Genomic DNA, 57,671 nt, shown 5'->3' with positions numbered 1-57,671 from the left:
TTGTCAACCACAACACCTATCGCAATATTGGCAAATAAGGCACCTCCCAAATAACCGAAAAGACCGGTTAAGCCGGCAGCAGTACCCGCAGCTTTTTTAGGGACAAGATCTAGTGCCTGAACCCCAATAAGCATCACAGGACCATAAATTAAGAAGCCTATGGCAATTAATGCAGCATTATCAATCCAGATATTTCCGGGTGGGTTTTTCCAATATACCAGCACAGCAACCAGAACCAGCACCATATATATTATGGTTGCCGGAGCCCTGCGACCTTTAAATACTCTATCACTAATAAGACCACAAAGTAATGTTCCAGGGATACCGGCATACTCATATAGAAAATATGCCCAACCCGATTCTTTTAGTGAAAAGCCTTTAGCTTCTGAGAGGAAGGTAGGCGACCAGTCTAAAATTCCATATCTAACCAGGTATACAAAAGCATTTGCAAATGCAATGTACCATAACATCCTATTATTAAATACATATTTGAAGAAAATCTCTTTCGCTGTAAACTCTTTTTCCTGATCTGCGGAATAGTTTTTTGGGTAGTCATTTTTGTACTCCTCGATTGGCGGCAATCCACAGGATTGTGGGGTATCTCTCACCAAAATATAGGCTATTGCCGCAAAAAAAAGGGCGATAAGTCCCGGGAAATAGAACTTACTGTGCCAGTCTGCAAAGATCTCTATAGCCAAAATAGCAATAGGTCCAACCAAACCACCACCAACATTGTGCGCTACATTCCAGATAGACATCATGGTGCCGCGCTCCTTTACCGAATACCAATGCACCACTACCCTACCGCATGGAGGCCATCCCATGCCCTGAAACCATCCATTGATGAATAATAAGACAAACATAACAGCAATGGATGAGGTAGCAAAAGGGAATACCCCCATAAAAATCATGGTAAAGGCCGACAGTACCAATCCGGCAGTAAGGAAATTACGGGCATTGCTTCGGTCGGAAACATTTCCCATTAAGAACTTACTTAAGCCATAGGCAATGGATACGCCGGAAAGTGCAAAGCCAAGCTGAGCCTTACTAAATCCCTGATCGATAAGATCAGGCATGGCCAATGAAAAGTTTTTACGTACCAGGTAGTAACCTGCATAGCCTAAAAATATCCCAAGAAATACTTTAATACGTTGTTTTTTATACTCAGGATCGATCCTGCTAAGAGGCAACAACTCCTTATGTGGAGCCGGAGAAAATAATTTAATACTCATTTAGATTGGTTAGCGAATACTGCTATTTAGTTGTTTTTGGTTAGTTGTGGATATTGATTTGAGCAGCGTTATTGTTTTGTAGCTAGTTGACCAATAGATTTGGATAATCGGAAATGATACCGTCTACATTTAACTGTTTTAAACCGGAAATCTCTTCTTTGGTATTCACTGTCCACGGTATCACTTTAATATGTTTATCATGGCATTGCTTTACCAGATTAGCATCGACCATTTTATAAGCCGGACTTAAAATAAATGGGTTAAAGCCCAGATCGTCCAGGTTTTCAGCTAATGTTTTCTTGTTATCCACCAGATAAGAGGTGCGCACGTTAGGGTATTTTTTATGTATGATTTGTAATGTTCTTTTATCGAAAGACTGAATGACAACATAAGGTGTAATTCCTTTTTTAATGATCACATCCATCAACAGCTTCACAAACTCTTCGGGCCCTGGATTTACAATGCCATCACCTTTGGCGCTGCTCTTGGTTTCTATGTTATAGAACATTTGCTTTTTCCCTTTACTGTACTGTTGTACATCATCAATCAGATCGGCCAGCAAGGGGATATAGGTTTTGATCTTTTTCTGCTCAGGAAAAAGTGGATATGGTTTTGAGCCAAGATCAAATTGTTTCAGTAAGCTGTAATCCATCTGATATATTGGATATTTTTTAGCATCTGATTTTGGAATTTCTTTACCTTCTGGGGTTAGCATGAATGCAGGACTCAGGTAATCATCGTGGGTAACTACGACTTTACCATCTTTGGTAATGTGTGTGTCCATTTCAAGGGTAGTAACACCTAAATCGACAGCGTTTCGCATGGCGATGATGGTGTTTTCTGGCATTAAACCTCTTCCTCCTCTGTGTCCTTCGGCACTAAACGCAGGAAATTCGGCATTGGCAGGTAAATTGGAGTTTTGCATGGTTTTACAGGCCGACAAACTTAACAAAGCCGCAGCGGCTACACAAATTACATTCTTCATTAGTTTATATTTAGTTTTATAAAATGAAGCGATCCGAGTTTACTGGCTTATAAACTCTTGATCGCTTCTTTGTATTCTAATTGATCAACCTATGCGTTTAGCGTGGTTGTATATTTTTCGCCGAAACGATCTGTAGCAATTACCTTAATGCTTTTTACCGAAGGACTAAAGTGGGCGATAAATAAATGATCCATCTTTTTAGGTTCGGCAAACGATCGTGTAACCGGCAATTTATCACCTTTATATAGTTGAACGGCTAAAGGATCATACCCCTTTTGCTGCTCAAGTACCCCCATTGGTTGATCATCTAAAAAATATTCAACCTTCCATTCCGGGTCCCAATTCCAAACGTTGGCAATTATTCTTTTCTGATTGGTTAATTCTTCTACATATACATTCACCTGTTTGGTTTTATCAAATCCGGTCGATTTATAGTACCATTTCATATCTGTACCATTTACCTCATAAACGCCATAACCTCTTGGTGTTCCATCTTCGCAGATCGGACCCGTCCACCATGCACCACATACTGTTCCGTGATTGTGTTCGTAAATACCATTGGTTATTTTATTCAGGTTGTAATGGGTATGCCCCGACATAATGTGAACGTTTTTATAACCTTCCAGCAAGGCATAAAGCTCGGCATTGTTTTTAACGGCATTGTGAACCGGGATATGCAGGTTAATGACCAACAGCTGATCTTTGGCTACATATTTAAGGTCTTTAGCCAACCAGGCCAATTGGTTATCGGTGATATATCCATCATAATCCCTTTCGGTACCCAGATAACGAACATTATCCATGACTACATAATGTGCTTTTCCCCGATTAAAAGAGTAATAGGTAGGGCCATATACTTCTTTAAAGGTTTTGTCTGATGTTTCATCGCCACCCTGTCTATAATCCATATCGTGATTACCCAAGGCCTGAAAAAATGGGATCCCCATATCAGCTACAGCCTGGTTGTAATCAGGGAACAGGGCATGGTTATCCCATACGATATCTCCTACACAAATGCCATGAATCAGGGCATCAGGGCCCATCGACTTGACCAATTGTTGTACATCGGGTACCGAAGTATCCATCATTTGCTTTACATCCTTCTTGGTTTTTACTTGTGGATCAGCCCAGATGATAAAATTATGTTTGTTATCATCTCTTTTAAGTGCCTTAAGTTTAAAATTGTAGCTATTGCGGCTACCTAAGGTTTCATATTGCTTGGTTACATTATAATCGGCTTTAAACTCATAACCTGAAGGCGTACTCATAAAGATGGTACTCGCTTTATCATCGGGTGTAAGGGTATAGTTTCCTCTGGCGTCTGTTACTACAACACTATAGCCATCGGAAATAACCACATTTGCGATACCTTTTTTACCGTCGGACACTGTTCCTGTGATGATTTTATCTCTATTGAGTTTAGAGAAGGCATTAGTTTGTAAACTGATGAATGCCCCACCTGTGATGAGGCCCATAGATTGAATAAAGGATCTTCTGTTCATGTGTTGGGGCAGTTCTTGAATAAATTGAATTGAAACCTAAAAACTGGGCTAAATTCCTATTCATTTTAATCGGTTAGATTTTTATTTTTAAAACTAAAACAAAAAAATAAAAAATCAAAAGAAAGCATTAAAATTTAAAAAAGAAACAATACAAAATTAAAACGCATTTCTTTTCATTTCATTTACTATTTTTCCCTACCACTTTGAAGAGAAAATCGCACACTGTAGTAAATCTTATTTTACAGTAAGGTTTATCTGATGGTAAATATTTTTTGGAATGCATTTTGGTTGTTGGGAATTGATGCAAAAAGCTGTAGAATTGATATGTGAAGAGTACCACAGCCTTAATGACAGTGTTTAACTAGCGAAAGTTGTTTTTGTTTAGCCAAAATTGAATAAGGGATTGGTTGTAGCTTGTCTCCAATCCCTTACTTGTATCGATCTTCTACATCTTCTCAATGCCAAATTACCACTTGCTTTTTGGTAATGTTTTTTCCCTCATAGATATGGAGGAAATAGGTGTCATTCGGAAGATCTGCGACTTGCAATGTAATGTCCTTACTCATCAGTGTTGTTTTCCCTTCTTTTAATACCTTTCCCAACTTGTTCAATAGTTTTACACTAAAGTTTTGTGTATCCTTCTCCGTTGTTGTAATTATAGCTTTTCCAGATTTATCGGTGGTTTGGTACCTGATTTTTAATTCCGTATTAGAGGGATTAGGGTAAACCACAATAGGACCATAAGAGCCACAACTAGTAACTTCAAACCAAACCTCGTACCATTCGCTTGATTCATTACATGGACCACCAGTCACCCATGCCTCAAGATTATAAAAGCCTGGTTCAAGGTTTTTGGGTAAATAGCGATAGTTACTACTTGTTGATACAGTAACACTATCCTGATAGATTATATTGGGATATGTGTCATTTATAATGATATAATGCAATTTTACGGGATAAACAGGTGTTGCATTAAGCCGATAAGTCATTATGTTATTATAATAACTATACTGGTTACCACCGGTACAAAGCAAATTATCCCCCCCGCACCCATCTTCACAATAAACCTCAACTGATACATTATATGGCATACCTGATGTAATAGAACCGGTCCGTAGCACTATGCTTCCACAACTCGTTGTTATTGTCGCTTTTACATAAAAAAATCCGTAATCAACCCGAGAAACGGTTGCGTGGTTACCACTAGATGAACTTATCTCAGCACACCAGCCATCTATGCTCCATGTTACAGTTGCACCAGCTGGCAAGTTAGGTATGGTATAGATAGCCTCATCGCACAGATTGCTTGGACCAGAGATAGAAAGAATCCTCCCCAATGCCTTGGTTACTGCGGCACATGCATTTATTCTTCCATAGCCAGTATCATTACTCCAAGTACCATTAGGTTGACCCGACACACCTGATAAATATGTGTAACCACCAACCTTATCACAGGTTGTTTCTAGGATATCTCTGGCCTCTTGTTGTGTTAAATTGGGATTTACAGATAATATCAGTGCCATTACACCTGCCGCATTAGGACAGGCAGAAGAAGTACCATTAAAATCGGATGTATAATCTCCAGAATTATAACCTGAAGGTCCTGAAATATCCGTAGTATAAATTTTAACTCCAGGAGCAGTCACATCCAATCCTACACCATAATTACTTCCCCACCAAAATTCTCCATCGCATGAAGTCGGTGTCTTACGCTCATCGCACATTGAAGAAGCTCCAACTGCAATTACGCTACTAAGAGTTGACGGATAGCCTATTGATGTATTACTATTTCCAGTAGAAAATAACACAACACACCCCTTCCCGTTTCTTCCACTATTTACAACGTAATTAATAGCCAAGGTTATATTATTAGATGGGCTTCCCCCCCCCCATGAATTACTTAATATATCTGCACCATTTTCCTCTGCCCACCTAATTCCATCAGCAATCCAGGAATCGGTAGAATACCAAGAAGCTCCTACACTGTAGGCAATTCGAACGGGCATCACTTTAGCATTGTATGCAATGCCCGCAACACCAATGTTATTATTTGCTACAGCAGCTACAATACCAGCACAGGCAGTTCCGTGTGCATCATTACTGCCTGCGTTAGGCGCTCCATTTGAACCATTTCCTGTAGCATCAAAACCAGTTAATAAATTGGCTGCTAAATCAGGATGATTTAAATCCACTCCTTCATCAAGAATAGCTACTTTTATATTTTGTCCAGTCGCATAATTCCATGCATCTTCTACATGCATATCGGCACCTGGTGTACCACTATAATATCCCTGATTTTTAATTGACCACTGAGAACTATAATACGGATCTATAGTATGCCGCTTTAAAAGTCGCATAAAATTAGGTTCGGCAAATTCTACATTTTCATTTTGCTGTAAACGCTCTGCTAATACAAATAACTGCGATGTTGTAATCTCATTCACCTTGATAATATATTGGTTTTCTACAAACTTATCAGGAGTAACATTAACACTGTATTCTTTAAACAAACTTTGAACTTGTTGTTTATTATCCACAATTTTCACAATCAATTCCCCCGTACAAATCTGTTTAGTGCTATCGCTATAGATCAGAACTGGCTCTATTCTGGTCAATAAACCACTAAACCTACCAGCTATAGCCGTTCTTCTATTAGAAAATTCCTTTTGCAACAGGTCATTAAAAGTTACTAATTCTGCATTTTTGGCAATTGGAATGTGCTTTGTCAGTGATAATTTCTGTAAAGCTTTCTCCCTACTGACTTCCGAAAACTCTACATAATACTCATTGGGAGAAATGCTAAATTCAACGACGCTTTCCTTAACCTTAAAGCTAAGTTTTTCTTGAGCATATAGGTTGAGTGATGAAAGGAAAACAATAATCAATAATAGTTTTTTCATTTTCTTTAATCTTTAAACTTTGGTTAACAAAATATTGTGATATGTATAAGCTAATACTATAGCTGGAGGTGAACATTTTTCATATATGATTTGTAATTAATTCGATTTGTGCTTATAAATGTCACCGTTGTCGTAAGTGATTATTTTTTTTACCAATTGTATACCCTAAAGCATATCTTATTGTGTTATTCATAATGCTGAATTCCTGAGTTGGAAAAAGGTAGGAGAAATTGAGACTAAAATTTAAATAATCCAAACCGAATCCAGCTGTAAAATACTTGCCTTTTTCAGGGATAGTTTCAGATTGATAATAACCTGTTCTTACCGCAAACTTCGAAGCAAGCAAAACTTCCAATCCCGCTGAGATGTTCGATGCACCCGGGGTGTTTTTAACGATAAGTTTATTCAATTCCAAGCTAAATGCATATTTTATATAATTATCCATTGACCCCATAAATGCCCCCCCCAGTTTGGCCACGATGGGCATTGGTAGATCAACCAATCCATATTTGATGTTAGGTCCAAGGTTAGCAATACTAGCCCCGAAAGCAAGAGTACCATCTTTTCCTCCAACATATATTGGCTTTTGATAAAAAACCCCAACATCTACAGCAAAGTCTTGTCCGACAACCCCCTGTCCCTGTACAAAATCCAATACGACAATATCTGAACGAATGTATTTTAAAGTAGTTGCAAGAGAGAGTACTTCAGACAACTTTCTGATATACGCAAAATCTATAGATAAGTCCATGGGTTTATACGTACTGCTTTCATTGCCTTGACTATCTGTGAAAACATTTCTTCCTAGCATAAAATACTTAATAGAAGCAGCTATGGTCTGTACCTGATCCACCTGATGATAACCCGAAAGATAAAACACATTCATATCCTCTGCCAATTGCCTTTGCCATGGGGTGATGGAGATCCCAATACCAGAAGTTTGATCTGCAAAAGCATACTTTGCGGCATTCCAATAAATAGAGTATATGTCTGGAGAAGTCGATACTCCCAAATCTCCCATCCCAGCTGCACGGGCATCAGGCGTAATTAACAGAAAAGGGAGTGCAATTTTGTCGGAATAAGATATATTGTTTTGTGCAAAGCACATTAATGCTGTTAATAGACTGAAAAACACGCATAGCAGAAAAGAGCAAATTGCAAAAATTGTTCTCATGAGATGTTAAATTTATGAAACGTACAACAAGATAATTAGAACCCAAAACATTTTAATGCAGATCTTGGACAAAAAATTAACTGTTTCTTTTTAAAAGACTATAGGTGGTTTATTTTCATATCTTGAAATAGATTTCTGATTTAGTTTTGGTAAACGGCAAAATCGTCTATGTTAAGACGTCCGTTCTTAATTGATGGATCATCTTTTGAAGAGCCAAGTCCTAATTTATTAATACGAAAACGTACTCTACCTTTAAGATCAAGGTTAAAAATAGCTACCTGTAATTTATTGTTTGCATCCTCAATATCTTTTCCTTCTTGCTTCCATGTTTTACCACCGTCAGTTGAAGATTCCAACCGCCATTTACAGGACGGGTCTTTGTAATAACTACCGTAAGCTACTTGTACTTTTGAAGCGCCATTTAGCAAATCAAAATTCATCTCTAAGAAAGAAGATTTGTCTCTATTTTGTTGGAATCTGACAGATTGTTTTCCATTAACCCTATCTCTGTCGCCTATCGCGCCAAGCAGTGATTGGTCAAAAATCCAGTTCCCACTTTTTAAATCAACATCAGCTTTTTTGTAGTGTGATTTAGCAGTTGTATCTGGTGACTCAAATGTTTCGGGGAAATTGGTGTATAAATTACCTTTTTGCGCAAATACGAAGTTCGATGCGAATAAGATCATTAAAAAAAATAGCTTTTTCATTTGGGTTTAAATTTTCAATAAGTACCCCCTAAGCATTGTTATTGTAGCAATGCTTAAGGGGCTTTATATTATAAGGGGTGATTTAGCTCTTAAAAAGATTAATAACTTTTATATACAGCAAAATCATCCATCCCTAACCTTCCATTATAAACAGTTGGTATACTCGTTGCTCCAAGTCCTAGTTTATTTACCCTAAAACGAACCGGAACTTTAATATCCATCATAATGGTTGCCATTTTAGGCGTTAGACCTTCGTTTGTTGGAGCTGCATCTTTATATACGTTTCCAATAGCTGTCCACGTTGTACCTCCGTTTGTGGAGTACTGCAACTGCCAGCTTGATGAAGCATCTGTATAATAGCAACCATACCATACTGTAACTTTTGATGCTCCATTAGGTAGGTCATAATTCATCTGTAAATAAGCAGAAGTTGTAAGATTCTGTTGAAATCTTATAGCCTGTTTTCCGGTCACAATTCTATCTCGACCACTTGTTTCACCTAACAAACAATTATTCAATGTCCACGGACCAGTTCCGCATTGTACTACCGCAGAAGCATAACCTGATTTTGTATCCGCCAAAGGAGACTCAAAACTTTCAGGATAACCTTGATATATTGGTCCACTAGGGTACAACATATCAGCATATTTTTGCAATCTAAGTTGTGGCTCACCTTGCTGATAAAGAATCCCGACAAAAGTTGCACTTGGCGCTATTTTATCTTTGGCAAAAACTGCATTTTGTTCAGTGAAAAGATTCAATGTATTTGCTCCGGTGCCTATAACTTTTTTACCAGCAAATGTTTCTCCACTTACAGGTAATGGATTAATATCACCAGTAATACTAATCATTGTACTTTCGTATTGTGAAAATTTGGTAGCGATATCATTGATTGATAAAGAGCGTGTAACAATTGCATTATTTGCTGATACTTTGGTAATTTGATCGCCGGTAATTCCTTTGATTTGTAAACTTCCCTGGTTACTTCCCAATACTGCACTTTTTAAATCAACAAGGATCGAGTCTCCCCTTTTATAATTAGCAGCCACAGTAGGATCAACGTCCAAAACAATACCGCGAGTTAAATTACGCCATGTACTTTGTATCACAATGCTACCCGCAGGCAGATTTAATGCCCCATTTTCGGAGATTACAACACCGCTGGTTACGTGAGCTCCTGATAAAATACTTGGCTCTAATTTTAGGTCGGCGTCTTTAAAAGCATCACGAATTACATAGATTGACACCATTGGATTTGGCGTCCCAATAGAGTTGTTAATATTTTCTTTTAGACAGGATGAAAAGCCAATACTAGTCGTCACTATCAATATAAGGTAAAATATCTTTTTCATTTTTTTACGTTTTTATTGGTAATTAATTAAGGTCTATTCCACCAAACCTTTACATTGATATCATCTCCACCCATAGCCGATACTGCAGCCTGATAATTGGTTGGATTTGTGGCTTGCGTATTGACTGGATATCTAAATCTAGATGGCATTTTACCATCATTTTTTACTCCAGGACCTATAGGAAGGTAAGGATGTCCTGTTCTTCTAAATTCCGTATATTGTTGAAAGTCCGTAAAAAATAATGCAAAATATTTTTGAAGGAAAATTTGCTCCATTTTTGCATTTAAATCTCCAAGATCGTTCCATTTCACATCTTCCTTATCCAAATGCCCTGCCGGCATAGCTACTTCCCACATGGTAATTGCATTTTCTATTCCGGTGTTATAATAAGTCTTAGGTATACCTGTGATATAGCCCTTCAATGAAGCCTCAGCAAGCATAAATTGAACTTCTGCATAGTTCAAGATATTCCCCAAACGCTTGTCCGTTTTTAAACTAAGCATAAATGTAGATGCAGGTTCAGGAATTTGACCATTAATGTAACCACTAGGCATTCCAATATATCCGCCACCAGAAATAGTCGCCCATTTTGGAAGACGCGGATCCGTCCATGCATTTAGGTTATTTATAAAAAATTCTGTATAACCTTTACCACCACTGAAATCCAAATCCCTGTAGTTGGCAAATTCCGACATTAAAGGTGTTGTTGAACCAACTGGCAATATTGCAGATTCCAGATTATTGGAAATCATTGGATAAGTTGATTTTTTGGTTTCAGCAATTTCCTTGATTTTGTCAATTGCGCCAGATTCAACTTTAGCAGAAGCACGAAGTAAAAGACGCAAATAAAGGGAGTTTCCAAATTTTCTCCAGCTCAAAGCAATTCCTCCATACAATGGATCAAGAACTCTTTGCGCACTTGGTAAATCAGCATTTTCAGTAAGCAATGTATTGGCTTCTTCTAGTTTTCTATACAGATCTGCATAGATATCTTTCTGACTATCAAATTTTGGCTGTACAAGGCCTTCCTTTCCAAGATTTGATTCAGAATAAGGAACATCGCCATACAGGTCAGTGATTAAAGAGCTTGTCCAAACATCCAATATCAAGCCAATTCCCATAAATGTTTTATAGCTCGCCTGCTGCGTTAATCTTGCACTGTTGTACATATCTCTAAAATTGGTAAGTTGCAGATACCAATTCCTCCACATAAAATCAGATTCACTTGGTTTAACAATGTATCGATGAACCTCCCTTGAGTCACCAGTAGTAACATCAACCTGCATGAGTTCATTATTTAAACGCATGGACCTATTCATATTATTGTTAACCATTGCTAATAAAGCTGGAGCTAAAAGTGTCTCAGGGGTAGCAGCAATTGTTGCATTAGGATTTGTATTGATTTCGGCGAAATCTTTAGTGCATGAAGGACTACAAACTGTTACAGTTAATAATGTAGCCCACATAAAGTTCTTTATATTTTTCATCATTCTTTAGATTACAAACTAATGCTTAAGTTAATTCCAATTGTTCTGGTAGAAGGGAATTGAGCAATCTCAGCTCCTGAAGTAATCTCTCCGTCTGCAAGAGTACCAAATTCAGGATCGAATGCAGGCCATTTTGTAAATACGAGCAAATCACGACCGTAAACACCAATAGTGGCTTTTTGCATTTTTAAACGTTTAATCAACCTAGGTGAAAGTGTATAGTCAAACCGAACCTCTCTTAATTTGATATAATCCGTCCTAAATATATTAGACTCTATATTTTCTCTTTGAAAATGGCTATAGTAATAGTTACCAATATTTGTGGCTACAACATCATTTGGACGATAGGTTCCATCAGCATTTTTAATTACACCATTGCCAATAATTCCATTATATCTTCCTGGAAGTGTTTCTTTAAGCTTTCCTTCTTCAGCCAAAACTGCATGAGTTAATGAATAAGCCTTACCACCAATTTGTCCATCAAATAAGATATTTAATCCAAATCTTTTATAGCTAAATTGATTACCAAAACCGAATTTGTATTTTGGTACATAATTGCCCAGATATAAAAGAGTATCACCTAACTTCGCCAAACCGTTTTCATAAACAATTTGTCCATCAGGTGCGTGAACATACCCGAAACCGAACATATCACCCAAACTGCCGCCAGTTCGCGCTTCTATACTACCATTGGCACCAAACATGGTCAGCAGCACCTTTCTATCATTCATAATACTAATAACTTTATTAGTATTTGAAGAAATGTTACCAAACGATTTCCAGTTTAACCCATTTTTAGATTTCAAAGGCGTTCCGTTAAGCTGAATTTCAAGACCCTTATTCTGAACTTCACCGGCATTGATATACATCTGGCTATAACCACTTGAAACGTCAACAGGGGCAGGGATAATTTGATCTGAAGTATTATTTTTATATACCGCGACATCTAACTCTACGCTGCTTTTAAACAGCCTGATATTTGTACCCAACTCTAAACTTTTTGTAAACAAAGGTCGTAAATCCATGTTAGGAAGAGTAGTTGGATTAACTAGTCCTGAAGGAAAATATATACTTGGACTATAAGTATAAGATGTCATGTAAGGGGTCGTACTTCCGCTACCTACACCTGCAATTGAAGCCCTCATTTTCCAGAACGAAATTTCTGAAGGCAGTTTAAAAATTTCAGACATCACTGCACTTAGGTTGAGTGATGAATAGAAAATAGGCTTATTTCTAGCAGGAAACATAGGATTTGTCAAAATACTCGTTCTGTCTGAGCGGACAGTGGCATCTAAAAATAAGTAATCCCTATAACTTATTGTACCTAATCCATACCAACTATTAGTCGCATATTGAGAACGGACAGGACGAGCCTCCAATGTAAGCGCGCTATTAGCTAGAGTAAAAATACCCGGGTATATTAATTTTTCCGCACGATACTCATCCCTTCTATACCTGTTATGCATCATGCTCCCTCCGACAGACATACTGTATTTAAGATTAGCACTTTTAATCGCGTCATCATATTTCAGCAAAAAATCGCTGTTAACTTCACTTATAACAATATCCTGTTCACGATACATCCCATCGGCATACTTTTGGGTATTTTTAGGCTTGCGTTGTGATCTGTCTTCAGCCGAAAAATCAAGGGCAGATCGAACTAGTAAACTCAGCTTTTTATTAAAATTATAAGTAGCGCTAACATTACCAATTATTCCATTCCTGTTGGATTTATTAAGCATTTCATTAGCCTGCAGGTAAGGATTGTCTAGTTGTAAAGAGAAAGGTCGACGTTGTGTAATACCTTCCTGGCCTGGCAACCAATAATCTTTAAACCAATTTAGATCCATATTAGGAGTAAGACCACGGATAAAATACATAATCGTTTGGTTATTGTAACCTGTCGACGGCAGGTTATCACTCCAACGATTATTGTAGTTGATTTTACTCGAAACAGTCAGTTTATCATTAACAGCATGACTAAGCTGTAATGCTACTGTATTTCTGTTGTAACCTGTATTAGGTATAATCCAGGTATTAACTGCATTTGTGTAGGATAGTCGAACTGATGTCTTAGCTGTTCCACCTGCCAATGAAAGTGAATTCGTAAAGGTCTTTGCCGTTTCGAAAAAATCTTTTCTATTGTTCGGGTATGCTACCCATGGTGTTTTAGTAGCTGTACCTGCCGGAATTGCCGTAAGCCTATATCTGTCAGGTTCATACTGATAATACAATTGTCCATTAAATTTCGGTCCCCATGCTGAACTTGAACTATAAGTCCTTCCTCCATCTTCACTATCCCCATAAGAATAATACAAATCTCCATTGGTAGCTCTGTCTCCTTGACCATATTCATATTGATAATCCGGCCAACGGTTTATAGTTGCGAATGAAGTATTTGAATTTAAAGTAATACCCCACCCTTTTTGCTTTGAAGAGCCTTGTTTAGTAGTAATAAGGATAGCGCCATTCCCACCACGAGAACCATACAAAGCTGATGCTCCAGGGCCTTTAAGCACCGATACACTCTCAATATCATCTGGATTGATATCAGCAATACTGGAGCCAAAATCTACAGGTGAATCTGCATCAAGATAGTTCCCACTACCTGTCCCCGTCAGCTTCCCACTACCACCACTAATAATAACTCCGTCAACTACAATTAGCGCTTCACTATCGGCAGCGTTAAAAGAATTTTCACCTCTCAAAATGATCTTTGTGGAACCAGCAGGACCACCGCCAGATTTTATAATATTCAATCCGGCAACTTTTCCTGACAATGCATCAGTCCAGTTATTAGATAATGCATTGGTTAAATCTTCCCCCTTAACAGTAGTAGTGCTATAGCCCAAAGATTTTTCTTCCCTTTTAATACCAAGTGCTGTAACGACAACTTCATTAAGATCATTACTTGAGCTACTCATCATAATGCTTAGGTTATCCTGACTGGCATTAATTGTATGCTTTACGGCCGTAAAGCCTAACATATTGAAGGATATTTCAGCCCCTTTGGCCACCTTTATAGTAAAGAAGCCATTCTGATCTGTTACACCTAATACTTTCCTTTGGCTATCTGTAATGGTAACGCCTGGTAAGGGTTGCTTATCTACACCATCTTTTACAGTACCTTTTACAGTTACAATTTCCTGTCGAAACAGGTAAGCTACCGACCCGGTTTCGGCCTGTAGCAATTGAGGCAATTGTATAAAAACCACTATCCAGGCAAAAGCAAGGTATTTAAATGGTCTTTTAAATTGCATGTAGTTTGTAGAGTTTCTAATCATAATGCATTTTGGTTTATTTGGTTAGTTCTTTTTGTTTTGAAATATTTCGTTTCATTTCGACTAACTTTAATTTGCAGCAAATATCAAGTTTGATATTTTAAGTTAATGTTAAGTCTCAATTAAATTAGGTTATAGCTTTTGCCAAAGCTTCACCTTTATATTCTCCATCATGAAGTGTATAATAAGTACTGCTTTGCAAGTATTGTAAATGTTTCGACCTGCGTATTTATCCATTTATCATCCTTACCCAACTCTTCTGCCATTACACTAGCCACTGCCGGCGCAAGGATCAAAGCCAATTTTGCATCCAAAAACAATAAACGCATCCTGCGCGAAAGCACATCCTCTATGGTCCGCGCCATTTCATTGCGAACCATCCAAACCACCTCTGCCTTCATATACCTGAATCCAGGTTTCAAAGCTTCATTTAGTTTCGGATCAGCTTTCATCAAAGCACGAATTCCATCAGCATCAGCTCCATACAAACCCAAATCTCCAGTCTGCATCTCAGCAACATATCCATGTATTTTAACATCCTGTGTAATACATTTTTTTGCAGCTAGCTTACCCAGCTCAATCGCCCTATCAACAACATCCATGGCCATCCTGCGATAAGTTGTCCACTTACCACCCGTAATGGTGATCAATCCAGACTTACTAATGATTAATTTGTGACTTCTCGAGATTTCTTTAGTACTATTGGTATCTTTACCCGGAGCAGCCAATGGCCTTAAACCCGCAAATGCAGCAAGCACATCATTTCTAGAGGGTTCCTTTGTAAGATATTTACCTGCAGTAGTTAGTATAAAATCAATCTCTTCATCCAATGGCCTCGGCTCTAAACTATGTTCATCTAAAGGCGTATCGGTTGTTCCTACCAATACTTTACCATGCCAAGGCACAGCAAACAGTACCCTTCCATCTGGAGTTTTAGGGATCATCAGCGCGCTTTCTCCTTTTAGAAAGGAAGCATCAAGAACTACATGCGCCCCTTGACTTGGGCGAACAATTGCCTTTCCAGACGGAACATCCATCTTTAAAATCTCATCCACAAAAACACCGGTAGCATTAACCACCACTTTTGCTTTTAGTGTATAATTTTTATCCGTCTCCGTATCTGTAAAACTAACACCATTGATATTCCCATTATCTTTTGTTAAACCGGTGACCTTTGTATAATTCAATAACACCCCACCGTATTCGGCAGCTGTCTGTGCAAGATTCAATGCCAACCGGGCATCATCAAACTGTCCATCACTATAGCTCACTCCACCCATTAAACCTTCAGACTTTAATCCTGGAATAGCTTTCAAGACTTTATCTGCTGATAGAAATGATGATTTCTTAAAACCACTTTTTCCAGCCAGTAAATCATAAAGCTTTAACCCAATCAGATATTTATACTTCGATACCCAAGAATACACTGGTATAATAAAATCCTGATCTTTAACCAGGTGAGGTGCATTTTTAAGCAAAAGCCCACGTTCATGCAATGCTTCATAAACCAATGCGATATCACCTTGTGCCAAATACCGAACGCCCCCATGAACCAACTTGGTGCTTCTGCTTGATGTTCCCTTTGCAAAATCTGATTGCTCAAGCAGCAATGTGCTATAACCCCTACTTGCTGCATCCACAGCTGTCCCCAATCCTGTTGCCCCGCCACCAATAATGATAACGTCCCAACTATCTTTTCCTTCTACTTGCTTTATGAATGACTCCCGGCTAAATACCATTCCGTTTTTTTTCAATTTCAAACAATACTATTTCACAATCTTTCGTTTATGAAATAAAACATAACTAAACGAAACTAAAGAAAGATTTTTATTATAAAAAACAAATTGTCATATTTATTTTTTACCGTTAAGTTTGTTGCGCAATTAGCATTGCTATTAAAAATTATGCTTATATTACTACTGCCTTACCTATAGATAAATGATCAACATCGCTGAAAGACATCAATATATTTTAAATAAAATTCAAACAGAAGGTGCTATAGATGTGCAGTCGCTATGCAAAACATTAGACGTTTCGTCTGTAACAATACGCAAGGACCTGAAACTTCTCGAAGATAAAAATCTTTTATACAGGACCCACGGAGGGGCGACACTCCATAATCCTTATACAGTTGACAGACCTGTAAATGAAAAGGTACATCTGCAATCGGCAGAAAAGATGAGAATCGGAGCATTGGCAGCAGAACTCATTGAAGCCAACGACTCGATCATCATTGCCTCTGGGACAACTGTATTGGCCATGGCACGCTGTATCAAACCAAAAGGTAGCTTAACGGTAATTACAGCAGCATTAAATGTTGCGCTTGAATTGCTACATCATAACGACATCGAGATCATTCAGCTAGGAGGGTTATTAAGAAAAAGCTCATCGTCTGTTGCAGGGCCTTATTCAGATAATGTTTTAAGTACCGTTTTCTGCAGCAAACTGTTCCTTGGTGTGGATGGAATAGATCTGGAGTTTGGACTAACTACCACCAATGCATCAGAAGCCTACCTAAACAGGCAGATGATTGAATCTTCTCAGAAAATAATTGTACTTGCAGACTCAACCAAGTTTGGGAAACGAGGCTTTGGAAGAATATGCGGCATTGAAGAAGTGGACCATATCATTACTGATAGCGGCATTTCCGATCAAATCAAAAAAGGACTGGAAAGTTTGGGGATTAAAGTTTCTATCATTTAATATACCATCGCGCCAGCATATACCAGAGGAAACTTAAAGCAGCTCGATCTCCTCAATAGAAAGCTTAGTATATTTTATTATTTTAGCAATTGGCTCATTGTCTCGCTTCATTTCAATTGCCAGTTCTTTTCTCTCTTTCAAAACCTTCGTACGTTCTTCAGCACGTCCCTCAAAAAGACCTTGCTGAATTCCTTTTTCAATACCAATTTTTAAACTAGTCTCCTTCACCGTTTCCATGAGGCTGTAGTTATCGCGTTTTATTTTTAAGTTTGCCTGGTATGCATTCATATCCTTTTGATTTAAACTACTGATTTCTGCTATTTTAAATAGTTTTTTAAAAACATCACTATTACTCAAAGGTAAAGGAATTTCCTTCAGATTACTCATATGCTTTAAACAGAACAGCCAGTTATCTTCACTCGTGATTAACTGGTCTTCGCTTTTATTAAAGCCAGGCAACTCGACGAAAATATATCCCAATTTATCATAAAATTGTCGGTTAGTATTGACGTCCATTAGTCTTACATCATGTATGTAATGATTACCCTCAATATCCTCAAGCCGAAAATCTATAATTGCAATAAAATAAACCTCAGGCAATTCATAATTCCAGTTAGCATCTACAGACTTACCTTGCTCTTGAACCAGGTTTGCAGTGTAATACAAGATTCTGTCTTTAAAAAACTTACGATTGCCTTGCTGCATTTCGACAACAAACCTTTCCCCCTTATTACTGATGCAGTATATGTCAAAAACAGTTCTGCGATCAATTTTCCGATTCCCTTTATGATCAGTTTTACCAAGCTTAACGGCTTCAATTACCTTACGTCCTTTAAAAACCGCATTTAGGAAGTCTTTTAATAAATCCAAATGCGACTCCTTAGCAAAAAGATGCCTGAAAGCAAAGTCGGTTTTAAAATCGATATACCTCGATCTCTCCTCTACCGCTTTACTAATGGGGATACGAACTTGCTTTGGCATAAACAATCTTAGTTAGCCTAACAAAGATAAATAAATAATTCTACTTTAAAAAAGTATAATTAATAATAAAAACAATTAACAACTAAAAATATCAATATATTAATAATTAATATTAACATAATTGTATTATTAAGAAATATCAGGCCATACAAAGAATATAAGTGATCAATAGCGAATCTGCATTTCTTCTAAGAAATGTAGCATTGCCACAATCCCACTCGGTACTATAGTTAATTTTTTTGTAATTTATTTTTTGCGTTCGGTAGTATACCGAACCAATTGCTCCAACCCTGTCCTTGCATCACAAGGCTCAAAGCTGTGCAGAATATCAAAGGCCTCTTGCTGATACTGGATCATTTTCTCATTGGCATAATGCACACCCTCTTTGGCATTTACAAAATCAATGATCTCCTGTATCTTGGCCGGCTCATCCTGATGATTCTTTACCAGACTTATAATTCTTTTCTTCTCTGCCTTATCTGCGCGGTTTAACGCATAGATCAACGGAAGCGTAACCTTTTTTTCCTTGATATCAATACCCAGGGGCTTACCCACATCATCGGTTCCAAAATCAAAAGTATCATCTTTAATTTGAAAAGCAATACCCACCTTTTCGCCAAACAGCCGCATTTTCTCAATCGTTTCTTCATCAGCACCTGCCGAAGCAGCACCACATGCACAACAAGAAGCAATAAGAGAAGCCGTTTTTTGTCTGATCACATCAAAGTAAAGTGCTTCACTGATATCCATCCTTCTTACCTTCTCGATCTGCAGCAACTCCCCTTCACTCATCTGTTTCACCGCCTCAGAAACAATTTGCAATAACCGGAACTCTGAGTTGTTTACAGAAAGTAATAAGCCTTTTGCCAGCAAATAATCACCTACTAAAACGGCAATCTTATTTTTCCATAAAGCATTAATAGAAAAGAAGCCCCTGCGCTCATAAGCATTATCCACCACATCATCATGAACAAGTGTAGCGGTATGCAATAGCTCTACAAGCGCCGCCCCTCTATGAGTTGATTCTATGATTCCACCGCAAAGTTTCGCAGCAAAAAAAACAAACATTGGCCTGATCTGCTTACCCTTACGCTTTACAATATAATGGGTTATACGATCTAGCAATGGCGCATCACTATGCATTGATGCCTTGAACTTTTCTTCAAAGACAGCTATATCTGCGGCTATGGGTAGTTTTATCTGATTTATTCCTGGCATTCAGGTTAAAAAATATGTGTGCAAACATAAATTAAATATCTTTAAAAGCGTACTTTTAGTAAAAAAGAGTTTAAAATGAAACCATCATGAATAAACGCTCAAAGACTTTAAAGATTTTTACTGCAGTTATTTTAATTGGTGCAATCGTCTATTTGCTTGGGCCCAAGCCTAACCATCCCGAATACAGCCCCCAACTCCCAAATGTTCCTGCACTTTCTCAGCTCGAAGACTATGTAAAGAAGATAGAATCACAACACAAAATAAAGCCCGGTAACGAAGCCGAAATCGTTTGGGCGGACAGCAGTCAAAAACAGCAATCAGATTACGCTGTAGTGTACCTGCATGGCTACACAGCCTCTAAAGCAGAAGGGAACCCTACGTACTTTTACCTCGCGAAATTATTGCATGCCAATCTATACCTGGCGCGACTTGCAGACCATGGGGTGGACACTGTATCGGCAATGAAGTATTCAACTCCTGACAGGCTTTGGGAAAGCGCCAAACAAGCATTTGAAATTGGAAAAAGACTCGGCAAAAAGGTGATCATTATCGGAACATCCACCGGAGGGACACTAGCACTTAAACTCGCTGCCACTTATCCTGATGTCAATAGCCTTATTTTAATTTCGCCAAACATTGAAATCAACGACAAACTGGCCTTTATGTTAAATAACCCCTGGGGCTTACAAATTGCGCGCATGGTTATAGGTAGTAAGGAGAGAGTGGTGAAAAATAAAACACGTGATGAAAAAAAATACTGGTACTCCAGTTACCGGCTTGAATCGACTGTACAGTTACAAGAACTCCTGGAAACCAGTATGAATAAAACAACATTCGAAAAAGTAACCCAGCCAGTATTACTACTCTATTATTATAAAAATGAAAAAGAGCAGGACCACGTGGTAAGGGTATCTGCAGAATTACGGATGTTTGATCAACTGGGCACACCAGTACCGTTAAAAACCAAAGTTGCGATCCCTAATGGCGGCAGTCATGTTTTAGGCTCTTATATGACCTCAAAAGACATTCCATCAGTAGAACGTGCAATAGGCAGCTTTGTTAAAAATGTTTTAAAGCTAACAGCTTAAGCTTTCATCGCTTTTGAAGGACAGGCAAAATCTGTGCGTTTTAAGCCTGTATTTTTAATTGCACCATAACCGCCGGCAATATCTATGACATGCTCAACACCCCTTGCTTTAAGGATGGAGGCAGCTATCATAGATCGGTAACCACCTGCGCAGTGTACATAATAAGTATCATTCTGGTCAATTTCACCAGTCCAGTCATTGATATAATCCAATGGACGGGTCAGCGTCATTTCCAGATGCTCAGATTCGTATTCCCCAGGCTTCCTTACATCAAGCACCCTAATGGATGTATCTGCGTTCGCTATATGCTCAAATTCATCAGCTGTAATCGATTTAATGATATCCACATCCTTACCGGCCTGCTCCCACGCAGCAATACCGCCATCTAGATAGCCAATTGTATTGTCATACCCTACCCTTGCCAGGCGGGTTATGGCCTCGTCTTCCTTACCGGCTTCCACAACCAGCAATAGAGGGTGCTTTAAATCCGTAATCAGCGCACCAACCCAAGGGGCAAACTGACCATTCAAACCTATATTTACAGATGAAGGTACAAAGCCTTTGGCAAATACCTGCGGATCTCTGGTATCCAAAATCAAAGCACCCGTTAAGTTTGCCATAGTTTCGAACTCCTCTGGACTCAAAGGTTTCAGTCCTTTTTCATAGACATCATCAAAACTTTCATAGCCATTTTTATTCATGGCAGCATTTTTTGCAAAATACTGCGGAGGAGGTAAAATACCATCAGTAACTTCTTTTACAAACTGAGCTTTCGACGTAGCTTTAAGTGCATAATTCACTTCCTTCTGGTGACCAAGGGTGTCAAAGGTTTCTTTACTCATGCTCTTACCGCAAGCAGAACCCGCGCCATGAGCAGGATACACCAATACCTCATCAGGAAGTGTTAATATTTTATTTTGCAATGAATCATATAAAGTAGCAGCCATATCTTCCATAGTCAGGTCTCCCTGCTGTGCCAGATCCGGCCTGCCTACATCACCAATAAACAAGGTATCACCGGTAAAAATGCAATAAGGCTTGCCATCCTTATCCGTCAGTAAATAAGTAGTCGACTCAGGTGTGTGTCCCGGTGTATGCAACACCGTGATCGTCAATTCGCCTATTTTAAACTGCTCCCCATCTACTGCAACATGTGATTTGAAAGAAGTTTTGGCCGTAGGACCATATACAATTTCAGCACCCGATTTCTCAGCAAGATCAATATGTCCGGATACAAAATCGGCATGAAAATGCGTTTCAAAAATATACTTGATTACTGCATTGTCTTTCTTAGCTTTTTTGAGATAAGGCCCTACCTCACGTAAAGGATCAATAATTGCGGCCTCCCCGTTACTCTCAATATAATAAGCAGCTTCTGCCAAACATCCCGTATAAATTTGCTCTATCTTCATTGCCATCTTTATTTAACTACAAATTTAAAATTATAATACCCGCACAAAAAACAAACGCTAAAGTTTTACGTTAAGCCGTTAATTCTCCGCGAAGTGATTGCTCCATCAATTTAACGACCTCTTCGTAGCTATGCCCTTGCGCCATCAGATACATGAGTTTAGTGATGGTGGCCTCGAAAGTCATGTCGTAACCGCTTACTACACCCATTTCCTGCAGCTGTTTACTGGTCTCATATTTACCTAATTCTACCGAACCACGCTGGCATTGAGAAATATCGACTATGATCTTACCACTAGCTATAGCTTCCCTCAAACAATTGATAAACCATTCGGCAGTAGTTGTATTTCCAGAACCAAAGGTTTCTAAAACAATCGCATCTACTGAAGAATGTGTAATGGCCATTACTGCCTGTTGTGAAATACCAGGATACATCTTCAATACCCCAATGTTCGAATTAAAATCTAACAACACCTGCAATTCCTTTCCAGGCTGAGGCAGGATATAATTATTAAAGAAATTTAAATGAACACCAGCTTCGGCAAGTATAGGATAGTTTGGCGAGCGGAAAGCCTCAAACTTCTCCGAATTGTATTTAATGGAACGATTGCCGCGAAACAACTGGGAGTCGAAGTAGATACAAACTTCAGGGACTTTAGCTTTACCTTTATCTTTCATTGCCGCAATTTCAAGTGCGGTAATCAAATTTTCTTTAGCATCAGTTCTGATCTCACCAATTGGAAGCTGCGACCCCGTAAGGATTACAGGTTTGCTCAGATTTTGCAGCATAAAGCTTAAGGCCGAGGCAGTAAAGGCCATTGTATCCGAACCATGCAGAATAACAAATCCATCAAACTCATCATATCTGGTAAAGATCAGCTTTGCCAGCTCCGCCCAAATGTCGGGATGCATATTTGAAGAATCCATAATAGGATCAAAAGAATGAACTTCAAGCTCATAATTCAATCTTGCCAGTTCAGGGACATTTTGCTGAATTTGCTTAAAATTAAAAGGAATTAGTGTACCGGTATCGGTATCATTTACCATACCTATAGTTCCGCCCGTGTATATGATGAGTATTTTGGTCATTATTAAATTTTAAAAATGCTGATGGAATTTGCTGTAGTTACAGCAGCTATTTCGGCTACACTGGTTTCATATATTTCGGCCAGCTTCTCTGCAACATACACCAGGTAGCTGCTTTCATTTGGTTTACCGCGATACGGTACAGGTGCCAAATATGGCGAGTCCGTTTCCAAAACCAGATTTGCTAAAGGCACTTGCTTTAATACTGCATCCAAACCAGAGTTTTTATAAGTCACTACTCCACCTATGCCCAGATAAAAACCAAGCTCGATGGCTTTATTGGCCTGCTCCAGATTTCCTGTAAAGCAATGCAAAATTCCTCTTAACTGTTCATCCTTTTCTGCTTCCAAAATCTCAAAGATCTCATCAAAAGCTTCCCTGCAATGTATCACAATAGGCAGTTCAAGATCTTTTGCCCACTTAATTTGCTCTCGGAAAGCTGCTTGTTGAAAAGCGAGTGTGCTTTTATCCCAATGCAAATCTATACCAATCTCTCCGATGGCATAAATATCCCGGTCCACCATACTCTGGCAAATCTCATCCAAAACCTCTTCATAATTCTCCTTTACATCACATGGATGTAAGCCAGCCATTGCAAAACAGTTATTGGGATATTTCTTTACCAGGGCATCAATTTTTGCAATAGATGCAACATCAACATTAGGTAAAAACAGACGTTCGATTTGATTGTCAAAACAACGCTGCATTAGCTGATCTAATTTCTCCTCATCTGTTTCGTAGTACAGATGTGTATGGGTATCGGTTAAAAGCATTGGCGAAGTTAATAAAAACCATCGGAGCTTAACAAATAAAAAACCCGGTCTGCTGATGCAGACCGGGTTCCTGTCTTGTAATTATCCGGATTAGCGGATAATATTATACTTATTTTTTTGCAGTTGGAGCCGGAGCAGCAACTGGTGCAGCCGGAGCAGCTGGTGCTGCAACTGGTTTTTTAATATCAGCTAATTCAACTTCGAATACAAGTGGAGAGAAAGGACTGATACCACCTTGAGGCATACCACCTTCACCATAAGCAAGACTTGAAGGGATGATCAAAGTGATTTTTCCACCTTTACCGATCAATTGTAAACCTTCGTCAAATCCTGGAATTGCTCTTCCTAAAGTAATAGGGCGAGGACCATATTGAGCCATTGCATTGTATCTACCTGCTTCTTTAGCAACTTTCTCATCACTGGTATCGAAAATATTGTCTTTACCGTCAGATTTTTTAGTTGTTAATTTACCAGTGTAGTTCACCATCATTGTATCACCTAAAGCAGGTTTTACAGCATCACCTGGCTTGCTGATTACATATTGTAAACCAGAAGCAGTAGTTGTAGTTTTCAGGTTATTATCAGCGATATATTTTTTGATTTTACCGGCTTCAGCACCTTTCTTTTTCTCGATGCTTGCTTTGTAATCTTTTTCAAAGAAATCTCTCGCTTGTTTTTGGAAGGTAGAATCAGCTTCGCCAGCTTTTTTAGCTAACACTTTTTCCACTTTTATAGTAAACACGATGTATTTATCTTTTGTGCCCGGAGGTTTTGGCTGACCAGAGTGTGCAGCCATAGTATCTAAATCCAATTTAAATGTAGCACTATCACCTTCTCCAAACAATGTTAAAACATCGTTCATATCACCTGCATAAACTTTTTTAGCAACAGGAAAAACCTGAGGTTGATCCATATCCCATGTATTGAACATCACAGAATCTTTCTCACTTTTTTGGATAAAGTTTAACTTAACGATATCACCTTCTTTAATCTTTGCGTTTCCACCATCTTTATGAATGATGTACGACAGGCCTCCCGGACCTTTTTTGTAGTTGTTACAAGCAGCCAGCCCAAGTGTCGCTGCGAAAAGAATTACTAGACCTTTCTTCATGTGGTTTTTTAAATTTATATTTTTTATAGTTTATTTTTTAAATTCTTGTTTAACAACTCCGCTGTTATCGAAACAATTGGTCTTTATAGTCTGGTAAAAGCGCTTTAAAATCCTTCACTGTATCCTCTAAATTTTTATCGGAATACCCGCCGGCGGCATTTCTATGTCCACCTCCGTTAAAGTATTTCTTACAAATCTCATTCGCAGGAAAATCTCCTGTGGAGCGCAAAGATAATTTAACTTTATCAGTTCTTTCAATAATAAATGCAGCCAATTTAACACCATTAATTGACAATGCATAATTCACTATTCCTTCAGTATCACCGGTTACAATATTGTAAGTCTTCAACTCTTCTTTAGTAACCGATATGAGTGCTGTATTAAATTCCCTAATCACTTCCAGCTTCTCGCTTAAACAATAGCCCAGAAAACGTAAACGGTTTTCTGTAGCATTATCGTATACCAACTGATGAATTCTCCAATGTTCAGCCCCCAAATCGATTAAATCGGCAGCAATGCGATAAACCGCAGCATTTGCTGATTCAAAGCGGAAAGAACCCGAATCTGTCATGATCCCTGTATATAAACAGGTAGCGATGTCTTTATTCAACATTGCCCCATCTCCTAATTCATTTACAATAAAATCATATACCAGTTGAGCCGCAGCACAGGCACTGATACTCCAATGACGGTAATCATCAAAATCTTCAGGATCCAGGTGATGATCGATCATTAGCTTATAGGCGTCTGATGCCCTCACCAATTCACCCAATTCATTGATCCTGCCAAGCGCATTAAAATCAAGGCAAAAAATCATTGAAGCTTCTGCTACCAGTTTTGCCGAACGCTCTTGTTGCTCGGGATAAATAATGACCTCCGCATTATTGGGTAGCCAATGTAAAAAGTAAGGGTAATCGCTAGGCGTAATTACATGAACATGATGCCCTTTCTGAATCAGATAAGCATATAAGCCCAGGGATGAACCCATTGCATCACCATCGGGTTTATGATGTGTAGTAATTACAATTTTCTGTGGCGTAGCCAGCAAAGATTTTATTTCCGAAATAGATAGCATAATTTTCGCTGCAAAGCTAGTAATTTAATGATAATTGAAGCCTATAATATTTATGCCATTTAAAGTAAACCATTTTATCTAAGTTTCGAACTTTAATATTAGCAGTATAAAACGTAATTTTGCAAAAAATCATATAAAAAAATGAGTACAAATAGAACTTTTACCATGATTAAGCCTGATGCTGTTGCTAATGGCCATATTGGTGCAATCATTAACGACATCACTGCTGCAGGTTTTAAAATCATTGCATTAAAATACACTAAACTAACTCCGGAAACAGCTGGCGAGTTTTATGCAGTTCACAAAGAGCGTCCTTTTTATGCTGACCTGGTAAGCTTCATGTCTTCAGGACCAATCGTTGCTGCGATCCTTGAAAAAGACAATGCTATCGAAGATTTCAGAAAATTGATTGGTGCTACTAACCCTGCTGAAGCAGCTGAAGGTACTATCCGTCAGAAATATGCTAAATCAATTGACGCTAACGCTGTTCATGGTTCAGATTCTGATGAGAACGCTGCAATTGAAGGCGATTTCTTCTTTACTGCTGCTGAGCGCTTCTAAGCATCACGCTGTAGCTATGTTTGCGATCAAGTCATCCTGACGCAGGTCAGGATCTCGGAAACAGAATAAATAATATTAAAAATAAGCACCTCAAAAAAAGGTGCTTATTTTTTTATAAAGTTTGTACCTTTCAGCCACAACAAATAGAACTAATGAAGAAAACAGTTATTACTCTTATGCTTCCGTTTTGCGCGCTTGCCGTGAACGCTCAAACGAAAGCAAAAACAGCTACAGTAAAGAAAACAACAACAGTAAAAAAAACTACACCAGCTGTTGCATTTAAATCAACGTTAGACTCGGCAAGTTATGCTTTTGGTAATACCATGGCCACCAGCATGAAAAACGATGGTCTAAACAGCCTTAATTACGAATTATTGATTAAAGGATTAAAAGATGGTTTTGGTAATGCTACCCCATTAATCCCTAAAGAGCAATCTCAGGCTGCGATCAACAACTTATTTAAAAGTGTAAGTCAACAAAAATACGCGCCGGTTCTTGCAGAAGGTAAAGCATTCTTAGAACGTAATAAAAAAGAATCAGGCGTACAAACTACGCCAAGTGGGTTGCAATATCAAGTGATCACGAGAGGTACGGGGATCAAGCCTAAAGCTACCGATACAGTATTGGTTAACTACAGAGGAACTTTACTTAACGGAAAACAGTTTGACAGCTCATACGACAGAAAAGAGCCGCTATCCTTACCACTAAATGGGGTAATCGCTGGCTGGACAGAGGGTGTTCAATTGATGCAAACAGGTTCAAAATATAAGTTCTTTATCCCTTACAACCTTGCTTACGGAGAACGTGGCGCCGGAGAGGATATTCCTCCTTACAGCACCCTAATCTTTGAAATTGAACTGCTAAAAGTAAACGGAAAATAGGCTTATCAAACCATTGTCTTCCTGGTTTGTTAATTTACTATATCAAATTATCAACCTATGACAACGAAAAGATATTTTCCGTTAGCAATCATCGCCTTCCTTTCTACCACGCTTATGAGTTGCGAGTTGATAAAGGGCATTTTTAAGGCAGGTCTTTGGACAGGTGCAATTATAGTAATATTGGTGCTTGCACTTATTATCTGGTTAATCGGTAGAATCTTTGGAGGATAAACCAAAATCTAAAGAAATACCAGATCAGTAATCACTTCAGATCCGGCGCGTTCATTTATCTTTTGAATGATGCCGGATCTTACCATCAGCAACTCATTCTTGATTACTGACGACTCAATCCTGATAAATAATTTCTTTTGTGAAACATAAATTTTTGTAGTCCGGTTAGCAATAGCCGTCCCCATCAGTTCGGGCCATAAGGCCACCACCGAAGTTTCATCAAACTTACCTTTCAGCTTGTAGACATTCAGCAACTTGCCAATGCCTTCTTTCAATGTAATGTCGTTAGGTTTACGCATGATTTATTGTTCCGTTAGTGACTTCGAATAAAGTTACCGGTACTTCGATTTTATTAAATACGGCCAGTACCCGCTCCTTTCCTGTATCAGTAATAAAGATTTGTCCAAAATCATGATGAGATACCATTTCCATTAGTTTATGCATTCTGTTGTCATCCAGTTTATCAAAAATATCATCCAACAACAGCAAGGGTTTAAATCCTTTATACTTCTGAAGATAAGCATATTGTGCCAGCTTCAATGCAATTAAAAAAGATTTCTGCTGTCCTTGCGAGCCAAACTTTTTCAAAGCCATATCTGATATCGTAAAGACCAATTCATCTTTATGGATACCTGTGGTGGTCCTTTCCAGAATTTTATCCTTTTCTATAGACTGTAACAACAATTGTTCGAAAGCTGTATCATTTAGCTGACTCTGGTATTGCAGACTCACCTGCTCCTTATCATTGGTTAAGAATTGATAATATTTATCAAATAGCGGAATAAACTCGATCATAAACTGCTGACGCTTGGCATAAATCTTAGTACCAGAGGCAACCAACTGTTCATTATAAATCTCCAACAAAGTCGGATCATAGCTTCTTGTGATGGCAATCTGCTTTAACAAGGCATTCCGGTTTAACAGATGACGGTTGTATAAAATCAATTCGTCCAGATAATATGTATCCGTTTGCGAGATTACATTGTCCATAAACCGCCTGCGTTCCTCACTTCCCTCCATAATGATGTTGGTATCGTAAGGAGAAATCATCACCAATGGAAACAGGCCAATGTGATTGGCCAGTTTATCGTATTCCTTTTTGTTCCGTTTAAACTGTTTTTTCTGATTCCGTTTTACCCCGCAGGTAATCTTTTCATTCTTCTCTTCACGATCAAAGTCACCTTGAATCATAAAAAGATCATGACCGGTCTTAATTTGCTGTGTATCGATGGGATTAAAATACCCTTTACATAGGCATAAATAGTGGATGGCGTCAAGTAAATTAGTTTTACCGGCCCCATTATCACCTACAAATGCATTTACTGTTTTAGAAAAACTAACATTTGCATCCGTATAGTTTTTAAAATTAAGAAGGGTAATGTTTTTTAACCACATAGTATCAATAGCCAAAGTTACCGTTTAGCTTTGTTAATTCTATGATTTGTTTTTCCTTCCGGATAAGCTGTCCTGATATAAATATTAACCTTTACCACGGTTCTAATTAACGCTCAGTTCATTAATTTTGTTTAAATACTTACAAAAGGGTTGATACTTTGATGTAAAAATGTATTTTTGCAATCCTTAATTTTTTTAAATAAAATGTCTACAACAGAAAAAGAAATAAATCAGCCGGTAAGAAAGGGCTCTTTTTTAGAAGAAAATTCGAAAAGTCTTTTATTCATTGCAGGTGCAATTGTAGTATTAATAGGCATCTACTTCTGGTATCAGAATGTATACCTTAAAAACAGGGCTGAAGAAGCTTCAGCTAAAATGTACAAAGCAGAGCAATATATTGGTGCTGCAGATTCATTGGCCAACAAAGCTATAAATGGCGAAGGTGGTTACCCTGGTCTTGAAAAAATTGCAGAGGAGTATGACAATACAAAATCAGCAAATCTTGCTAACTTATACCTTGGCGGTATTTACTTGCGTAAAGGTGAATACAAAAAAGCAACTGAAGCTTTAGGCAAATATTCTGAGACAGGAAGTCCTATTGCGGATCCATTGGCTCTAGGCTTGTTAGGTGATGCTTACAGCGAGCTAAAAGACTATAAGCAGGCTGCTACCTACTATAAAAAAGCTGCTGATAAGGCAAGCAACAAATTTACTTCTCCTATGTTCCTTAAAAAACTAGGTTTGGTATATGAAAACCTTAAAGACTTTAAAAATGCTGAAGAAGCATATACTAAAATAAAAACTCAGTATCCTGAGAGCCAGGAAGCGGCTATGATTGATGAGTACATTGCGCGTGCAGGTGTACAAGTTAAATAAAGAGTATAAAATTTAACAGAAAAGGTTAGCAGTGATGTTAGCCTTTTTTTTGTGCTTTACTCCCAACTCATTTCTTAATTTTTATTTAAGTTTGCAGCCATGGCAACACAACTAAAAAACCTATCCGATTTTTCGCATACTACTGTACCTGATGGTAGTGCTTTTAAATTTGCAATTGCTGTTGCAGAATGGAATGCCGAAGTTACAGGCAGCCTGTATAATGGCGCATTAGAAACCTTGCTTAAACATGGTGTTTCTGCAGAAAGCATCATTTCTGTGCCCGTACCCGGTAGTTTTGAGCTTACTGCTGCTGCCGAAATACTTTTGCAAAAACACAAAGACCTTGATGCAGTCATCTGCCTGGGCTGTGTAATCCAGGGTGAAACCAAACACTTTGATTTTATCTGCGATGCAGTAGCCAATGGCATCACTCAGGTAGGCATTAAACACGCTAAACCTGTAATATTTGGCGTGTTGACTACAAATGATCAACAGCAGGCCATTGACAGAGCTGGTGGTAAACATGGTAACAAAGGAGATGAAGCAGCCATTACTGCCCTAAAAATGGCAGAATTGAATGCTACTGTTTAACAAAATTTGATTCTTTTGTTAAAAACTGTAGATTAGTATCCATATTTCCTTAAAGAAAATAAATAAATGAAAAAAGTTGCAATATTATTGTTAGGCGTGTTTTTTGCAATAACCTTATTGGAAGCATGCTCCAATAAAATTTGTCCGGCGTATAGCTCTTACCCAGAAGGCAAAAGAAGAAGAGGATAAGAAGGGTTTATTTAATAAAGAGATTTCATGCAGTGGAAAAACATTACGGATCCGGCACATATTAGTCAGATACAAAACCAGGAAGGCTACAGTTTAATATTTAAACACAGTACACGTTGCTCGGTCAGCGCAATGGCTAAGAGACGTTTCGAGATGGATTGGGAAGCAATACCCGAAAACACTTCCCTGTATTTTTTAGATTTAATCAGCTATCGCGACCTTTCTGCGCAGATAGCTGAAACTTTTCAAGTGCATCACGAATCACCGCAAATTTTATTAATCAAAGATGGAGATTGTATCCTGGATGCTTCTCATAGTGACATTTCTGCAGAAGAAGTTGCCGAAATGATTAATAATTAAAAGTAACCGTTTTCTTAATATCAGGATGTAAACTGTAGATCACAGGACAGGTATTGGCCGAACGTTCAATGATCGTTTTATCCTTATCAGAATAGTTGTTCGCAGGGAATTGAAAATCAACCACTATTTCCGCCACCCTTCTTGGGTGCTCTGTCATAATCTTAGTGATATTGCAGGTAGTACCATCAATGTTAAAACCATGTTCATTTGCTACAATTCCCACAATAGTAAGCATACAGTTGCCCAAAGAAGTAGCCAATAAATCAGTTGGCGAAAATGCTTCACCCTTACCTTTATTGTCTACCGGAGCATCTGTGATGATTTCATTTCCGGAACGTTGATGTATAGAAGTGGTTCTTAAACCACCATTGTAAGTTATTTTTGAAGTGCTCATGATATAAAATTAAGCATTACTCTCCGAAGTATGATAATTTTTCCCTATAAATTCCTTTTGGAATTGATTAACTTTAATAGTAAATAAAATCAATTACCATGAAAAAAATATTGTCTGTTATCCTCATCACTATTAGCGCTTTAGTCGCTTGTACTTCGATGAAACCAAATCAAGCCGTTCAAAAACTAACCGGCCAATGGCAGCTAAACTACATTTCCGGAATAAAAATGACCTTTGATGATCTATATCCTTGGGCCAAACCTACGCTAAATTTCAACGCCCCCTTTACAGAAGTAAGCGGCAACACCAGTTGTAATGGATTTAGCACAAAACTAGTGGTCGATGGAACGAAAATGACCATTTCACAGCCAGGTGCGATGACTATGAAACATTGCGAAGGTGACGGAGAAATGAAGTTTATGGAAATGCTCAAAAAAGTAAACGCTTATAATATTGATGGCAATCTGCTTACCTTACTACACGATGGTTTCCCGGTAATGACATTTAACAAGAAATAGATCAAGTTTACATCTTATAAACATTTCATCTTTATAACTATTCAAACCTATTGCTTAACTTTGTGCCATGATCGCACTTCCGGTTGTTTCAGAAAACCCAGTACAACGTAAACCAGATTGGCTTAGAGTTAAGCTTCCTGTAGGTAAAGAATATGCGCAAGTGCGCAGTTTGGTTGATACCCATAAACTCCATACCATCTGCGAAAGTGGTAATTGCCCTAATATGGGCGAATGTTGGGGTGCAGGTACAGCAACCTTTATGATCCTGGGTAACATCTGTACCCGATCATGCTCTTTTTGCGCTGTAGCTACAGGCAGACCTTTAGCAGTTGATACTGACGAACCTAACCGGGTTGCAAACTCTGTTAAATTGATGCAGGTAAAACACTGTGTAATTACTTCGGTTGACAGGGATGACCTGAAAGACGGCGGTTCAATTATATGGGCTGAAACTTTACAGGCCATCAGAAGAGAAAGCCCTGAAACTACTTTAGAAACGTTAATACCTGACTTTAAAGGTCAATGGGATAACTTATACCGCGTTTTAGAAGAACGTCCTGAAGTGATGTCGCACAACGTAGAAACAGTGAAACGCTTAACTAAACAAGTGCGTATCCAGGCAAAATACGACAGAAGTCTTGAGGCTCTTAAACGTATCTCTGAATTCGGACTGAGAACCAAAACCGGAATTATGTTGGGACTAGGTGAAACAGAGGACGATGTTTTAGAAGCGATGGATGATCTTGTCGCCAATGGAGTACATATCCTGACCTTAGGACAATACCTGCAGCCTACACGCAACCATCATCCTGTGGTTGACTGGATTCATCCGGATCAATTTGCTAAGTATAAAGAGATCGGATTGGCTAAAGGATTAAGGTATGTAGAAAGTGGACCGCTTGTACGCTCTTCTTATCATGCTGAAAAACACCTGTTTGATCTTTAATAAAAAATAAATTCTTATTTATTCCTGTTGTTCTTTCTGTATATTAGTATGGAATTGACAACAGTAAAAAAAATATCTCTCCCTGAAGAAGAGCTGGTAAGCGCCCTTAAAAGCCAAAATACCATTGCCATTCACGCATTATACGACATGTATTCTGCTGCGTTATTTGGAATTATCTCTCGAATTATCCCACAAACGGAAATTGCCGAAGACATTTTACAGGAAACTTTTATAAAAATATGGAATTCAGCAGATGGTTATGACTCCGACAAAGGGCGTCTGTTTACCTGGATGATGAACATTGCCCGTAATCTGGCAATTGATAAACTGCGCTCTAAAGATTATAGGAACGCTGAAAAAAACCAGGACATTGAAAATAACGTAGATTTTATTGATGCACATAAGGAAATATCTTTTAATGCGGATACATTAGGCATTAAGGACATAGTAAATACCCTTAAACCTGAATTAAAAGCAGTGCTCGATATGATCTATTTTAGGGGATACACCCATGTAGAAGCAGCAGAGGAATTAAATTTGCCACTGGGAACTATAAAAACAAGAGCCCGAATGGCAATTATAGAGTTAAGAAAGAAGTTTAATTAAGGTGGAAGAAGGAAGAGCATATATCGAAACGGGCATACTTGAACAATATGTTACTGGACAATTAACAGCTAAGGAGCAACATGAAGTTGAAGTAATGGCGGCTAAATACCTTGAAGTAAAGCAGGAAATAACAGCCATTGAAATGATCCTCGAAAAATATGCAATTTCTGAGGCGAGGAAGCCTCGCGCAGCACTAAGAACTGAGCTCTTTCATAAAACCTGGCTAAGCCAAATGAAGTAAATCACAAAAAGATTACATCGGAGAACGACGCTAAGGTTCGAAAACCGTGGTTGTAGAGTGGAGCCCTATTTAAAAAATGATTTTACAGTTATAGGAATTTGTGCTGCCAACTGTGATGCGGTTATGTTGTGATGGCTTAAAGCCAGTTCGTCCCCAGCCCTTCCATGGAAATAACAGCCCAATATAGCTGCAGCCTTTGCACTGTACCCTTGCGCAACATATGAAGTAATTAAGCCTGTTAATACATCCCCCATTCCACCTTGCGACATTGCCGGATTACCTGTAGGATTAATCATCACATCACCTTGCTGGTCAATAATAAAGGTGTATTGGTTTTTCAAGACAATAACAGAACCCAGTTTTTTTGCCATTCTTCTTCCAGCCTGCAATCTATCCCACCAGTTTTTATGTGTGCCAAAGAGGTTGTCAAATTCCTTTAAGTGGGGAGTAAATATAGAATCCTTTGCCAGGTGCAAAAGCAAGTCATCCCGCTTAGAAAGGATATTTAAAGCATCAGCATCAACAACAACAGGTGCATTTAAAACAACCAACTCTTCCATTATGTGCACCGCTTCAAATAGTTTCCCTAATCCGGGGCCTATTGCAATGGCATTGTATTTTTTTAATGATTTTATTTTCAAAAGGCTACTTCTGTCCAGATACATCGCTTCGGGAAGTGCAGTATTTAAAGCCATTAGCCCGCTTTCTGGTATAGAAACCGTAGTTAAGCCAGCGCCACCATACAAACAACCACTTGCACAAAGCAACGCCGCCCCCATGGTTTTCACTGCACCCGCAATAATCAGCGCATGACCATAAGTGCCTTTATGTGAAAAAGGCTTTCTGGGTTCGAGAATCCCCTTAATATCAGCGCTTTCAATTAATTTATAGGGAGAGCTTTCATTTTCCGTGCCCGATTTTTCCAATCCTTCATCCACAACCTGCAATTTACTTGAGGCATCAGAATCGGGCAAAAAGGTACTTAAAAAGACTGCCATAATGGTCCATTTACAGGCCCAATTCCTTTTTCAGGAACTTGCCGGTTAAGCTGATCGGATTCTGGATCAAGCCTTCAGGAGTCCCCTCAAAGATGATTCTTCCACCTCCGGCACCGCCTTCCTCGCCCAGGTCTATTACCCAATCGGCAACTTTTACTACATCCAGATTATGCTCAATAACCAGCACCGTATTTCCACGCTCTACCAATTCGTTAAGCACCCCCAGTAATACATTTATATCCTCAAAATGTAGGCCAGTTGTAGGCTCATCCAGGATATAAAATGTCCGCCCCGTGTCCTTTTTTGAAAGCTCTGTCGCCAATTTAACCCGCTGAGCTTCACCGCCAGACAACGTCGTAGACGACTGACCTAAAGTGATATACCCCAATCCAACATCTTTCAATGTCTTGATCTTCCTGTAAATCGAAGGCATATTCTCAAAAAAGTCACAGGCCTCTTCAATACTCATGTCTAGCACATCACTAATCGACTTGCTCCTGTAACGGACTTCAAGTGTTTCGCGGTTATATCTTTTGCCGTGACACTCCTCACATGGCACTTGTACATCAGGTAGAAAATTCATTTCAATAACCTTCATACCCCCACCCTGACAGGTTTCGCAGCGCCCCCCCTTTACATTGAATGAGAAACGACCTGGTTTATATCCCCTTATCTTAGCTTCAGGCAGTTGAACATATAGATTTCTGATGTCCGAAAATACACCTGTATAAGTAGAAGGATTAGAACGTGGCGTACGCCCGATCGGAGCCTGGTCAATTTCAATTACTTTATCTATTTCCTTTAAGCCATTGATCTTCTCATATGGTAGAGGATGTTTTTTAGCCCTAAAAAAGTGATGATTTAATATGGGATATAGTGTCTCTGTGATTAAGCTCGATTTACCACTACCCGAAACACCGGTCACAGTGATAAACTTACCCAATGGAAAATCTACGGAAACATCCTTTAGATTGTGTCCGCTTGCCTTAATGATTGACAGCTTATGTCCGGTTCCTTTTCTTCTTTTTTTAGGAACCTCGATACCCTTTTTGCCATTTAAATATGCGGTAGTAAGGGTATCCAATTTCAGGATTTCTGCCGGAGTACCTTCCGCTACGATTTGTCCACCACGCACACCTGCTGCCGGACCAACATCGATCACATGGTCGGCCTCCAAAATCATATCCTTATCATGCTCCACTACCAAAACTGTGTTTCCCAGATCCCTCAGATTTTTCAAAGCGCCAATTAAGCGTTCATTATCACGTTGATGAAGTCCTATACTAGGCTCATCCAGGATATACATTACATTCATCAACTGCGATCCGATCTGTGTAGCCAACCTGATCCTTTGTGCCTCTCCACCCGAAAGTGTACGTGCAGTACGGTCAAGCGACAAATAGTTCAATCCAACATCACTTAAGAAGCCCAATCTTGACCGGATTTCTTTTAAAATTTCTTTGGCAATTGTATTTTGTCTATCGTTTAATCTGCTTTCTAAACCTTCAAACCAGGCTCTAATCGTACTGATATCCATTTCTGCCAACTCAAAAATATTCTTGCCGTCGATTTTAAAATGCAGACTTTCTTTCTTTAAACGTGCTCCATTACAAACCGGACATGTTTTTAGCTTGCGGAAACTTTCCATATCATCTACTGCAGCCTCACCTTTACGCTCCTGTTGTTCTTCCAGCAGTTTAATGATACCATCAAAAGTAATCTGATAGTTTTGTACGTTCCATTTATTGTACTCTACTGCTACTGAAAGTAGTTCATGAGAGCCGTTTAAAATGATATTGATGATGTCATCACCCAACTTTTCAATTGGGGTAGACAAAGAAAAATTGTACTTCTTAGCCAGTGCCTTTAATACCTGGAACATCCAAATATCACGGTATTCTCCAAGTGGCGCCAATCCACCATTCATAATGCTCAACTTAGGGTTGGGCATCACAGATTCCTTATCTACCACGAAAATATAACCCAGGCCATCACAATTTTCGCAAGCACCATATGGTGAGTTGAAGGAGAAGCTGTTTGGCTGTGGTTCATCGTAAGAGATACCCGTAGTTGGACACATCAAGAAACGGCTAAAATGGGCAACATTATTGTCCTTATCACTGATCTTAATGATGCCTTTACCCAAACGCATAGCAGTTTGCAACGAATCTTGTAAACGCTTTACATCTTTACGGTCGATGATCAGTCGATCTACCACAATTTCAATATCATGAATCTTATAGCGGTCTACCTGCATTTTCGGAGTAATATCCTGAATATCACCGTCGATACGCACCTTTACATAACCTTGCTTACGAATTTGCTCAAATAACTCTCTATAATGTCCTTTACGCCCTTTTACTACCGGAGCAAGGATATTTACAGGCATCTCGCCAAACTTATTAAAGATATTTTCAAGAATCTGACCTTCACTCATCCGTTCCATCTTCTCACCCGTATTATACGAATAAGCATCAGCGGTACGGGCGTATAACAGACGCATAAAATCGTAAATCTCAGTGATCGTACCTACTGTAGACCGGGGGTTTTTACTGGTAGTTTTCTGCTCTATGGCAATAACCGGACTCAAACCCGATACTTTATCTACATCAGGTCTTTCCATTCCGCCCATAAACTGGCGCGAATAGGCACTAAAAGTTTCCATATACCTACGCTGCCCTTCCGCATAAATGGTATCGAAAGCTAAAGAAGACTTTCCGCTCCCACTTAAACCGGTAATAACTACAAGTTTATTTCTGGGGAAGGAAATATCAATATTTTTAAGGTTATGTACCCTGGCCCCATACACTTCTACATCTTTTTGCTCGCCAAGGTCAACAGTATTTTTGCTCATATATATAAAAAAAAAACAACCTATTTAATCCACAAAGATAAGGCATTATCCACAAAAATTACCAAACTAATGTAGTCCCATCTTCTGTAGGATGTCCCGTACAAACCAGTACTCTACCGGCTGCAATCTCATCATCCATCAGCACTTCGTTATAATCCATTTCAACGCCACCCTTAGTACAATTTGCAATACAGGTACTACATATTCCGGCATGACAGCTGTAAGGCAAATTAATCTTCTGCTCTAAAGCCGCATCAAGTATAGTTTTGTTATAAGGAACAGCAAGATGATAAATCTTGTGCTTAAAATTCAATATTACGGTATAGGTATTGGTATGTTTTACTTTTTTTTCTGTCGTATCGTCTTCATCTACCTCATCCTCCGGCAATACAAAAGTTTCTCTCTTAATCTGAGAAATATCAAAACCCATCTCCAACAGTTTAATGCGACAGGTCACCATATAATCTATTGGTCCGCAAGTATAGAACAAGGCATCCTTCTTATCAAAAACCAGCTCTTCCTTTACGATCTTTTCAATCAGGAATACATTTAACCTGGCAGTAAGTAAATTCTTGTTCTGACTGGAGACATAAATGATTTTAAATCTTCCCGGGTATTGTTGCTCCAAATCATTCAGTTCTTCATAAAAAAGAGTTTCCGCTACAGATCTTCGGCTGTAAATCAGGACCAACTTTGAGTATTCTTCTCTACGGAGCGCTGTTTTTATGATGGAAAAAAGCGGGGTAATGCCAACCCCTGCTGCAAAGAGAAAAACAGTTCTTTTGATCTCTTTATCTGGCAGATAGGCAAATTGCCCATTGGGTTCCAAGGCCTGAAGTATATCCCCCACAGCTGTTTTGTGATGAAGTAACCTGGAAATCTCGCCATTCTCTACGCGTTTTATCGCAATAGCCAACGGCTCATCCACATCCGGGGAACTGCAAAGTGAATAAGATCTGCGCAACTCACGTCCATTAATATTAAATACAAACGTTAAGAACTGTCCAGCCTGATACAGTGGCTTCTTGCCTTCTAATACTTCAAAGCTGAGCACCAGAGTTTCCCCTGCACTATATTTCATGTCTTGTATCCGCAGTTTCATCAATTCCATAGGACGCTCAAATTAGCAAATTCCGGGCAAAAACAAAAAGCCGAGCAAAATTTCAAAAACCAGGACACCCAATAATACATCCCTGTTGATGCTAACTAAATAAGCCCCTCTTTCCCGAAGTAATAAAAGGCGTTCATACTTAGCGTGGTGACTTCCAGTTTGCCCTCTCTTCGGGTATTAGCTCCGATACCTTTTCCTGCAGCCAAGTCTTGCCCATGCCGCTTGCCCCCAGACAACATACCGTTTCCTGTGGTTGCACCTGTATTTGTCATTCAAAAAGGAAAAGCAATACTCAAACAAACAACCATCAAACGGGAGTGTCAAGTGAACTGTGCTGGTGTATAATATATACTGGTCTCCTACTGGTCTTGTACTGCTATTATACTGGTATGCTACTGCTTTACCAGTATAATAGCAGTTTAATAGCAGTATAATAGCAGTTTAAATATAAATAGAGGATAGTATATGTATTAAATCAATCCCTTAAAGAATTCTTGCTCCCTATAGCTGATTGCCATGCCCAGCACACAAACAAAAAGCCGCTCAGTATAAACTGAACGGCTTCCCCCATTTTCGAGTATCGAATTAATATTATTCTGAATTTCTTTCTTCAGCTTTTTCGGCATTATAAGCCAACAATGCTCTTGGAGCAGTGTAACCGTAACGCACAGGATCTAACATAATTTGTTTCATCGAGATCAGTTTGTAAACATATCCCCCGGTTTCATTATTCAACTTCATTTTGAAGTAGTTGTCCTGGTTTTGTCTGTTAATCTGACGCTTCATGTGGTTATCACCAACATTATAAGCGGCAGCAACTAGTGTCCAACTATCAAAAGTGCGATAAAGATCCTTGATATATCTGGCAGCTGCAATAGTAGATTTGCGCAAGTTATTACGCTCATCAACTCTAGAGTTAACTTTTAGGCCATACATACGGGCTGTTCCAGGCATAAACTGCCAGGCACCTGCAGCACCTTTAGGTGATACTCCGCTATCTAACCCCGATTCTACCAAAGGCATATACTTAAAATCTTCGGGAATTCCATAAGCGGCAAGGATCGGCTCGATAATTGGGAACCATTCTGCTGCTTTTCTGTGCAGCTTATTAGTTTGTAAATTACTAAAGTAATGCGCAGCCAGCGTTTTCTTCATTTTACGCTCTACTTTGACGTCACCAATTGGCAATGTCTCATCTGCAAAATTTAATTGAGCCATCAAAGATAATGGCTTCGTGATGTTAAAGGTTAGGGTATCGGTACTCGTTATTTCTCCTTGTTTTGAAGAACTTTTTGTTGCTTGGGGCATGTTGTAAGCAAACACTTTTGCCATAACCAGTAATGATATAATTACCGTACATGTCATTATGTGTTTCTTTATCATTTTCCTCCTTTTTTTGGTTAACAATTTTAAAACGTCTGCAAATGTACATCATATTAATCTAATTATCAAGTAATTACAGAATTACTTGCGAAAATCGATGTTTAAACACATTTAAAGCCCGATTACAAAAGTGCCAATTCAGGAGGTTTTTCAGGTTTATTTTACCTCGCTTACAAATTCAAAAACCAGTAAAAAGGTCATGATTGCATTTCCTGGATTAACCACATTTGTGCTTTGTAAACGATAGATAGTAAACCAAAAATTATAGCAAAGGTAGTCAAATACATATTGCATATCAGATGCTTAATTGCAGTAGTCAGACACTTATAATTGTGAATCAATGCATTTTTTAGTAAATTTGTCGCCGCATAAATTATGCGGATAAAAGCGTATCATGATAAAAAACAACAACAGGAACAGTCGGGATGACAAGTCCAAACCGGGAAACCGAAGCACAACAGGCAAAAGACCAGGTGGAGCAGATTCTTCATACAAGGGAAAAAGCAAGTTTGACGATAAAGAAGGGAAAGACAATAAATTTGGCGATGCCAAAGATTTCAAGCCTAGAAGAGGCAAAGAAGGAGATTCAAGAAGCTTTAAGTCAAGGGGCGAAAATGACTCAAAAGAATTCAGACCAAGAAGTTCGGGCAGTGATTTTAAATCCAGATCCGGAAAAGATGGTGACCATAAAAGCTTCGGTTCGAGAAGCACTGGTTCCAGAGATTTTAAACCAGGTAATAGAGACAAGGATAGCAGAGATTTCAAAAGAGAAACTCCTACCGGAGAAGGTAAACGTAGTTATATAAAGAAAGATCATTTTAGTGCAGGGGGTGATAAACCTTTCCGCAAGTTTGACGATAAAAAAAGCCAAACTTCAAGAAGTACTGATAACAGACCTTTCAGAAAAAGAGAAGACGAGGGTTCAAGACCTGGATACAAAAGTGCAGGCGCACGTCCAGAGCGCTCTTTTGAACGCCCGGAACGTGGAGAACGTTCAGATCGTACCACTCGCCAGGATCGCAATAATACATGGTCAGGTCCTGAAAAAGCACCAACCATGCGTGGCAGAAAAAATCCCGTTGTTCAAAAAGATGACGGTCTGATCCGTTTAAACAGATATATTTCTAATGCAGGCATTTGCTCACGCCGTAAAGCGGATGAACTGATTGCTGCAGGAGTAGTTTCTGTAAATGGTGAGGTAGTTTCTGAATTAGGTCATAAAATTGACCCGGCAAATGACCAGGTTCGTTACAATGGAGAATTGCTAAAACGTGAAAAGAAAATTTACGTGTTATTGAACAAACCTAAGGATTATATCACGACTACAGATGATCCACAAGAACGCCGTACAGTTATGCAATTGGTAGAAAAAGCGAGCAGAGAACGCATTTACCCCGTAGGTAGGTTAGATCGCAACACTACAGGTCTATTACTGATGACCAATGACGGTGACCTTGCTGATAAGCTTTCTCATCCAAAAAATGGCATCACCAAAATATATAACGTAGAATTAAATAAGAGCTTAAGTCAGGGCGATCTGAATAAAATTCAGTTCGGTTTAGAACTGGAAGATGGAATTATCAAACCTGATTCTGTATCTTACGTTACCGGAGGTTCTAAGCGTGAGGTTGGTATACAAATCCATAGTGGTAAAAACAGGATCGTACGCCGTATATTCGAACACTTAGGATATGATGTAGTGAAACTAGACCGTGTTGTTTATGGCAACCTAACCAAAAAGGATCTTCCTCGTGGGAGATGGCGTTACCTGGAAGAGCACGAACTGATTCAGATAAAACACCTGATTAAGTAATCATATATGAAAAAAATTCTCTCGCTTTTATTGCTTACCCTTTTTACACTGCAAAGCTTCGCACAAAAAAAAGAATACAATTTAATCATTGGGACTTACACCAGTCCGGGTAAAAGCGAGGGAATTTATATTTACAACTTTGATGCAAACACTGCTGAATTTAAATTTAAAAGTGTAGCCAAAGATGTTACCAATCCAAGTTATCTGGCTGTTAGCAAAAATAACAAGTTCATATACTCCGTAGCAGTAGCACCCGATAACAACGCCGCAGCGGCTTTCGGCTTTGATGGAGTAAAAGGTGAGCTCACCTTTATCAACAAACAAGCTACAGGAAGTCCCGGTCCATGTTTTGTACTTGCTGATGAAAAAAGTGTTTTTACAGCCAATTATGGTGGTGGAAGCATTTCAGTTTTCGGAATTGAAGGTAATGGCGCTTTAACTCCACTGAAGCAATTGATACAACATACCGGCAAAAGTATAGATCCGCAAAAAAGACAGGAAAGTGCTCATGTCCATCAGATTCAATTTACACCTGACAGAAAGTATGTAACCTGTACAGATCTTGGTGAAGACCAGATTTACATTTATAATTATAATCCAACAGCCAAAGAAGAAGTGCTGAGCATAAAACAGGTTGTAAAAACTACTCCTGGTAGCGGTCCACGTCACCTTACTTTCAGTCCAAATGGTAAATTCGCTTACCTGGCTCACGAATTTAATGGGATCATTACCGTATTTGCATACAACGATGGTAGCCTAATTAAAATTCAGGATGCCGGCACTATTGATAAAGATTTTTCCGGAAGAGTTGATGCTGCAGATATACATGTATCACCGGATGGCAAGTTTTTATATGAAACCAACCGTGGCGATGCAAACACCATTTCAGCATTTGCCGTACAGCCTAATGGTCAGCTCAATTTCGTATCCCGGATCAGCACATTAGGCAAAGGTCCAAGAAATTTTTCTATAGACCCTACAGGAAAATACTTACTTGTTGGCCATCAATACACCAATGACATCGTGATCTTTGAACGCAATAAAAAAACCGGCACCTTAAAGGATACCGGTAAAAGAATTGAACTAGGCGCTCCTGTTTGCTTAGTCTTTGCGCCAATTAAATAAGCTTTAAGCTTTATGTAATCTATTTGACTCGTCTATTATCTTATTGTAGTAATTGACGTACTCGGGCAGGATTTTCTTTAAATCGAAGTCCTGTGCCCTTGCAAATGCATTCTCTTTAAATTTATGTAACACTTCATCATTCGCTAAAATCTGAATGGCTTTATTGGCCATATCCTCCACATCCCCCACATTACTCATAAAGCCCGAAAAACCATCTACATTTAGCTCAGGTAAACCACCAGAATTAGAGGTAATGGCAGGAACTTTACAGGCCATCGCTTCTAAAGCAGCCAAACCAAAGCTTTCTGATTCGGATGGCATCAGAAACAAATCAGAGACAGAAAGAATTTCTTCTACTGCATCTTGCTTACCCAGAAAACGAACATCGTCGCAAATCCCAAGGTCTCTGCACAATTGCTCGTCATAAGCACGTTCTGGTCCGTCACCAACCATTAATAATTTAGAAGGAATTTTCTCCAGAATCTTATGAAAAACACGGATCACATCTGCCGTACGTTTTACCTTTCTAAAGTTGGAAGTATGAATTAGAATACGTTCATTATTAGGCGCAATAGCCTTTTTAAAATGATCTTTCGGTTTTAAGCTAAACCTCGAAAAATCGATAAAATTAGGAATGACCTTGATTTCGTTGGTGATTTCAAAATACTCTTCGGTATCTTTTTTTAAGCTTTCGGATACCGTAGTTACTCCATCCGACTTATTGATAGAAAACGTAACTACTGGTTTATAGGTTGGATCTTTTCCCACCAGAGTAATGTCTGTTCCGTGCAAGGTTGTTACAAATGGGATATGAATACCGTAGGTTTCCAGAATTTGCTTAGCCATAAAGGCAGCAGAAGCATGTGGGATCGCGTAATGAACATGTAGAATGTCGAGCTTTTCAAAGCGCACTACATCTACTAGCTTACTGGCTAATGCAGACTCGTAAGGGGCATAATCAAACAAAGGGTAATCCCTTACGGATACTTCGTGATAGAATAGATTTGCAGAGAAGAAATCCAGACGAGCCGGTTGACTGTATGTGATAAAATGTACCTGATGACCTTCGTCGGCGAGTGCCTTTCCAAGTTCTGTGGCTACAACACCACTTCCACCAAAAGTCGGGTAACAAACAATACCTATTTTCATTAAAAAACAATTTTAGTTTTATGAAGCTATCATGAGCATATACACGCAATTTGTAATCGCTATGCTCACGATCGTTTCATTGAAATTATTTAACGACGCAAAGTACTGTACTTAAACTGATCTTTATGTTAAACAATTGCAATTATTTAACTAATGCTTCATTTCTTCCTGAATAACCAAATACATCTCATTTGGTCGTTGCGTACCGATGTAATACTCAAGGCCATCCCGATCTGTAAGTACAATGGCATCCTTACCTGAAGAGTAAAACCTGATACTTCCCTTACGGTGAAGGTTATACACAGGGTTATTAATAAAGTAACTGCTATAAGTGTCTTTTCTAACCTTAACTATTGTATTTAAGTCTATTTCTACTTTTTTGGCAGACCATAAACCATCAATAATAATACGTTTCTGATCAATTATTGTTTTATACTGAATAAGAAAAAGTAATAGGATGGAAACACCAATAATACCAAAACCAACCACCAGAAAGAGATCCTGCGTATTGTCGCGATCACGTTCATAAACGTAGGCAGCAAAACAAAATGCAGCCATCACCAGCCTGATACAAATTCTTATATAATCGCGACCAATGTATTGTTTCTCATAAAAAGCGTAGCGGTTCACCATGTGTGTGTATTTTGACTATAAAGTTACTGGTTTTTTAATTGCATCATACCCTCAGTCCCTTTAAGATTGTTTAGAAATTGTAATATGTAGATGTCGCAATTCAAAAATTGTTACATTTTTTGTAGCCTCAGTAAGTTTATACCTATTGTCTTGTCTCCACCCTGCGATCCAGATTAGCTCGCCATTCCCATTCACCAATATCGGGATAAGATCCTTGTCACTTAGTGGAATCTTTTCGTCTATAAAAAAATTGCTCAGTTTTTTATAACTGTTCATTCCTATGGGTTTAAACTTGTCACCGGCCTGCCAGGTTCTCAATACCAATGGAAAAATCAATTTATCAGTATCCACATAGGCCTTATTGCTGCTTTTCTTAAATTGAATATCTTCCGACGAAGTGATGAGGATTTGGCTACCTAGAAAATTAACTGTCTCATCATGAGAATGGATGATTTGGTTCTTGTTAACCATATTCTGGTCTGAAAGCGGGTTGATGATCAGCTCTTGCCGATCTACAACAATGCGATGTGAGACACTGAAGAAGGCTGTACCACTTTGTTTATCCAGTCCTTCTAAAAGTTCGGCAACTACTGACTCCGAAAAATCAAAAGGTTTTAACAATTCAAATACCAGCAGATGTTGTGGGTTTAATGCTTTTATTTCTTTTATGGATATATAGAATTTCCCCTGCTTTTCCTTCAGGATTTCTTCTTTTAACTTTGTTACTGTATGCTGCAGAACAAGTTCAGTATCTGCAAAGCGTTTGATGTTATGCTGAAAAGTTTCTTCCAGACCGGGGTTAATCTCTTTGAGATGAGGAATAACTTTTAATCTTATTTTATTACGGGCATAGTCGGTGCTTTTATTAGAGCTATCCTCTACAAAATCAATATCTTGTTTGCTAATTAAGTCAGCAATTTCCGCTGAAGACAGAAACAATAAAGGCCTGATTAACTTACCCCTTTTTGGTAAAATACCATGTAGTCCTGCAATTCCTGTTCCCCTGGTTAGATTCAACAATACCGTTTCAATTGCATCATCCTGATGTTGTGCCAATGCAATAGCCTTATATTGCTCACGTTCTCTAAGCTCCTCGAACCATTGGTAACGAAGTGTTCTTGCCGCCATCTGTGTAGATACCTTGTGTGTTGCAGCAAATTCTTTCGTTTTAAAATGGGTTACATGGAATGGGACATCCAGCTTTTCTGCCAGCATTTTTACGAATTCTTCATCCCTTTGGGATTCAGCACCTCTTAAATTAAAGTTGCAATGCGCTATACCAAATTTAAATCCGGAGAGTTTAAATAAGTGCACCATTAATACAGAATCCTTCCCGCCGCTAACTGTCAAAAGGATTTTATCTTTTGCGTTGAAAAGTGAATTCAGGCAGATATAGTCTTTAAAATTCTGAAGGGGTAACATGGTCTCAAAAATAATGAATAAAAACTCATCATGGCTTGATAAGCTTTAAAAAAACAAATTATAAAACTAACTTTGTAACGTGCAGATATTACGCTATTTCCTGATCATATTATTATTTCCCGCATCTGTGCTCGCGCAACAGAAGACAAAGATTATTGTACAAAAAGCTGATGCGACTCATTTCGATACAAAAAAGAACATATCCTATTTAAGAAACCCTGTGTTTAGGCATGAGAATGCTACGCTTAGCTGCGATAGCGCTGTTTTTTATGTAAATGAGAATACTTTTGATGCTTTTAAAAATGTGCACATCAATCAGGCCGACACCATCAATATCTATTCAGATTATTTAAATTATAACGGGAATACCAAAATCGCTCATTTAACCAGCAATGTCCGAATGATAGACCGGGAATCTACCTTAACCACCAACATCCTGGATTACAATATGGCCACCAAATATGGGACTTATGTAACGGGGGGTAAAATTGTGAGTAAGGATGTAACCTTGACCAGTAAAAACGGTTATTATTTTTCCAATAGTCGCGATGCCTTTTTCCGCTACAATGTCGTGGTTGTAACCCCGGAAACTGTAATTAAATCAGACACATTACGCTACAATACCTTAACCAACTGGACCTATTTTTATGGCCCGACTAATATAAAGGGTAAGGATGACAACCTGTATACAGAAAACGGAGCCTATAATACGAAGACTCAGTACGCCTATTTTGGAAAGAAAAACCTATATACAATGGGTTCAAAATCGCTTAAAGGTGACAGTTTGTACTATGATGGGATAGCCGGCTATGGAAAAGCTGTTAGAAACATTGTTTTTAAAGACACCGTTGATAAAACAGTCATGTACGGACAACTGGGTTTTTATTACAAAAAAGACGAAAGGACAATTGTAACCAAAAACCCTTATGTAGGTATGGGTACCTCCGACTCTATAAAGGTGAACAATAAACTGCAACCCGACAGCTTATGGTTGGGCGCCGATACGTTGGAAACCCAAATGGTTCTTAAAAAGACCTTAACGCTCATTTCATCGCCTGTGATAAAAAAAGACAATGAACTTGGGGAGGAGGAGAAAGAAGAAAAAAAGGTGGGCGCATCAAAACCTAAGGCAACCGCAACTGAAGAAACGACTTCGCAAAGAAAACAGAACCGGTTAGATAAAAAGAGTGCAAAAACGGGAAAAGAAGCAGCTAAACAATCCATCAAAAATGAAAAGATTTCTATTGCGGCAGATAGTTTATTAAAGGATAGCCTCGCTATTCATAAAAAAGCAATACCAATATTAAAGGATTCTCTCCTATATTCAAAAGTCGACTCTGTGACAAAAAAAGGGAAAGCTGATATGACCTTAAAAGGTAAACTGCCTGCAAATAAAATAAAGACTTCCCTTAAGGATACCATTCCTTTCAACCCGGAAGATACTGTACGGACCAGGGTGATTAAAGCCTACCATAACGTGCGAGTATTTAAAGCCAATATGCAGGCTAAGGCGGATTCATTATTTTATACAAGCGCGGATTCTACACTTCGCTGGTACCATAACCCTATTATATGGTCTGAAGGCTCGCAACAAACAGGGGATACAATTTACCTGCAATTGAAAAATAAAAAGCTAAATACTCTGCAAGTTATTCAGAATGCTTTCCTTGTAAATGTCAATGCAGATTCAGCAAGATATAACCAGATCAAGGGAAGGTTGATTACCGCCTTTTTTAAAGATGGTAAACTCAAGAATATGTTTGTGGACGGGAATGCTGAAAGTATTTATTTCAACCAGAATGAAAAGAAGGTTTATACAGACATGAACCAAACGGTTAGCAGTCGGCTAAAGATCCTTTTCAAAGAAAAAGAGATTGCAAAGATTGTGGCTATCAGAGATCCTGAAGGGGTCAGAACGCCTGTTCCTGAATTAAAGGAAGACGTTTTCCTGACCGGTTTTACCTGGAAACCTGAGCTAAGACCGCTGTCAAAAAAAGAGGTGATTAGCGGCAAACCCAAGTCTAAAACTCCTGCAAAGAAGGCAGGTCCGGCGACAGCCTCAAAAGCAACTGGCAAACCTGCCGAAACGACTAAAAACATACCAGATCCGAAAGGGACAATTAAGAAGACAGCCCCTGTCCCTCAAAAAGACAGCACAGCGGTTACTCCTGTTGTACCGAAAGCTGTAGTTGGCTCTAAGACCGTTCCGGCTAAAGAAGAAAAAGCTGATACAATTAAGCCTGTTTCTGCTCCTTTAAAAAAGATATAAGCTTATTCATGGCCAGTGCCCTGTGACTGATCTGGTTCTTTTGTTCCATACTCATTTCGGCAAATGTATGGTCATAACCATCGGGCACAAAAATTGGATCATACCCAAAACCTAGTGTTCCCGTTGGCGTTTCCCTAATTGTTCCATTGATAATGCCCTCAAATAGAAAATTCTCACCGCCGCGCATCAAAGAAATAACAGTCCTGAAACGTGCCTTTCTGTTTACCTGCCCCTCCATTTTCTGAAGTACCAGCTTTAAATTTTCCTGATCATCTTTAACTCCGGAATACCGGGCAGAAAAAATACCAGGTTCCTGGCTTAAGGCTTCTATTTCCAAGCCGCTATCATCAGCAAAACAGTCCATCTGATAGTGCTCGGCAACATAACTGCTTTTCAGTGTTGCATTTTCGGCAAAAGTACTCCCGGTCTCAGGAATATCAGTTTTACAGCCTATATCATTTAGATTTAAGACTTTATAGTCATTCAAAAGCAGGTTGCGAACTTCCTGAGTTTTATGCTGATTATTGGTGGCAAATACGAGTTCTCTCATTGTTATAATCCAAGGTTTTGAAGGCTTCCCCACAGTGCTTTTTTTCCGGCCGGGTTTTTATCCAGCGCTCTCAATTCGGCAGAAAAGATCATCCTTACTGCCCCTTCCTGTACAACCACGTGTTCGGGATGTGAAGCTGCAAGAGAAAGTTCTACCGGTGTTACCCCAAAAGCAAAAATGAGTGTACTGGAGAAGTAATCCTGTAGTGCCTTAAACCCTGTACCCTTATATTTTGCATAGTTTAACAATGCAAAATCATTTGCTGAGAGATTTACTGATTTTACTATTTTCCGAAGCAGTTCGCGCCCCAATTCATCACTTACCTCATTCTGCTCATCGTTGACCAGGATAAGTATATTGCGTTTATTGTTTCCCAGGAACTTAAAGTCTGCAGGCAGTGCCGCTGGCAAAACTGCAGGCTGGCTTGTTGAAACCGGAATATTCTGATGAATTACCGGAGTAGCTAACTGAATACCAGGCTCATTTACCAGATAAACATCATCGGTAAAAAATAAATGCATGGCTGCTTTATCAGCTGTTAATTGGTTATCCATTAATGAGAATTTTACTGGGAATATTTTTTCTGTTAAAATTAGTTAAATATCTTATTATAGTGCCTTTATTTATTACTTTTATGCCTTAAAAATATACACTATATAACTTTTGTGAGAGCAGTTTATTGCATTATTATTTTATTTCTTTTTATTTCTGGTGCATTTGCACAAAATGTAGCCACCATTAATGGGAAGCCTATAAGTAATAAAGAGTTTATGTGGTTTTACAAAAAGAATCATGGTGGAAATGCAAATGCATCTGTTAAAGATTTAGAAGCTTATTTAAACCAGTATATCAATTTTAAGCTTAAAGTTTTAGATGCCAGAGACATGGGACTAGACACAGATACGGCTTATCTTGCAGAGATAAAAAATTATGAGACAACATTAGCTGCTCAAAAAAGGGTGCCTAAAACCAGCATGATATATTCAATGCTCATGAATGAATATAAAGAAGCTGCTTTAATGTTTAATGTTTCAGAAATAAAAATATGGAATAAGTCGAAAGATGATCAGGACAGCCTGGAACGGGATTGGATGGATGCACTTAAAAAGAAATACACGGTTAAGATTAACCAGAATGAGGTAAAGAAACTGGCAAAGTTATAAGTAAACTAGTCATTAGCTATTGAGAATATTAAATTTGCAAAACGAATACAATTGAACAAACATATAATGAAGAAATTTTTAATGATTACAGGCGGATTAATCTGCTTGTTTTTAAATACTCAGGCACAAAAAAAGAATATAGACAAGGTAGTTGCGGTATTGGGAAGCAACATTATTCTATTATCCGATTTAAACCAGCAGTATGCCCAGTATCTTAACATGGGTAACCCGGAAAACCCTGAGATTAAATGTGAAATATTACGCCAGATTCTTACAAATAAACTTTTAAAACAACAGGCGGAAATTGACTCTATTACTGTTGATGAAAATCAAATAGATGAAGAGGTGGACAAGCGGATGCGCTATCAAATTCAAAAAGCTGGTGGACAAGAGCGCTTAGAGCAATTCCTTAACCGTTCGGTATTACAATACAAAGATGAAATCAGACCTGACATCAAAGAGCAGTTGATTTCAAGAAAGATGGAAGCCCACATCACTCAAGACATTAATATCACTCCATTGGAGGTTAAAAAATATTTTGAATCCTACAAAAAAGACAGTCTACCTGATATCCCTACTGAGTTTGAGATTGGAGAAATTGTCATGTATCCTAAGCTAACGAAAGCGGAAAAACAAAAGTATCATGATAAAATTGACGCTTTACGTTTAAGGGTAAAGAGTGGTGAAGACTTTGCTTTCTTAGCGAAATCTTATTCTGAAGATCCTGGATCTGCTCCTGAAGGTGGTGATCTTGGATTTTTTGACCGCAAAGCGATGGCAAAAGAATTTACGGCTCAGGCCTTTAAATTAAAAGCGGGAGAAGTATCAAATGTTTTTGAAACAGAGTTTGGCTTCCATATTTTACAGGTGATAGAACGTCGTGGAGAGCAGGTTCAAGCTCGCCATATCCTGATCCGCCCACAAAATACACCTGCCAGTCTGGAACGTATTAAACTTAAGGCCGACACGATATATCAGAGCCTGGTGTCTAAGAAAATTCCATTTTCTTTCGCAGCATCACAATATTCAGACAACAAAGAATCCCAGTACAATGGAGGGATGCTACTTTATGCTGATAATGTGACAGCCAGAACTTCTTTTATCCCTGCAGATAAACTAGATCCGAAAGTATTCCTTATTGCTGATACGATGAAAGTTGGAGAAATATCTTCCCCTACACTTTTTACGGATCAAAGTGGCAAAGAAGGTTATAAAATTCTTTACTTAAAATCTAAAATTCCTCCTCATAAAGCTAATTTAGAACAGGATTACGCTAAGTTTAAGGAATATGCACAGCAGGATAAAGTAAACCGTGAGTTAAGTGCATGGTTTGAGAAAAAAAGGGTAAATACCTACGTACGCATTGATGAGGATTATGTCAATTGTGATGAGCTAAAAATGTGGACTTCTAAAATATCTGCAAAAAAATAAACGCTTATGCAGTTTGACAATGACATTAAAGCCGTTGATGCGCTGCATCAATCCTATAAAAGCATTAAAGCTGAAATAGGAAAGGTTGTTATCGGACAGGACGAGATTATCAAGTCTGTTTTGATATCCATTTTTAGCAATGGACATTGTCTGCTTGTTGGTGTTCCGGGGCTGGCTAAAACGCTACTGGTTCAAACGGTGGCAAATGTGCTGGATCTGAATTTTAACCGGATACAGTTTACCCCAGATCTGATGCCAAGTGACATTATAGGCGCTGAGATCCTGGGTGAGGACAGGAACTTTAAATTCATTAACGGACCAATATTCTCCAATATCATTCTCGCTGATGAGATCAATAGAACGCCTCCAAAAACGCAGGCAGCCTTATTAGAGGCTATGCAGGAAAAGGCGGTTACAGCGGCAGGATTAAGGCATACACTGCCTAATCCTTTCTTTGTATTGGCTACTCAGAATCCCATTGAGCAAGAGGGTACCTATCCCCTTCCGGAGGCTCAGCTTGACAGGTTTATGTTCAATGTCCTGTTAGGCTATCCTTCATTTGAGGATGAGATGACCATTGTAAAAAATACGACCAGCAATAATGAGGTTGTATTGAATAAAATTATCAATGCAAGCCAGATACAATACTTCCAGAAACTGGTAAGGAATATCCCCGTAACCAATAATGTTGTTGAATATGCTGTAAAGCTGGTTAGCAAAACACGCCCGAATACGGCTTTTTCTACCGATGAAGTAAATAAATACGTGAACTGGGGCGCAGGTCCAAGGGCATCACAATTCCTGATTATAGGTGCTAAATGCCATGCTGCTATTACAGGAAAATATGCGCCTGACATTGAAGATGTACAGGCTGTAGCAGAGGCCATCCTTCGCCATAGAATTGTACGGAATTACCGTGCAGAAGCTGAAGGGCTCTCTATTGAACAGATCATCAAAAACCTTTATTAAATCGCTTTTTATTCCTGCATTACGCGGTTATACTGATTCGGATAATCCGTAATTACTCCATCAACACCCAGGTTAATTAAATACTTCATGTCTTTGGCAGAATTTACTGTCCAGGGGATTATTTTTACACCTGCGGCGTGGCAACGATCTACCAGTCCCTTTCCAACCAATACGTAGTAAGGGCTATAATAAGTCGGCGTAAAACCCAATACCTGAACTGCATCTTCAAAATCCTGCTTCTCATCGATCATTAACGATGTTTTTATCGTCGGATAATGCTCATGGAGGTATTGAAGTGTGCGGACATCAAGCGATTGAATGATCACTCTTTTTGTCAGTTTCTTAGCTTTTACAATTTCCATAATGCGCTCGATGAATACTGATGGATCAGGCTGGAATTCGCCATCGCCTTTCCTGATCAATGAGGTTTCTATACTATAAATTGGTTTTGCCAGTTTCTTTACCTTCACATAAGCTTCTACAGAATCAATCACCTCAGCAAGCAGCGGCTTATAGGCATTTAGCTTCATCTGACCTGGAAAACGCTTATGAATCTTATTACCGACATCAAACTTTTTGATCTCGGCGTAATTCATCTTAAACATATTGTAGGTCTTTTCATCTTTAAAGGTGATTGGTTTCCCATCGGGTCTGGTACTGATCTCGTTGTTAAAATAAGGCTCGTGCGAAAGTACGACCTGTTCATCTTTAGAGATCACCACTCCCATATTAAGTACGTTTGCGTTCAATTCTAATGCCTTGATCATTCCCGGAATGGTATTCTCGGGCATAATTCCTCTTGCCCCTTGATGACCAATAAGCATAAATTTTTGAGCATGTACCTGAATGGCTGAGGCAAGGAATATAATCAGTAATATTTTCTTCATCTGTAGTTAAATAATGGCTTAAAATAAGGATTTATTGGATGCAAACAAAAAAGGTCCCTTAAGAATAAGAGACCTTTTGTATATCAAATTGATATTGCTTAGCGTTCTGCAGGAGCAAATACCTGAGCGATAATGTTCCAGTTATGGTCTGCCTGACGCTCATAAATAAACACATAATTGAAGCTTTCTCTTAGATTTGCTTTATAATCTATGGTTGCAATACCATAAGTATAAGCCAGGTCGCCACCATCTGCCTTATTTGCTTTAGTTGTTTTTAAAGAGATCTTATCAACCATGTTATTAAAGAAAGGCAATATTTTATCTTTACCAATAATCGGTTCATATCCAGGAAATATCAGTCTTGCATCTGGATTAAGGAAAGTTGAAAAGGCAGCAATGCCATACGTTTTTAATGTTGTATTTAATGTTTTTTCCGTAGTTGCAACAATATCTGCACCCGCAGCTCTTACCTTATCATTTAAAAACGTTGGTTTATAAGATTCCTTAGGTTCAATGAACTCAGGAGTTACTTTATTTAATGGTTTATTGGTTGAAGTTCCTAAATCCAATACCAATTCCCATTTTCCATTATTTGCTTTCCATACCGACAAGTATTGTCCATATGATGGGTTACTACCGGTTTCAGTGTATGGGCCGGTTGTAAAGCCCCAGTCGCCACTTTTTGATACCCTTGCATATACAGGTGTCCAGCTGATATTTTTACTATCCGGCTGTCCGGCATAAAAAGTTCTGGCATTTACAGGATTGGGTCTGAAGGCAAGGCCATCCGCAGCAGCAAAAGCTGTATATGCAGCTTTCGAACCATTTTTTGCAAAACTGTCTGCAAATTCTTTTTCAGCTTTCACTAAAGATTTAGTGCTTCCATCAGATTTTTGTGCATATGCACCAAGTGTTAGAGAAGCGGCAATAATTGTATAAAGAAACTTGTTCATCATTTAAATAGTTTGCTTGCGAATATAGGGTTTGGAAATTTTTCTCTTCTAAAAAGTAATTAACAATTAAACACTCCTACGATTTAGTCCACGTAGTGCCTTCTTTACTATCCTTTAACAGGATACCCATACTTTGCAGGCCTACTCGTATTTTATCAGAAGTTGCATAATCCTTGTTCTCTTTGGCAGTTTTACGCAGGTCGATAACCATATCCAACACCGCATTTAGCTCAATATTAGAAGTCTCCTCATCTTTTAGTCCAAAAACATCAAATACAAAATCATTCATCAGCTTTTTAAGTTTTTCTAATTCCGTAGCGGAGATTTTGCCTTTTCCATCATAAATTGTATTAATGATACGGCTAGCTTCGAACAGCTCGGCAATAACTACCGGGCTATTAAAATCATCATTCATTGCCTTAACGCAATTGATGGCTAAAGGCTCGATTTCAAAATCGGTATCCACTGAAGGGTTTAGTTTTTCGAGCAAGCTTACTGCATTCATTAACCTTCTGAAACCTTTCTCAGAAGCATCTAATGCTTCATTAGAGAAATCCAGGGTGCTACGGTAATGCGCTTGAAGCATGAAAAATTTAACCGTCATTGGGCTATATCCCCGTTCCAATAAAGGATGGTTACCAGTAAAGAGTTCGCCTGGCAGGAAACCATTTCCTGCTGATTTAGACATCCGCGTACCATTTACGGTAAGCATATTGGTATGCATCCAATATTTTGCAGGTTGTTTATGGCTGCAGGCTTCAGACTGAGCGATCTCGTTGGTATGATGTGTTGCTGCAAGGTCCATCCCCCCACCATGGATATCAAACTCATCGCCCAGGTATTTGGCACTCATCGCCGAGCATTCAATATGCCACCCGGGAAAACCGACACCCCATGGAGAAGGCCAGCGCATTAAGGTTTCGGGCTTGGCCTTAATCCACAATGCAAAATCAAGTCTTCCACGTTTATCATCCTGACCATCCAGTTCGCGGGTGTTGGCCAGCATATCTTCAAGATTCCTATTGGTTAATATGGTATAATTATAGGTTTTACTGTATTTATCTACATCAAAATAAATTGTTCCGTTTACCTCATAAGCATAACCATTGGCAATGATTTCTTTGATCATTTCAATTTGCTCAGTAATGTGTCCGGTAGCGGTTGGCTCTATGCTTGGAGGGAGGGTATTAAACATCCTTAATACATCATGGAATCCCAATGTGTATTTTTGGACAATCTCCATAGGCTCCAGCTGTTCTAGCTTAGCCCTTTTAGCAAATTTATCATCTCCCTCATCGCGATCGCCCTCTAAGTGTCCCGCATCAGTAATGTTTCTGACGTACCGTACTTTATAACCACTATATTTTAAATATCTAAATATTAAATCGAAAGAAATAAAAGTGCGACAATTACCTAAATGAACATCACTGTATACAGTCGGACCACAAACGTACATGCCAACATTGGGAGCGTTTAGCGGTTCAAAAATTTCCTTTCTCCGTGAAAGGGTATTATATAGGTGTAAGCCTTTATCCATTATACAAAGGTAAAAATTTTAGGGGTTTAATCTTAAATCACTACGAACAGGAAAATGGTCTGACAATTCAGCCTCAATGATGTGATAATTCATTACATCTATGCTTTTAGTGGTAGCAATATAATCGATCTGAAAATTAGGAAACTTCCCATTGTAAGTTTTCCCAAAACCAGTTCCTTGTTCTTTAAATGTATTTTTTAATGATTTTGTCAATTGTGTTACCGCATAAGATGCCGGGGTATCATTAAAATCGCCGGCAATCAGAAATGGAGTTTCACAAGTCTTTATGTGTGCTTTCATGACATCTACCTGCTCGCTACGTTTCAGGAAAGCATTCCTCAGCATTACCAATATTCTTTTTGAAGGATCGAGTTTAGGGTCCAGGTCTTTAACCTGATCAATATAATCGTAATCCTGTTTATCAAAAGATATGGATTGTAAATGCACATTATATATCCTGATCTTTTGATTTTTAATCATTACATCAATATATATACTCGCATTTCCACCATAGTTTTTACCAAAAACAATCGTGCCTTTGTCTACAATGGGGTATTTTGAGAAAATAGCCAATCCGGTAGCTTCGTAATCATTTTGAGATGAGGGTACAAAATAATAATGTGGTTTATTTAATATTCTTTTTAAGCTATCAGTAATATCAAATGTTCCTTTTCTTCGGGTAAAATACTCCTGAAAGCAAATGATATCTGGATTTTCATTTTCAATCAGGCTCAACATTTTCTGCTTGACAGGCTCAACATTTTCCTGGCCATAAGGTTTAAAACTATGGACATTGTAGGTCATCATTCTTATCAGTCCGGCATCAGATTTAGGCCCTTTTCCTTCCTCGCCCTTAAATCCAAATGTAGCTGTTAATGCAGACCAGCCGAGCAGAATGATGAACAGTGTAGAAAAAGCGAAAAGCCATCTTTTACGCAAGCACCACCAAAAAATCATCAGCACATTTAGCACCAGAAAAAAGGGGTAAGCCAAACCAAAAAAGGCAATTAACTGAAAGCTACGGGGGTCAAACCTACCTGCCAGGAAACCCAGTACCATACCAAGGGCAAGGGCAACTGCGACCAGACGAACTAATCGATCTAAAAATGTAGGCTTAGCTCTTCTCATTAATTTTTACTAGCCTTAAATAAGGTCTCCTTTTCTTGTTTATTGAGTTTATCGTATCCTGTTTTTGAGATTTTATCCAAAATTCTGTCTATTTCTTCCTGATTTACGTTGTCCGTTTGTTTTTGGGTATCCTTTTTCCCTGAGTCATTTTTAACAACTCTTAGTTTAGGCTTGCGTTTAAATAGGTTACTCCAGTCTGTTCCATTTCTTAACAGCTTAATGTAGGCAAAACCCAGTACTGCGCCACCAATATGTGCAAAGCTACCACCGGCGTCGCTAGAAGCAATACCGATCAAATCTAAAACAATATAAGCTATGGCGAGATATTTTAATTTTACATCGCCAAAAAATAATAACCTCATGCTATAATCCGGCAGCAAGGTAGCCGTAGCCACAATAATTGCCATCACAGACGCCGAAGCACCAATAACCGTTGCTCCCG

Annotated in this window: 52 protein-coding genes (2 of these 52 only partly in view); 18 read left to right on the top strand and 34 right to left on the bottom strand. The window is 38.7% G+C overall.

Going from position 1 to position 57,671, the window contains the following annotated elements; genetic code table 11:
- The 10 genes from glpT to P0Y49_01420 form a co-directional block, all read right to left on the bottom strand.
- A protein-coding gene (glpT, locus tag P0Y49_01465; GenBank protein WEK19821.1) for a glycerol-3-phosphate transporter crosses the window boundary here: on the bottom strand, nt 1-1,232 show its 5' portion. Its footprint begins 109 nt before the window's first position; the window shows 1,232 of its 1,341 coding nt (coding positions 1-1,232); it begins with the start codon at nt 1,230-1,232; the stop codon falls past the left edge of the window.
- A gap of 82 nt (nt 1,233-1,314) precedes the next feature.
- The gene (locus P0Y49_01460) at nt 1,315-2,217 is read right to left on the bottom strand and encodes a glycerophosphodiester phosphodiesterase family protein (protein WEK19820.1); all 903 of its coding nucleotides are present in this window, start codon (nt 2,215-2,217) and stop codon (nt 1,315-1,317) included.
- 89 nt (nt 2,218-2,306) lie between these two features.
- The gene (locus P0Y49_01455; GenBank protein ID WEK19819.1) at nt 2,307-3,719 is read right to left on the bottom strand and encodes a calcineurin-like phosphoesterase family protein; all 1,413 of its coding nucleotides are present in this window, start codon (nt 3,717-3,719) and stop codon (nt 2,307-2,309) included.
- 455 nt (nt 3,720-4,174) lie between these two features.
- Complete coding sequence (locus tag P0Y49_01450) at nt 4,175-6,619, bottom strand: S8 family serine peptidase (GenBank protein WEK19818.1); 2,445 nt, start codon at nt 6,617-6,619, stop codon at nt 4,175-4,177.
- 121 nt (nt 6,620-6,740) lie between these two features.
- Nucleotides 6,741-7,793: a PorV/PorQ family protein gene (locus P0Y49_01445; protein ID WEK19817.1), complete on the bottom strand. Its 1,053-nt coding sequence runs from the start codon at nt 7,791-7,793 to the stop codon at nt 6,741-6,743.
- Nucleotides 7,794-7,933: 140 nt separating this feature from the next.
- Nucleotides 7,934-8,500 (bottom strand): hypothetical protein, encoded by a 567-nt coding sequence (locus P0Y49_01440; GenBank protein WEK19816.1) that lies wholly within the window; start codon nt 8,498-8,500, stop codon nt 7,934-7,936.
- 98 nt (nt 8,501-8,598) lie between these two features.
- Complete coding sequence (locus P0Y49_01435) at nt 8,599-9,852, bottom strand: DUF5689 domain-containing protein (protein ID WEK19815.1); 1,254 nt, start codon at nt 9,850-9,852, stop codon at nt 8,599-8,601.
- A 26-nt stretch (nt 9,853-9,878) separates the two neighbouring features.
- The gene (locus tag P0Y49_01430; protein ID WEK19814.1) at nt 9,879-11,342 is read right to left on the bottom strand and encodes a SusD/RagB family nutrient-binding outer membrane lipoprotein; all 1,464 of its coding nucleotides are present in this window, start codon (nt 11,340-11,342) and stop codon (nt 9,879-9,881) included.
- Between the two features lie 8 nt (nt 11,343-11,350).
- Nucleotides 11,351-14,623 (bottom strand): SusC/RagA family TonB-linked outer membrane protein, encoded by a 3,273-nt coding sequence (locus P0Y49_01425; protein WEK19813.1) that lies wholly within the window; start codon nt 14,621-14,623, stop codon nt 11,351-11,353.
- Nucleotides 14,624-14,790: 167 nt separating this feature from the next.
- Nucleotides 14,791-16,359, bottom strand: coding sequence for a glycerol-3-phosphate dehydrogenase/oxidase (locus P0Y49_01420; protein ID WEK21764.1), 1,569 nt, complete (start codon nt 16,357-16,359; stop codon nt 14,791-14,793).
- Between the two features lie 199 nt (nt 16,360-16,558).
- On the opposite strand from P0Y49_01420, the gene P0Y49_01415 reads away from it, so the two are divergent.
- On the top strand, nt 16,559-17,323 hold the full coding sequence (locus P0Y49_01415) for a DeoR/GlpR family DNA-binding transcription regulator (GenBank protein ID WEK19812.1): 765 nt from the start codon (nt 16,559-16,561) through the stop codon (nt 17,321-17,323).
- Between the two features lie 33 nt (nt 17,324-17,356).
- Here P0Y49_01415 and P0Y49_01410 read toward each other — a convergent pair whose 3' ends face one another.
- On the bottom strand, nt 17,357-18,304 hold the full coding sequence (locus P0Y49_01410; protein ID WEK19811.1) for an Rpn family recombination-promoting nuclease/putative transposase: 948 nt from the start codon (nt 18,302-18,304) through the stop codon (nt 17,357-17,359).
- Nucleotides 18,305-18,550: 246 nt separating this feature from the next.
- The gene (locus tag P0Y49_01405) at nt 18,551-19,522 is read right to left on the bottom strand and encodes a polyprenyl synthetase family protein (protein WEK19810.1); all 972 of its coding nucleotides are present in this window, start codon (nt 19,520-19,522) and stop codon (nt 18,551-18,553) included.
- An 86-nt stretch (nt 19,523-19,608) separates the two neighbouring features.
- Here P0Y49_01405 and P0Y49_01400 point away from each other — a divergent pair, with 86 nt between their 5' ends.
- Complete coding sequence (locus P0Y49_01400; GenBank protein WEK19809.1) at nt 19,609-20,610, top strand: alpha/beta fold hydrolase; 1,002 nt, start codon at nt 19,609-19,611, stop codon at nt 20,608-20,610.
- Here P0Y49_01400 and P0Y49_01395 read toward each other — a convergent pair.
- The 5 genes from P0Y49_01395 to P0Y49_01375 form a co-directional block, all read right to left on the bottom strand.
- Nucleotides 20,607-22,022, bottom strand: a complete 1,416-nt coding sequence (locus P0Y49_01395; protein WEK19808.1) for an MBL fold metallo-hydrolase — start codon at nt 22,020-22,022, stop codon at nt 20,607-20,609. The genes P0Y49_01400 and P0Y49_01395 overlap by 4 nt on opposite strands.
- Before the next feature lie 70 nt (nt 22,023-22,092).
- Entirely contained in the window at nt 22,093-23,109 is a 1,017-nt protein-coding gene (locus tag P0Y49_01390; protein ID WEK19807.1) for a type I asparaginase, read from the bottom strand.
- A gap of 2 nt (nt 23,110-23,111) precedes the next feature.
- Nucleotides 23,112-23,879, bottom strand: a complete 768-nt coding sequence (locus P0Y49_01385; GenBank protein ID WEK19806.1) for a TatD family hydrolase — start codon at nt 23,877-23,879, stop codon at nt 23,112-23,114.
- 109 nt (nt 23,880-23,988) lie between these two features.
- Nucleotides 23,989-24,990: an FKBP-type peptidyl-prolyl cis-trans isomerase gene (locus tag P0Y49_01380; protein ID WEK19805.1), complete on the bottom strand. Its 1,002-nt coding sequence runs from the start codon at nt 24,988-24,990 to the stop codon at nt 23,989-23,991.
- 64 nt (nt 24,991-25,054) lie between these two features.
- Nucleotides 25,055-26,065, bottom strand: a complete 1,011-nt coding sequence (locus P0Y49_01375) for a DHH family phosphoesterase (protein ID WEK19804.1) — start codon at nt 26,063-26,065, stop codon at nt 25,055-25,057.
- A 141-nt stretch (nt 26,066-26,206) separates the two neighbouring features.
- On the opposite strand from P0Y49_01375, the gene P0Y49_01370 reads away from it, so the two are divergent.
- The 3 genes from P0Y49_01370 to P0Y49_01360 all read left to right on the top strand — a co-directional run bounded on the left by P0Y49_01370 (nt 26,207) and on the right by P0Y49_01360 (nt 27,738).
- Nucleotides 26,207-26,626 carry a nucleoside-diphosphate kinase gene (locus tag P0Y49_01370; protein WEK19803.1) on the top strand — a complete coding sequence of 140 codons (420 nt, stop codon included), beginning with the start codon at nt 26,207-26,209 and terminating at the stop codon, nt 26,624-26,626.
- Between the two features lie 152 nt (nt 26,627-26,778).
- The gene (locus P0Y49_01365) at nt 26,779-27,507 is read left to right on the top strand and encodes an FKBP-type peptidyl-prolyl cis-trans isomerase (GenBank protein ID WEK19802.1); all 729 of its coding nucleotides are present in this window, start codon (nt 26,779-26,781) and stop codon (nt 27,505-27,507) included.
- A 57-nt stretch (nt 27,508-27,564) separates the two neighbouring features.
- Nucleotides 27,565-27,738 (top strand): hypothetical protein, encoded by a 174-nt coding sequence (locus P0Y49_01360; GenBank protein WEK19801.1) that lies wholly within the window; start codon nt 27,565-27,567, stop codon nt 27,736-27,738.
- 8 nt (nt 27,739-27,746) lie between these two features.
- Here the strand turns inward: P0Y49_01360 and P0Y49_01355 are convergent, their stop codons facing one another.
- Together P0Y49_01355 and recF are read right to left on the bottom strand one after the other, a co-directional pair.
- On the bottom strand, nt 27,747-28,037 hold the full coding sequence (locus P0Y49_01355; protein WEK19800.1) for a DUF721 domain-containing protein: 291 nt from the start codon (nt 28,035-28,037) through the stop codon (nt 27,747-27,749).
- Nucleotides 28,030-29,133 carry a DNA replication and repair protein RecF gene (gene recF / locus P0Y49_01350; GenBank protein WEK21763.1) on the bottom strand — a complete coding sequence of 368 codons (1,104 nt, stop codon included), beginning with the start codon at nt 29,131-29,133 and terminating at the stop codon, nt 28,030-28,032. The genes P0Y49_01355 and recF overlap by 8 nt, the downstream gene beginning before the upstream one ends.
- Nucleotides 29,134-29,337: 204 nt before the next feature.
- Between recF and P0Y49_01345 the strand changes: the two genes are divergently transcribed.
- The 3 genes from P0Y49_01345 to ytxJ all read left to right on the top strand — a co-directional run bounded on the left by P0Y49_01345 (nt 29,338) and on the right by ytxJ (nt 31,149).
- Entirely contained in the window at nt 29,338-30,009 is a 672-nt protein-coding gene (locus P0Y49_01345; protein WEK19799.1) for a tetratricopeptide repeat protein, read from the top strand.
- A 99-nt stretch (nt 30,010-30,108) separates the two neighbouring features.
- Nucleotides 30,109-30,600: a 6,7-dimethyl-8-ribityllumazine synthase gene (gene ribH, locus P0Y49_01340; protein ID WEK19798.1), complete on the top strand. Its 492-nt coding sequence runs from the start codon at nt 30,109-30,111 to the stop codon at nt 30,598-30,600.
- A 216-nt stretch (nt 30,601-30,816) separates the two neighbouring features.
- Nucleotides 30,817-31,149 carry a bacillithiol system redox-active protein YtxJ gene (ytxJ, locus tag P0Y49_01335; protein ID WEK19797.1) on the top strand — a complete coding sequence of 111 codons (333 nt, stop codon included), beginning with the start codon at nt 30,817-30,819 and terminating at the stop codon, nt 31,147-31,149.
- Here the strand turns inward: ytxJ and P0Y49_01330 are convergent.
- Nucleotides 31,139-31,543 (bottom strand): OsmC family protein, encoded by a 405-nt coding sequence (locus P0Y49_01330; GenBank protein WEK19796.1) that lies wholly within the window; start codon nt 31,541-31,543, stop codon nt 31,139-31,141. The genes ytxJ and P0Y49_01330 overlap by 11 nt on opposite strands.
- 98 nt (nt 31,544-31,641) lie before the next feature.
- On the opposite strand from P0Y49_01330, the gene P0Y49_01325 reads away from it, so the two are divergent.
- The 4 genes from P0Y49_01325 (at nt 31,642) to P0Y49_01310 (ending at nt 33,854) form a co-directional block, all read left to right on the top strand.
- A complete protein-coding gene (locus tag P0Y49_01325; GenBank protein WEK19795.1) occupies nt 31,642-32,061 on the top strand; it encodes an META domain-containing protein in 420 nt (139 codons plus the stop codon).
- Nucleotides 32,062-32,128: 67 nt separating this feature from the next.
- Nucleotides 32,129-33,007, top strand: coding sequence for a lipoyl synthase (gene lipA, locus P0Y49_01320; GenBank protein WEK19794.1), 879 nt, complete (start codon nt 32,129-32,131; stop codon nt 33,005-33,007).
- A gap of 54 nt (nt 33,008-33,061) precedes the next feature.
- Nucleotides 33,062-33,613: a sigma-70 family RNA polymerase sigma factor gene (locus tag P0Y49_01315; GenBank protein ID WEK21762.1), complete on the top strand. Its 552-nt coding sequence runs from the start codon at nt 33,062-33,064 to the stop codon at nt 33,611-33,613.
- Nucleotide 33,614: 1 nt separating this feature from the next.
- Nucleotides 33,615-33,854 carry a hypothetical protein gene (locus P0Y49_01310; GenBank protein WEK19793.1) on the top strand — a complete coding sequence of 80 codons (240 nt, stop codon included), beginning with the start codon at nt 33,615-33,617 and terminating at the stop codon, nt 33,852-33,854.
- Between the two features lie 65 nt (nt 33,855-33,919).
- Here P0Y49_01310 and P0Y49_01305 read toward each other — a convergent pair whose 3' ends face one another.
- The 4 genes from P0Y49_01305 to P0Y49_01290 all read right to left on the bottom strand — a co-directional run bounded on the left by P0Y49_01305 (nt 33,920) and on the right by P0Y49_01290 (nt 40,200).
- Complete coding sequence (locus P0Y49_01305; protein WEK19792.1) at nt 33,920-34,852, bottom strand: NAD(P)H-hydrate dehydratase; 933 nt, start codon at nt 34,850-34,852, stop codon at nt 33,920-33,922.
- 10 nt (nt 34,853-34,862) lie between these two features.
- On the bottom strand, nt 34,863-37,706 hold the full coding sequence (uvrA, locus tag P0Y49_01300; GenBank protein ID WEK19791.1) for an excinuclease ABC subunit UvrA: 2,844 nt from the start codon (nt 37,704-37,706) through the stop codon (nt 34,863-34,865).
- 58 nt (nt 37,707-37,764) lie between these two features.
- The gene (locus P0Y49_01295) at nt 37,765-38,817 is read right to left on the bottom strand and encodes a 2Fe-2S iron-sulfur cluster-binding protein (GenBank protein ID WEK19790.1); all 1,053 of its coding nucleotides are present in this window, start codon (nt 38,815-38,817) and stop codon (nt 37,765-37,767) included.
- A 591-nt stretch (nt 38,818-39,408) separates the two neighbouring features.
- Nucleotides 39,409-40,200, bottom strand: coding sequence for a lytic transglycosylase domain-containing protein (locus tag P0Y49_01290; GenBank protein WEK19789.1), 792 nt, complete (start codon nt 40,198-40,200; stop codon nt 39,409-39,411).
- A gap of 394 nt (nt 40,201-40,594) precedes the next feature.
- On the opposite strand from P0Y49_01290, the gene P0Y49_01285 reads away from it, so the two are divergent.
- Both P0Y49_01285 and P0Y49_01280 read left to right on the top strand, forming a co-directional pair.
- Nucleotides 40,595-42,013 carry a pseudouridine synthase gene (locus tag P0Y49_01285; GenBank protein ID WEK19788.1) on the top strand — a complete coding sequence of 473 codons (1,419 nt, stop codon included), beginning with the start codon at nt 40,595-40,597 and terminating at the stop codon, nt 42,011-42,013.
- Between the two features lie 6 nt (nt 42,014-42,019).
- Nucleotides 42,020-43,138 (top strand): lactonase family protein, encoded by a 1,119-nt coding sequence (locus P0Y49_01280; GenBank protein WEK19787.1) that lies wholly within the window; start codon nt 42,020-42,022, stop codon nt 43,136-43,138.
- A gap of 3 nt (nt 43,139-43,141) precedes the next feature.
- Here P0Y49_01280 and bshA read toward each other — a convergent pair whose 3' ends face one another.
- From bshA to tilS, 3 genes are all read right to left on the bottom strand, one after another.
- Entirely contained in the window at nt 43,142-44,287 is a 1,146-nt protein-coding gene (gene bshA / locus P0Y49_01275) for an N-acetyl-alpha-D-glucosaminyl L-malate synthase BshA (GenBank protein ID WEK19786.1), read from the bottom strand.
- A 150-nt stretch (nt 44,288-44,437) separates the two neighbouring features.
- The gene (locus P0Y49_01270; GenBank protein ID WEK19785.1) at nt 44,438-44,920 is read right to left on the bottom strand and encodes a hypothetical protein; all 483 of its coding nucleotides are present in this window, start codon (nt 44,918-44,920) and stop codon (nt 44,438-44,440) included.
- 60 nt (nt 44,921-44,980) lie between these two features.
- Nucleotides 44,981-46,342 (bottom strand): tRNA lysidine(34) synthetase TilS, encoded by a 1,362-nt coding sequence (tilS, locus tag P0Y49_01265; GenBank protein ID WEK19784.1) that lies wholly within the window; start codon nt 46,340-46,342, stop codon nt 44,981-44,983.
- 79 nt (nt 46,343-46,421) lie between these two features.
- On the opposite strand from tilS, the gene P0Y49_01260 reads away from it, so the two are divergent.
- Nucleotides 46,422-48,611 carry an OstA-like protein gene (locus P0Y49_01260; GenBank protein WEK19783.1) on the top strand — a complete coding sequence of 730 codons (2,190 nt, stop codon included), beginning with the start codon at nt 46,422-46,424 and terminating at the stop codon, nt 48,609-48,611.
- Here the strand turns inward: P0Y49_01260 and rdgB are convergent.
- On the bottom strand, nt 48,577-49,161 hold the full coding sequence (rdgB, locus tag P0Y49_01255) for an RdgB/HAM1 family non-canonical purine NTP pyrophosphatase (protein WEK19782.1): 585 nt from the start codon (nt 49,159-49,161) through the stop codon (nt 48,577-48,579). The two genes, P0Y49_01260 and rdgB, sit on opposite strands and share 35 nt — an antisense overlap.
- A gap of 2 nt (nt 49,162-49,163) precedes the next feature.
- Complete coding sequence (locus P0Y49_01250; protein ID WEK19781.1) at nt 49,164-49,715, bottom strand: hypothetical protein; 552 nt, start codon at nt 49,713-49,715, stop codon at nt 49,164-49,166.
- Nucleotides 49,716-49,826: 111 nt separating this feature from the next.
- Here P0Y49_01250 and P0Y49_01245 point away from each other — a divergent pair, with 111 nt between their 5' ends.
- From P0Y49_01245 to P0Y49_01235, 3 genes are all read left to right on the top strand, one after another.
- Nucleotides 49,827-50,324: a hypothetical protein gene (locus tag P0Y49_01245; GenBank protein ID WEK19780.1), complete on the top strand. Its 498-nt coding sequence runs from the start codon at nt 49,827-49,829 to the stop codon at nt 50,322-50,324.
- A 66-nt stretch (nt 50,325-50,390) separates the two neighbouring features.
- Nucleotides 50,391-51,755, top strand: a complete 1,365-nt coding sequence (locus P0Y49_01240) for a peptidylprolyl isomerase (protein WEK19779.1) — start codon at nt 50,391-50,393, stop codon at nt 51,753-51,755.
- Between the two features lie 6 nt (nt 51,756-51,761).
- The gene (locus tag P0Y49_01235) at nt 51,762-52,724 is read left to right on the top strand and encodes a MoxR family ATPase (GenBank protein ID WEK19778.1); all 963 of its coding nucleotides are present in this window, start codon (nt 51,762-51,764) and stop codon (nt 52,722-52,724) included.
- Between the two features lie 8 nt (nt 52,725-52,732).
- Here the strand turns inward: P0Y49_01235 and P0Y49_01230 are convergent, their stop codons facing one another.
- The 5 genes from P0Y49_01230 to P0Y49_01210 all read right to left on the bottom strand — a co-directional run.
- Nucleotides 52,733-53,611, bottom strand: a complete 879-nt coding sequence (locus tag P0Y49_01230) for a glycerophosphodiester phosphodiesterase family protein (GenBank protein WEK19777.1) — start codon at nt 53,609-53,611, stop codon at nt 52,733-52,735.
- A gap of 98 nt (nt 53,612-53,709) precedes the next feature.
- Nucleotides 53,710-54,567 carry a DUF4440 domain-containing protein gene (locus P0Y49_01225; protein WEK19776.1) on the bottom strand — a complete coding sequence of 286 codons (858 nt, stop codon included), beginning with the start codon at nt 54,565-54,567 and terminating at the stop codon, nt 53,710-53,712.
- 73 nt (nt 54,568-54,640) lie between these two features.
- Nucleotides 54,641-56,101, bottom strand: a complete 1,461-nt coding sequence (gene cysS, locus P0Y49_01220; GenBank protein WEK19775.1) for a cysteine--tRNA ligase — start codon at nt 56,099-56,101, stop codon at nt 54,641-54,643.
- Nucleotides 56,102-56,119: 18 nt separating this feature from the next.
- On the bottom strand, nt 56,120-57,229 hold the full coding sequence (locus P0Y49_01215; GenBank protein WEK19774.1) for an endonuclease/exonuclease/phosphatase family protein: 1,110 nt from the start codon (nt 57,227-57,229) through the stop codon (nt 56,120-56,122).
- On the bottom strand, nt 57,229-57,671 hold the 3' portion of the coding sequence (locus P0Y49_01210; protein WEK19773.1) for a rhomboid family intramembrane serine protease. 421 nt of this gene lie beyond the right edge of the window; 443 of the gene's 864 nt are visible here — the last part of the coding sequence; the start codon falls outside the window, past its right edge; its stop codon occupies nt 57,229-57,231. Before P0Y49_01210 ends, P0Y49_01215 begins: the two co-directional genes overlap by 1 nt.

The organism is Candidatus Pedobacter colombiensis (assembly GCA_029202485.1).
Taxonomy (GTDB): Bacteria; Bacteroidota; Bacteroidia; order Sphingobacteriales; family Sphingobacteriaceae; genus Pedobacter; species Pedobacter colombiensis.
Note: the sequence above shows the minus strand (reverse complement) of the source record. Positions and strands in the feature narration are given on the sequence as shown.

Excerpts from the sequence above, each read along its gene's own strand:
- P0Y49_01460 (WEK19820.1), bottom strand. The coding sequence starts at position 2,217 with ATGAAGAATGTAATTTGTGTAGCCGCTGCGGCTTTGTTAAGTTTGTCG.
- P0Y49_01455 (WEK19819.1), bottom strand. The coding sequence starts at position 3,719 with ATGAACAGAAGATCCTTTATTCAATCTATGGGCCTCATCACAGGTGGG.
- P0Y49_01450 (WEK19818.1), bottom strand. The coding sequence starts at position 6,619 with ATGAAAAAACTATTATTGATTATTGTTTTCCTTTCATCACTCAACCTA.
- P0Y49_01445 (WEK19817.1), bottom strand. The coding sequence starts at position 7,793 with ATGAGAACAATTTTTGCAATTTGCTCTTTTCTGCTATGCGTGTTTTTC.
- P0Y49_01440 (WEK19816.1), bottom strand. The coding sequence starts at position 8,500 with ATGAAAAAGCTATTTTTTTTAATGATCTTATTCGCATCGAACTTCGTA.
- P0Y49_01435 (WEK19815.1), bottom strand. The coding sequence starts at position 9,852 with ATGAAAAAGATATTTTACCTTATATTGATAGTGACGACTAGTATTGGC.
- P0Y49_01430 (WEK19814.1), bottom strand. The coding sequence starts at position 11,342 with ATGATGAAAAATATAAAGAACTTTATGTGGGCTACATTATTAACTGTA.
- P0Y49_01425 (WEK19813.1), bottom strand. The coding sequence starts at position 14,623 with ATGATTAGAAACTCTACAAACTACATGCAATTTAAAAGACCATTTAAA.
- P0Y49_01420 (WEK21764.1), bottom strand. The coding sequence starts at position 16,359 with ATGGTATTTAGCCGGGAGTCATTCATAAAGCAAGTAGAAGGAAAAGAT.
- P0Y49_01415 (WEK19812.1), top strand. The coding sequence starts at position 16,559 with ATGATCAACATCGCTGAAAGACATCAATATATTTTAAATAAAATTCAA.
- P0Y49_01410 (WEK19811.1), bottom strand. The coding sequence starts at position 18,304 with ATGCCAAAGCAAGTTCGTATCCCCATTAGTAAAGCGGTAGAGGAGAGA.
- P0Y49_01405 (WEK19810.1), bottom strand. The coding sequence starts at position 19,522 with ATGCCAGGAATAAATCAGATAAAACTACCCATAGCCGCAGATATAGCT.
- P0Y49_01400 (WEK19809.1), top strand. The coding sequence starts at position 19,609 with ATGAATAAACGCTCAAAGACTTTAAAGATTTTTACTGCAGTTATTTTA.
- P0Y49_01395 (WEK19808.1), bottom strand. The coding sequence starts at position 22,022 with ATGAAGATAGAGCAAATTTATACGGGATGTTTGGCAGAAGCTGCTTAT.
- P0Y49_01390 (WEK19807.1), bottom strand. The coding sequence starts at position 23,109 with ATGACCAAAATACTCATCATATACACGGGCGGAACTATAGGTATGGTA.
- P0Y49_01385 (WEK19806.1), bottom strand. The coding sequence starts at position 23,879 with ATGCTTTTAACCGATACCCATACACATCTGTACTACGAAACAGATGAG.
- P0Y49_01380 (WEK19805.1), bottom strand. The coding sequence starts at position 24,990 with ATGAAGAAAGGTCTAGTAATTCTTTTCGCAGCGACACTTGGGCTGGCT.
- P0Y49_01375 (WEK19804.1), bottom strand. The coding sequence starts at position 26,065 with ATGCTATCTATTTCGGAAATAAAATCTTTGCTGGCTACGCCACAGAAA.
- P0Y49_01370 (WEK19803.1), top strand. The coding sequence starts at position 26,207 with ATGAGTACAAATAGAACTTTTACCATGATTAAGCCTGATGCTGTTGCT.
- P0Y49_01365 (WEK19802.1), top strand. The coding sequence starts at position 26,779 with ATGAAGAAAACAGTTATTACTCTTATGCTTCCGTTTTGCGCGCTTGCC.
- P0Y49_01360 (WEK19801.1), top strand. The coding sequence starts at position 27,565 with ATGACAACGAAAAGATATTTTCCGTTAGCAATCATCGCCTTCCTTTCT.
- P0Y49_01355 (WEK19800.1), bottom strand. The coding sequence starts at position 28,037 with ATGCGTAAACCTAACGACATTACATTGAAAGAAGGCATTGGCAAGTTG.
- recF (WEK21763.1), bottom strand. The coding sequence starts at position 29,133 with ATGTGGTTAAAAAACATTACCCTTCTTAATTTTAAAAACTATACGGAT.
- P0Y49_01345 (WEK19799.1), top strand. The coding sequence starts at position 29,338 with ATGTCTACAACAGAAAAAGAAATAAATCAGCCGGTAAGAAAGGGCTCT.
- ribH (WEK19798.1), top strand. The coding sequence starts at position 30,109 with ATGGCAACACAACTAAAAAACCTATCCGATTTTTCGCATACTACTGTA.
- ytxJ (WEK19797.1), top strand. The coding sequence starts at position 30,817 with ATGCAGTGGAAAAACATTACGGATCCGGCACATATTAGTCAGATACAA.
- P0Y49_01330 (WEK19796.1), bottom strand. The coding sequence starts at position 31,543 with ATGAGCACTTCAAAAATAACTTACAATGGTGGTTTAAGAACCACTTCT.
- P0Y49_01325 (WEK19795.1), top strand. The coding sequence starts at position 31,642 with ATGAAAAAAATATTGTCTGTTATCCTCATCACTATTAGCGCTTTAGTC.
- lipA (WEK19794.1), top strand. The coding sequence starts at position 32,129 with ATGATCGCACTTCCGGTTGTTTCAGAAAACCCAGTACAACGTAAACCA.
- P0Y49_01305 (WEK19792.1), bottom strand. The coding sequence starts at position 34,852 with ATGGCAGTCTTTTTAAGTACCTTTTTGCCCGATTCTGATGCCTCAAGT.
- uvrA (WEK19791.1), bottom strand. The coding sequence starts at position 37,706 with ATGAGCAAAAATACTGTTGACCTTGGCGAGCAAAAAGATGTAGAAGTG.
- P0Y49_01295 (WEK19790.1), bottom strand. The coding sequence starts at position 38,817 with ATGGAATTGATGAAACTGCGGATACAAGACATGAAATATAGTGCAGGG.
- P0Y49_01290 (WEK19789.1), bottom strand. The coding sequence starts at position 40,200 with ATGATAAAGAAACACATAATGACATGTACGGTAATTATATCATTACTG.
- P0Y49_01285 (WEK19788.1), top strand. The coding sequence starts at position 40,595 with ATGATAAAAAACAACAACAGGAACAGTCGGGATGACAAGTCCAAACCG.
- P0Y49_01280 (WEK19787.1), top strand. The coding sequence starts at position 42,020 with ATGAAAAAAATTCTCTCGCTTTTATTGCTTACCCTTTTTACACTGCAA.
- bshA (WEK19786.1), bottom strand. The coding sequence starts at position 44,287 with ATGAAAATAGGTATTGTTTGTTACCCGACTTTTGGTGGAAGTGGTGTT.
- P0Y49_01270 (WEK19785.1), bottom strand. The coding sequence starts at position 44,920 with ATGGTGAACCGCTACGCTTTTTATGAGAAACAATACATTGGTCGCGAT.
- tilS (WEK19784.1), bottom strand. The coding sequence starts at position 46,342 with ATGTTACCCCTTCAGAATTTTAAAGACTATATCTGCCTGAATTCACTT.
- rdgB (WEK19782.1), bottom strand. The coding sequence starts at position 49,161 with ATGAGAGAACTCGTATTTGCCACCAATAATCAGCATAAAACTCAGGAA.
- P0Y49_01250 (WEK19781.1), bottom strand. The coding sequence starts at position 49,715 with ATGGATAACCAATTAACAGCTGATAAAGCAGCCATGCATTTATTTTTT.
- P0Y49_01240 (WEK19779.1), top strand. The coding sequence starts at position 50,391 with ATGAAGAAATTTTTAATGATTACAGGCGGATTAATCTGCTTGTTTTTA.
- P0Y49_01235 (WEK19778.1), top strand. The coding sequence starts at position 51,762 with ATGCAGTTTGACAATGACATTAAAGCCGTTGATGCGCTGCATCAATCC.
- P0Y49_01230 (WEK19777.1), bottom strand. The coding sequence starts at position 53,611 with ATGAAGAAAATATTACTGATTATATTCCTTGCCTCAGCCATTCAGGTA.
- P0Y49_01225 (WEK19776.1), bottom strand. The coding sequence starts at position 54,567 with ATGATGAACAAGTTTCTTTATACAATTATTGCCGCTTCTCTAACACTT.
- cysS (WEK19775.1), bottom strand. The coding sequence starts at position 56,101 with ATGGATAAAGGCTTACACCTATATAATACCCTTTCACGGAGAAAGGAA.
- P0Y49_01215 (WEK19774.1), bottom strand. The coding sequence starts at position 57,229 with ATGAGAAGAGCTAAGCCTACATTTTTAGATCGATTAGTTCGTCTGGTC.